The 55,993-nt window shown below is 34.4% G+C and carries 55 protein-coding genes and 6 tRNA genes (1 of these 61 cut by a window edge); 24 read left to right on the top strand and 37 right to left on the bottom strand.

All coding sequences use genetic code 11. From position 1 onward, the window contains the following. Window positions 1–240 precede the first annotated feature (240 nt). Entirely contained in the window at window positions 241–717 is a 477-nt protein-coding gene (locus CIGNP91_RS05740; protein WP_086253631.1) for a cysteine permease, read from the top strand. Here CIGNP91_RS05740 and CIGNP91_RS08740 read toward each other — a convergent pair. The 19 genes from CIGNP91_RS08740 to tig form a co-directional block, all read right to left on the bottom strand. After that, window positions 714–1,409 carry a hypothetical protein gene (locus CIGNP91_RS08740; protein ID WP_141082079.1) on the bottom strand — a complete coding sequence of 232 codons (696 nt, stop codon included), beginning with the start codon at window positions 1,407–1,409 and terminating at the stop codon, window positions 714–716. The two genes, CIGNP91_RS05740 and CIGNP91_RS08740, sit on opposite strands and share 4 nt — an antisense overlap. A gap of 363 nt (window positions 1,410–1,772) precedes the next feature. Next, window positions 1,773–2,318, bottom strand: a complete 546-nt coding sequence (locus CIGNP91_RS05730) for a superoxide dismutase family protein (protein ID WP_086253629.1) — start codon at window positions 2,316–2,318, stop codon at window positions 1,773–1,775. A 169-nt stretch (window positions 2,319–2,487) separates the two neighbouring features. Then, window positions 2,488–5,520: a type I restriction endonuclease subunit R gene (locus tag CIGNP91_RS05725; protein ID WP_086253628.1), complete on the bottom strand. Its 3,033-nt coding sequence runs from the start codon at window positions 5,518–5,520 to the stop codon at window positions 2,488–2,490. A 1-nt stretch (window position 5,521) separates the two neighbouring features. After that, window positions 5,522–6,745: a restriction endonuclease subunit S gene (locus CIGNP91_RS05720; protein WP_086253627.1), complete on the bottom strand. Its 1,224-nt coding sequence runs from the start codon at window positions 6,743–6,745 to the stop codon at window positions 5,522–5,524. Window positions 6,746–6,748: 3 nt separating this feature from the next. Further along, entirely contained in the window at window positions 6,749–8,347 is a 1,599-nt protein-coding gene (locus CIGNP91_RS05715; RefSeq protein WP_086253626.1) for a type I restriction-modification system subunit M, read from the bottom strand. Between the two features lie 351 nt (window positions 8,348–8,698). After that, on the bottom strand, window positions 8,699–9,442 hold the full coding sequence (locus CIGNP91_RS05710; protein WP_180380622.1) for a carbonic anhydrase: 744 nt from the start codon (window positions 9,440–9,442) through the stop codon (window positions 8,699–8,701). A 569-nt stretch (window positions 9,443–10,011) separates the two neighbouring features. Continuing rightward, a tRNA-Leu gene (locus tag CIGNP91_RS05705) sits at window positions 10,012–10,096 on the bottom strand. A 38-nt stretch (window positions 10,097–10,134) separates the two neighbouring features. After that, window positions 10,135–10,211: transfer RNA gene (locus CIGNP91_RS05700), tRNA-Arg, on the bottom strand. A 30-nt stretch (window positions 10,212–10,241) separates the two neighbouring features. Further along, window positions 10,242–10,318 (bottom strand) — tRNA-Arg (locus CIGNP91_RS05695). A 16-nt stretch (window positions 10,319–10,334) separates the two neighbouring features. Continuing rightward, window positions 10,335–10,411, bottom strand: a tRNA-His gene (locus tag CIGNP91_RS05690). Window positions 10,412–10,415: 4 nt separating this feature from the next. After that, a tRNA-Pro gene (locus CIGNP91_RS05685) sits at window positions 10,416–10,493 on the bottom strand. Between the two features lie 113 nt (window positions 10,494–10,606). After that, window positions 10,607–11,326 (bottom strand): TerC family protein, encoded by a 720-nt coding sequence (locus tag CIGNP91_RS05680; RefSeq protein WP_086253624.1) that lies wholly within the window; start codon window positions 11,324–11,326, stop codon window positions 10,607–10,609. Next, window positions 11,319–11,903 carry a phosphoribosylglycinamide formyltransferase gene (purN, locus tag CIGNP91_RS05675; protein ID WP_086253623.1) on the bottom strand — a complete coding sequence of 195 codons (585 nt, stop codon included), beginning with the start codon at window positions 11,901–11,903 and terminating at the stop codon, window positions 11,319–11,321. The genes CIGNP91_RS05680 and purN overlap by 8 nt, the downstream gene beginning before the upstream one ends. Further along, window positions 11,894–13,306 (bottom strand): NAD(P)H-hydrate dehydratase, encoded by a 1,413-nt coding sequence (locus tag CIGNP91_RS05670; RefSeq protein WP_086253622.1) that lies wholly within the window; start codon window positions 13,304–13,306, stop codon window positions 11,894–11,896. The genes purN and CIGNP91_RS05670 overlap by 10 nt, the downstream gene beginning before the upstream one ends. After that, a complete protein-coding gene (locus tag CIGNP91_RS05665) occupies window positions 13,303–14,817 on the bottom strand; it encodes a YifB family Mg chelatase-like AAA ATPase (RefSeq protein WP_086229670.1) in 1,515 nt (504 codons plus the stop codon). Before CIGNP91_RS05665 ends, CIGNP91_RS05670 begins: the two co-directional genes overlap by 4 nt. After that, window positions 14,814–15,332: a peptide deformylase gene (gene def, locus CIGNP91_RS05660; RefSeq protein WP_086225188.1), complete on the bottom strand. Its 519-nt coding sequence runs from the start codon at window positions 15,330–15,332 to the stop codon at window positions 14,814–14,816. The genes CIGNP91_RS05665 and def overlap by 4 nt, the downstream gene beginning before the upstream one ends. A 1-nt stretch (window position 15,333) precedes the next feature. Then, the gene (locus CIGNP91_RS05655; protein WP_086225189.1) at window positions 15,334–16,380 is read right to left on the bottom strand and encodes a GGDEF domain-containing protein; all 1,047 of its coding nucleotides are present in this window, start codon (window positions 16,378–16,380) and stop codon (window positions 15,334–15,336) included. A gap of 16 nt (window positions 16,381–16,396) precedes the next feature. Next, window positions 16,397–16,981, bottom strand: a complete 585-nt coding sequence (gene clpP, locus CIGNP91_RS05650) for an ATP-dependent Clp endopeptidase proteolytic subunit ClpP (RefSeq protein ID WP_179186976.1) — start codon at window positions 16,979–16,981, stop codon at window positions 16,397–16,399. Next, complete coding sequence (gene tig, locus CIGNP91_RS05645) at window positions 16,978–18,276, bottom strand: trigger factor (protein WP_086253621.1); 1,299 nt, start codon at window positions 18,274–18,276, stop codon at window positions 16,978–16,980. The genes clpP and tig overlap by 4 nt, the downstream gene beginning before the upstream one ends. Window positions 18,277–18,407: 131 nt before the next feature. Between tig and folE the strand changes: the two genes are divergently transcribed. After that, window positions 18,408–18,995: a GTP cyclohydrolase I FolE gene (gene folE / locus CIGNP91_RS05640; protein WP_086225192.1), complete on the top strand. Its 588-nt coding sequence runs from the start codon at window positions 18,408–18,410 to the stop codon at window positions 18,993–18,995. Then, the gene (gene fliI, locus CIGNP91_RS05635) at window positions 18,992–20,302 is read left to right on the top strand and encodes a flagellar protein export ATPase FliI (protein WP_086253620.1); all 1,311 of its coding nucleotides are present in this window, start codon (window positions 18,992–18,994) and stop codon (window positions 20,300–20,302) included. The genes folE and fliI overlap by 4 nt, the downstream gene beginning before the upstream one ends. Before the next feature lie 254 nt (window positions 20,303–20,556). Here the strand turns inward: fliI and CIGNP91_RS05630 are convergent, their stop codons facing one another. From CIGNP91_RS05630 to leuC, 3 genes are read right to left on the bottom strand one after another with little or no spacing between them, the layout of a single operon-like run. Beyond that, entirely contained in the window at window positions 20,557–21,621 is a 1,065-nt protein-coding gene (locus CIGNP91_RS05630) for a phospholipase A (protein ID WP_086238434.1), read from the bottom strand. Further along, the gene (locus tag CIGNP91_RS05625; RefSeq protein ID WP_086243278.1) at window positions 21,602–22,141 is read right to left on the bottom strand and encodes a molybdenum cofactor guanylyltransferase; all 540 of its coding nucleotides are present in this window, start codon (window positions 22,139–22,141) and stop codon (window positions 21,602–21,604) included. The genes CIGNP91_RS05630 and CIGNP91_RS05625 overlap by 20 nt, the downstream gene beginning before the upstream one ends. Next, window positions 22,141–23,406 (bottom strand): 3-isopropylmalate dehydratase large subunit, encoded by a 1,266-nt coding sequence (leuC, locus tag CIGNP91_RS05620; RefSeq protein WP_086225196.1) that lies wholly within the window; start codon window positions 23,404–23,406, stop codon window positions 22,141–22,143. Before leuC ends, CIGNP91_RS05625 begins: the two co-directional genes overlap by 1 nt. Before the next feature lie 62 nt (window positions 23,407–23,468). Between leuC and CIGNP91_RS05615 the strand changes: the two genes are divergently transcribed. From CIGNP91_RS05615 to CIGNP91_RS05585, 7 genes are all read left to right on the top strand, one after another. After that, a complete protein-coding gene (locus tag CIGNP91_RS05615) occupies window positions 23,469–24,779 on the top strand; it encodes an NFACT RNA binding domain-containing protein (RefSeq protein WP_086253637.1) in 1,311 nt (436 codons plus the stop codon). A 9-nt stretch (window positions 24,780–24,788) separates the two neighbouring features. Continuing rightward, the gene (locus CIGNP91_RS05610; protein ID WP_086253619.1) at window positions 24,789–25,010 is read left to right on the top strand and encodes a MoaD/ThiS family protein; all 222 of its coding nucleotides are present in this window, start codon (window positions 24,789–24,791) and stop codon (window positions 25,008–25,010) included. Window position 25,011: 1 nt separating this feature from the next. Then, complete coding sequence (locus tag CIGNP91_RS05605) at window positions 25,012–25,446, top strand: molybdopterin synthase catalytic subunit (RefSeq protein ID WP_086253618.1); 435 nt, start codon at window positions 25,012–25,014, stop codon at window positions 25,444–25,446. Between the two features lie 23 nt (window positions 25,447–25,469). Beyond that, complete coding sequence (locus CIGNP91_RS05600) at window positions 25,470–26,474, top strand: AI-2E family transporter (RefSeq protein WP_236845059.1); 1,005 nt, start codon at window positions 25,470–25,472, stop codon at window positions 26,472–26,474. 276 nt (window positions 26,475–26,750) lie between these two features. Beyond that, window positions 26,751–28,157, top strand: a complete 1,407-nt coding sequence (aspA, locus tag CIGNP91_RS05595; protein WP_086232593.1) for an aspartate ammonia-lyase — start codon at window positions 26,751–26,753, stop codon at window positions 28,155–28,157. 64 nt (window positions 28,158–28,221) lie between these two features. Further along, complete coding sequence (locus tag CIGNP91_RS05590; RefSeq protein ID WP_086225201.1) at window positions 28,222–29,565, top strand: anaerobic C4-dicarboxylate transporter; 1,344 nt, start codon at window positions 28,222–28,224, stop codon at window positions 29,563–29,565. A gap of 126 nt (window positions 29,566–29,691) precedes the next feature. Next, window positions 29,692–30,069 carry a hypothetical protein gene (locus tag CIGNP91_RS05585; protein WP_086253617.1) on the top strand — a complete coding sequence of 126 codons (378 nt, stop codon included), beginning with the start codon at window positions 29,692–29,694 and terminating at the stop codon, window positions 30,067–30,069. A gap of 25 nt (window positions 30,070–30,094) precedes the next feature. On the opposite strand, the gene ung is transcribed toward CIGNP91_RS05585, so the two are convergent. The 4 genes from ung to CIGNP91_RS05565 all read right to left on the bottom strand — a co-directional run bounded on the left by ung (window position 30,095) and on the right by CIGNP91_RS05565 (window position 32,460). After that, the gene (gene ung / locus CIGNP91_RS05580; protein WP_086253616.1) at window positions 30,095–30,772 is read right to left on the bottom strand and encodes a uracil-DNA glycosylase; all 678 of its coding nucleotides are present in this window, start codon (window positions 30,770–30,772) and stop codon (window positions 30,095–30,097) included. A 30-nt stretch (window positions 30,773–30,802) separates the two neighbouring features. Then, on the bottom strand, window positions 30,803–31,156 hold the full coding sequence (gene rplT / locus CIGNP91_RS05575; RefSeq protein ID WP_086253615.1) for a 50S ribosomal protein L20: 354 nt from the start codon (window positions 31,154–31,156) through the stop codon (window positions 30,803–30,805). Between the two features lie 81 nt (window positions 31,157–31,237). Then, on the bottom strand, window positions 31,238–31,429 hold the full coding sequence (rpmI, locus tag CIGNP91_RS05570) for a 50S ribosomal protein L35 (RefSeq protein WP_086225205.1): 192 nt from the start codon (window positions 31,427–31,429) through the stop codon (window positions 31,238–31,240). Between the two features lie 65 nt (window positions 31,430–31,494). Continuing rightward, complete coding sequence (locus tag CIGNP91_RS05565) at window positions 31,495–32,460, bottom strand: putative transporter (protein ID WP_086234831.1); 966 nt, start codon at window positions 32,458–32,460, stop codon at window positions 31,495–31,497. A gap of 136 nt (window positions 32,461–32,596) precedes the next feature. On the opposite strand from CIGNP91_RS05565, the gene CIGNP91_RS05560 reads away from it, so the two are divergent. Further along, window positions 32,597–33,991, top strand: coding sequence for an anaerobic C4-dicarboxylate transporter (locus CIGNP91_RS05560; protein WP_086234830.1), 1,395 nt, complete (start codon window positions 32,597–32,599; stop codon window positions 33,989–33,991). 17 nt (window positions 33,992–34,008) lie between these two features. Here the strand turns inward: CIGNP91_RS05560 and CIGNP91_RS05555 are convergent, their stop codons facing one another. From CIGNP91_RS05555 to ribA, 6 genes are read right to left on the bottom strand one after another with little or no spacing between them, the layout of a single operon-like run. After that, a complete protein-coding gene (locus CIGNP91_RS05555) occupies window positions 34,009–34,605 on the bottom strand; it encodes a hypothetical protein (protein WP_086253614.1) in 597 nt (198 codons plus the stop codon). After that, on the bottom strand, window positions 34,605–35,468 hold the full coding sequence (htpX, locus tag CIGNP91_RS05550) for a zinc metalloprotease HtpX (protein ID WP_086253613.1): 864 nt from the start codon (window positions 35,466–35,468) through the stop codon (window positions 34,605–34,607). Before htpX ends, CIGNP91_RS05555 begins: the two co-directional genes overlap by 1 nt. 1 nt (window position 35,469) lies before the next feature. Then, window positions 35,470–35,781, bottom strand: a complete 312-nt coding sequence (locus CIGNP91_RS05545; protein ID WP_086225210.1) for a hypothetical protein — start codon at window positions 35,779–35,781, stop codon at window positions 35,470–35,472. Next, the gene (locus CIGNP91_RS05540; RefSeq protein ID WP_086228585.1) at window positions 35,778–35,972 is read right to left on the bottom strand and encodes a hypothetical protein; all 195 of its coding nucleotides are present in this window, start codon (window positions 35,970–35,972) and stop codon (window positions 35,778–35,780) included. The genes CIGNP91_RS05545 and CIGNP91_RS05540 overlap by 4 nt, the downstream gene beginning before the upstream one ends. Further along, on the bottom strand, window positions 35,969–36,508 hold the full coding sequence (rsmG, locus tag CIGNP91_RS05535; protein ID WP_086253612.1) for a 16S rRNA (guanine(527)-N(7))-methyltransferase RsmG: 540 nt from the start codon (window positions 36,506–36,508) through the stop codon (window positions 35,969–35,971). Before rsmG ends, CIGNP91_RS05540 begins: the two co-directional genes overlap by 4 nt. After that, entirely contained in the window at window positions 36,505–37,065 is a 561-nt protein-coding gene (gene ribA, locus CIGNP91_RS05530; RefSeq protein ID WP_086244893.1) for a GTP cyclohydrolase II, read from the bottom strand. The genes rsmG and ribA overlap by 4 nt, the downstream gene beginning before the upstream one ends. Before the next feature lie 116 nt (window positions 37,066–37,181). Here ribA and hemB point away from each other — a divergent pair, with 116 nt between their 5' ends. Genes hemB through CIGNP91_RS05495 form a run of 7 tightly spaced genes read left to right on the top strand, consistent with a single transcriptional unit; the run spans window position 37,182 to window position 43,705 of the window. Beyond that, a complete protein-coding gene (hemB, locus tag CIGNP91_RS05525) occupies window positions 37,182–38,162 on the top strand; it encodes a porphobilinogen synthase (protein WP_086253611.1) in 981 nt (326 codons plus the stop codon). Between the two features lie 2 nt (window positions 38,163–38,164). Then, the gene (gene argF, locus CIGNP91_RS05520) at window positions 38,165–39,094 is read left to right on the top strand and encodes an ornithine carbamoyltransferase (protein WP_086253610.1); all 930 of its coding nucleotides are present in this window, start codon (window positions 38,165–38,167) and stop codon (window positions 39,092–39,094) included. Continuing rightward, entirely contained in the window at window positions 39,087–39,512 is a 426-nt protein-coding gene (locus CIGNP91_RS05515) for a DUF2603 domain-containing protein (RefSeq protein ID WP_086225216.1), read from the top strand. Before argF ends, CIGNP91_RS05515 begins: the two co-directional genes overlap by 8 nt. Window positions 39,513–39,514: 2 nt before the next feature. Then, window positions 39,515–40,870, top strand: a complete 1,356-nt coding sequence (gene hemN, locus CIGNP91_RS05510) for an oxygen-independent coproporphyrinogen III oxidase (protein WP_086253609.1) — start codon at window positions 39,515–39,517, stop codon at window positions 40,868–40,870. A 10-nt stretch (window positions 40,871–40,880) separates the two neighbouring features. Beyond that, entirely contained in the window at window positions 40,881–41,699 is an 819-nt protein-coding gene (locus CIGNP91_RS05505) for a DUF5718 family protein (protein ID WP_086253608.1), read from the top strand. Then, window positions 41,696–42,436 (top strand): pyrroline-5-carboxylate reductase, encoded by a 741-nt coding sequence (locus CIGNP91_RS05500; protein WP_086253607.1) that lies wholly within the window; start codon window positions 41,696–41,698, stop codon window positions 42,434–42,436. The genes CIGNP91_RS05505 and CIGNP91_RS05500 overlap by 4 nt, the downstream gene beginning before the upstream one ends. Then, a complete protein-coding gene (locus tag CIGNP91_RS05495) occupies window positions 42,437–43,705 on the top strand; it encodes a (Fe-S)-binding protein (protein ID WP_086253606.1) in 1,269 nt (422 codons plus the stop codon). Window positions 43,706–43,711: 6 nt separating this feature from the next. On the opposite strand, the gene CIGNP91_RS05490 is transcribed toward CIGNP91_RS05495, so the two are convergent. The 3 genes from CIGNP91_RS05490 to CIGNP91_RS05480 all read right to left on the bottom strand — a co-directional run bounded on the left by CIGNP91_RS05490 (window position 43,712) and on the right by CIGNP91_RS05480 (window position 47,576). Continuing rightward, complete coding sequence (locus CIGNP91_RS05490) at window positions 43,712–45,271, bottom strand: class I SAM-dependent methyltransferase (protein WP_086253605.1); 1,560 nt, start codon at window positions 45,269–45,271, stop codon at window positions 43,712–43,714. After that, a complete protein-coding gene (locus CIGNP91_RS05485; RefSeq protein WP_086253604.1) occupies window positions 45,268–47,334 on the bottom strand; it encodes a motility associated factor glycosyltransferase family protein in 2,067 nt (688 codons plus the stop codon). The genes CIGNP91_RS05490 and CIGNP91_RS05485 overlap by 4 nt, the downstream gene beginning before the upstream one ends. Window positions 47,335–47,501: 167 nt before the next feature. Further along, a tRNA-Glu gene (locus CIGNP91_RS05480) sits at window positions 47,502–47,576 on the bottom strand. 110 nt (window positions 47,577–47,686) lie between these two features. On the opposite strand from CIGNP91_RS05480, the gene CIGNP91_RS05475 reads away from it, so the two are divergent. The 3 genes from CIGNP91_RS05475 to CIGNP91_RS05465 are packed head-to-tail and all read left to right on the top strand — an operon-like array spanning window position 47,687 to window position 49,442. Continuing rightward, window positions 47,687–48,166: a hypothetical protein gene (locus CIGNP91_RS05475; protein WP_086225223.1), complete on the top strand. Its 480-nt coding sequence runs from the start codon at window positions 47,687–47,689 to the stop codon at window positions 48,164–48,166. Continuing rightward, complete coding sequence (gene nfo / locus CIGNP91_RS05470) at window positions 48,163–49,005, top strand: deoxyribonuclease IV (RefSeq protein ID WP_086225979.1); 843 nt, start codon at window positions 48,163–48,165, stop codon at window positions 49,003–49,005. Before CIGNP91_RS05475 ends, nfo begins: the two co-directional genes overlap by 4 nt. 14 nt (window positions 49,006–49,019) lie before the next feature. After that, complete coding sequence (locus CIGNP91_RS05465; protein ID WP_086253603.1) at window positions 49,020–49,442, top strand: hypothetical protein; 423 nt, start codon at window positions 49,020–49,022, stop codon at window positions 49,440–49,442. A gap of 275 nt (window positions 49,443–49,717) precedes the next feature. On the opposite strand, the gene purM is transcribed toward CIGNP91_RS05465, so the two are convergent. Together purM and CIGNP91_RS05455 are read right to left on the bottom strand one after the other, a co-directional pair. After that, the gene (gene purM / locus CIGNP91_RS05460) at window positions 49,718–50,701 is read right to left on the bottom strand and encodes a phosphoribosylformylglycinamidine cyclo-ligase (protein ID WP_086253602.1); all 984 of its coding nucleotides are present in this window, start codon (window positions 50,699–50,701) and stop codon (window positions 49,718–49,720) included. 42 nt (window positions 50,702–50,743) lie between these two features. Then, on the bottom strand, window positions 50,744–53,554 hold the full coding sequence (locus CIGNP91_RS05455) for an FAD-binding and (Fe-S)-binding domain-containing protein (protein WP_086253601.1): 2,811 nt from the start codon (window positions 53,552–53,554) through the stop codon (window positions 50,744–50,746). Between the two features lie 92 nt (window positions 53,555–53,646). Between CIGNP91_RS05455 and CIGNP91_RS05450 the strand changes: the two genes are divergently transcribed. The 3 genes in view from CIGNP91_RS05450 to CIGNP91_RS05440 are tightly spaced (at most 8 nt apart) and all read left to right on the top strand, a layout consistent with a single transcriptional unit that may run on beyond the window. After that, window positions 53,647–54,009: a RidA family protein gene (locus CIGNP91_RS05450; RefSeq protein ID WP_086253600.1), complete on the top strand. Its 363-nt coding sequence runs from the start codon at window positions 53,647–53,649 to the stop codon at window positions 54,007–54,009. Then, complete coding sequence (coaE, locus tag CIGNP91_RS05445) at window positions 54,002–54,616, top strand: dephospho-CoA kinase (protein WP_086225230.1); 615 nt, start codon at window positions 54,002–54,004, stop codon at window positions 54,614–54,616. Before CIGNP91_RS05450 ends, coaE begins: the two co-directional genes overlap by 8 nt. A gap of 8 nt (window positions 54,617–54,624) precedes the next feature. Continuing rightward, window positions 54,625–55,993: the 5' portion of a glycosyltransferase family 2 protein gene (locus CIGNP91_RS05440; RefSeq protein WP_086253599.1), read on the top strand. The gene runs 170 nt beyond the window's last position; the window shows 1,369 of its 1,539 coding nt (coding positions 1–1,369); it begins with the start codon at window positions 54,625–54,627; its stop codon lies beyond the right edge, outside the window.

Genomic DNA, 55,993 nt, shown 5'->3' with positions numbered 1-55,993 from the left:
ATTTCAAAGATTGACTATAAAAGATAGTTTAACATTATAAAAATTAAAAAACAAAAACGATAAAGAGATGATTTAACCAAGCTTTTCAAAAGGTTAAGGTGTTTCTCAATTCGTGAGCTGGAATTATATAAGAGATATGCTTAAAAAAAGATTAAATATTAGGGAAAATTCTAAAAAATTTAAAGAAATTTGTAAATTTGGTTAAAAATTTAGTAGAATTAATAAAATTTTGGAGAAAATATGATTAAATTTACCTTGCCATCAAATAGTTTTTTAGATAATTATGTATTAAATTGCGAATTTGCAAACGCATGTAAACTTTCAAATGGTGCGTATAAATTCTGGAAAGGTATTGTTGTAGCAAGTTATCAAGACTCTAGAACGCTCTTTTTGCACAAAAAATCGATCCCGCAGAAATATCAATATGCAATAAATTATTGTTCTAATTTAGATGGGTTTGTGTTAGCAAGCGCATTTTGCTCATTTACAGGTATATCTAACTCGCATTTAGTAGCTTCTAATAACTCAGCTCTTCATAGTATGCTCGAAATCAAAATGGTTGATAAATTTAAATTCGTTAATCTAAAAAAACTCTATGATGATCTTGATCTTCCATATTCAGCCCATATTTATATCGAAAAATGTAAATATTTTTCACCTACACCATTTGAAAAGAGAATTAAAATCACTGAGACTCTTTGCTTGGGATACTATTAGTACTTACTATAATCATATAGTAAAATTTTGTCTCTTGAATTTAATAAATTTACATTATATTTTAAGAGCAATATAAACCATCTTCTAAATTTGCTCTCTATTTCTATGCCCTTTTTAATTCTCATAACTTCAAATATAAATTTAACACATCCACCTTTATACCAATTTTTATTGGCTTTTATTAGAGCCTCTCCCAATTTGTAGCTTAAATGGTTTTTTGTATTTAGGGCTTTTTGGTATTTATTTTCTAAAATAGATATATTTGTATTTTGTTTATCAAATTTATCTTGCATATTTATGAGTTCTTGCTCTTTTTGTGCTAGTTGTTCTTTTAATGCTTTTATCTCTAGTTCTTGTGGAGTTGGTTGTGGTGTAGGTTTTGGAGCTGGCGGGGTTGGCTGTGGTTTAGTTTCATCTATCTCTTCAAATTTTAAAGATTTAAATTTATTTTCATATTTAGGCAAAGGGATATCATAAGGCATATCTTTAAAATATGCAAAGCGATTTTTATTTTTATTGCAATATATTGCATCATATACAAATTCTAATTTTTCTTGTGCTGTGTTTAGGGAGTCTAGTTTTTCTTCAATTGCTTTAGGAGATAAGAATTCGTTTTGGTTGTAGGTATATTTGAAATTATCATTTGGGATATAGTTATATTTATTTGTTTCTTCTAAATCCCAATTATGCACACACTCTCCTCTCCAAGAGATATTTTCTTTTACCTGTTTAATTGGATTGCCAGCATTAATAGTATTAGAATAACAAAGTTTTGTAACTACACTTTTTGTGCCAATAATGCTTCCAGAAGCAACGAATGATTTTTTGAGAAATGCTACTTCTTGTCCAACCCATACATGATCTCCTATATAAATGCTTTGAGTAGTATTGATACGTTTATTGGTAATATTGTCGTATATTAAATGTGGATCCGCATTTCTAAACCAAATCGTATGCGAGAAAAGACATTGATCTCCTATTATAATGTTTTTTTCAGATAGCAGCAAAGATCTTTGTCCACGTAGAGTTTTAAGCCCTAAAAAGGGCTTAAAGGCTTATTTGATAACGCCACACGCCATTCTAGCGCCGCCGCCACCAAGTGCTTTTGGATGGTCGCTGTGATTGTCACCACCGATATGAACCATCAAAGAGTGGTCTTTTAACTCGCTTAAATCTTTTATTTTAGGAGATAAAACAGGATTTGTCGCAGTGCCATCAGATGCTACATATAGCGCTGGTAAGTCGCCTTTGTGGCCTTTGTCATCCCAAGGTAAAGAGTGATTACCGCTATTTGTTGGATCCCAGTGGCCGCCAGCTTTCATACCTAAGCCTTTATCTGTTGCGCCACAATCAGGATTTGCATGGACATGAAATCCGTGTAAGCCTGGCTCTAAGCCTTTAAGATCTGGGAAAAACGCCACGCCGTAGTTGGTTTTAACCGCTATTACGCTACCTACTGGAGTGTTTTTGTCTTGTCCTAGTAAATCAACTTTGATCTCAATGTGATCTACACTTTTAGGATCGAAAATCGTCATATTAGCCGCTAATAAACTAGAGCTAGCAAGCATCAAAGCAGATGCTACAAAACCAAATTTTTTCATAATTTTCCTTTAAAATTGAAGTATAATTCATTATAACCAAAAATTATTAATAAATTAAGATTTTTAATACAAAATCCAAATTTTACCTATAAAATAGCCAAACCACGCAAAAAAGTATAAATTTTAACGATTTTTAGAATTTAGCCTAATATCCCTTTAAAAGCCACTTTTATACACCCAATCCAAAATATTTATCAAAGAATTTCAATAATTTTTCGATTATGGCTTGTTTTCTTTCATTTCTATTGCCACCGTTAAATCTACCCATAGGTGGTAGTATTTTTTCTATGTCTGTTCCTATTGTTTTGACCTGACCATCTCTAAAAGAGCTATCTATAAACTTTCTCGTCTCGTTCTCTTTTAAATTTTCTTCTTTTATTAAATCTTTTAGATCGCTCTCCTTTTGCTCTTTGACAAATTTCGCCCAATCTGTCATTACATCTGTATCGGCGTTAATTTTATTGATAAATCCATCTATTAGATCTTTTTTGGATCTTAGTGACAAGCTTGCTCTAATCGCTTTATCGATTGAGCTTCGTATCTCTTGGTTTTTACAATTTGATTTATGGTATTTTGTAACTAGCATTAAAATATAATCTATATTTACCTCCAATTGCCTTACAAGCTCCATCTCAAATACCAAATCATCTTTTATACTTTCGCTATCTTCTGATTTTGATTTGAACTCCTCGTTGAGATCTTCATATTCGCTAAGGTAATCTCGAAAATCCTCTTCGCTTAGTATCTCCATGCCTTTGAATTTGTCAAATGATGATAGGATATTTCTTAGTCTTAGAATGCTACCAAAGGAGATTATAAAATCCCTTTTGGCTGATTCTCCTATGATTTGCTCTTCTGGTGGATACTTTTGGATAAGCTGGGATATTTTTTCTTCATAGCCCATAATATGCTTTTTGTCATCATCATATCCATAATAGTAATCTTCAAAAGATTTTAGCAGCACTATCCCGCTCGCATTTTTATCGCCAAATAGGGCTATAGCGTCATTTGTCTCTTGCTGTAAATCTCTAAAACATACGATATTTCCATAGGATTTTACAGAATTTAATATCCGATTTGTTCTTGAAAATGCTTGTATCAATCCATGTTGTTTTAGGTTTTTATCCACCCATAATGTATTTAGTGTAGTAGCGTCAAATCCTGTTAAAAACATATTAACAACGATCAATAAATCAACTTCTCTTTTCTTGACCTTATCGGATAGATCCTTATAATAGTCTTGAAATCCATTGCCTTCAGATGAGAAATTTGTTTTAAATTTTTTATTGTATTCACTTATAGCAAAATCCAAAAATTCTCTTGAGCTTTTATCTAGTAGCTCAGTCTCAAATCCCTCATCATCTATTATCCCATCGGCCCTGTCTTCTTCATTAGCCGCAAAAGAGAATATCGTAGCGATGGTTAAATCTTTTTGCTTTTCTTCTAATTGCTTTTTAAATTCCAAATAATATTTTTTAGCCATATCAATAGAAGCAACCGCAAACATAGAGTTAAATCCATTTATTCTTTGACCTTTTAAATCATAATATGAGCTTCTTTTGGTCTTTTGGTTAAAATGCTCGATTATGTATTCAACTATTTTTTTAACCCTCTTGTCATCTGCCAATGCCCCTGCCTCATCGATCCTTGCGACTTCTTTGTCTTTTATGCCATCTTTTTTCTTAATTGTATTTACATAATCAATTCTAAATGGCAAGACATTTCCATCATTTATAGCATCAACAATGGTATAAGTATGTAGCTTATCCCCAAAAGCCTGCTCAGTGGTACATAAATTCAAATTTGATTTATTAGTAGCATTTTTAGCAAAAATCGGCGTTCCTGTAAATCCAAATAGATGATAATTCTTAAAGCTCTTAGCTATCGATATATGCATACCACCAAACTGCGATCTATGGCACTCATCAAATATCAAAACCAAATGCTTTTGAAACGCCGGATGCTTGGGGTTTCTTTTGACAAATTCGCTTAACTTTTGGATAGTTGTAACTATGATTTTAGCATTATCATCTTCAATCTGTTTTTGTAGTATTTTGGTATTTCTATTGCCATTGGCCGCACCCTTTTCAAACCTATCATACTCTCGCATCGTCTGATAATCCAAATCTTTTCTATCAACGACAAATAGCACCTTATCTATATAGTCTAATTTACTTGCTAGTTGAGCGGTCTTAAATGATGTTAAGGTCTTGCCAGAGCCTGTGGTATGCCATATGTAGCCACCAGCTTCTATCGTTCCCATTTTTTTATAATTTGTGCTTATTTGAATTTTATTTAGTATCCTTTCAGTTGCGGCTATTTGATATGGACGCATCACTAGCAATAACTCTTCAGCTGTAAATACGCAATATTTGGTTAATATATTTAGTATTGTATGCTTTGAAAAAAATGTCTTAGTAAAATCCACTAAATCGGGTATCACTTTATTACTCGCATCAGCCCAGTATGAAGTAAATTCAAAGCTATTGCTTGTTTTCTTGCTTTTTGTTTGTGTTTGGGTTTTTTCTTTTATATGGCTCTCTCTTGTGGTGTTAGAATAGTATTTTGTATTTGTGCCATTTGAGATTACAAATATTTGTATATACTCATATAGCCCACTACCAGCCCAGAAGCTATCTCTTTGATATCTATTTATCTGATTAAATGCCTCTTTTAATGCTACTCCCCGTCTTTTTAACTCTATATGAATCAAAGGCAATCCATTGACCAAAACCGAAACATCATAGCGATTTTCATAGTTTCCGCCCTTTTCTACATATTGGTTAATAACTTGTAATATATTATTATGGATATTTTTCTTATCAATTAGATAGATATTTCTACTCGTTCCATCATCTTTTTTTAATACTTGGATATGGTCTTCTTGGATTTTTTTGGTTTTTTGGACTATTCCATCATTGTTATTAGCGATACTATTTTTATAAAATCTATCCCATTCATTGTCACTAAATTTATAATCATTTAATATCTCTAATTGAGCTCTAAGGTTACTAATAAGCGCCTTTGAATCATTGATTTTTAGATATTCATAACCTTGCTCGCTAAGCATTTTTATAAATTCATTTTCTAAGGCTGCTTCGCTTTGATAACTATCAGATTTTTTCTTTAATGGCTCTGGTTCGTATTTGCTCACAACTGTAAGTTCGCTTTCTTCTTCCATTGTTGTATTATCTTTATTCATATTATTTTAACTCCTTAAAAGTTAGTAATTTATCTCTATAAAATTCATATTGCTTTTTTCTTGCTTCTATTTCAGCGGGAAGACCTTCAGAAAGGTCGTTACATAATTTGTCAAATTTTTCTAATATATTTACAATTCTTTCTTGTTCTTCTAGCGGCGGTATAGGTAATAATATTCTTCCAATATCTTCTTTATTGATTTTTATAGGGACAGCATTTACTAAAGTTCTTTTTCTTAATTCTTTTATTCCTATAATACTTTCAATAAGATATTTTAAATAATAACTATTTAGAACATTTGAATTAGGTCTAATTAATGCCAATGATACATAATACGCTAAATCAACTTGCCTACTACATACAGAACATTTACCAATCGTTCCAATTCTAGTCATAAACACATCGTTAATCTTTGGTTTTACTTTATATTTATCATAATCTTCTTTTGATATATATTTATTTGAATGATAAATATCCGAAATATTTTCCACACTTATAAATTTTATACCACTATCTGTATATTTAGGCGTTTGATGAGTTCCATCATATATTTCTGCTATTTCACTTAATTTTTGTTTCTTAACATTTTTAGCATTTTTTATTAATTCATCCTTATAAAAATTATATTGCTTTTGCCTAGCTGAAAGCTCTGCTGAAAGCTCTGCTGAAAGCAATGTGAAATTATCCAATATACGGACAATTTCACATTGCACTTCCAACGGAGGCACAGGAATACATACTTTTTCCATAGCTTTTTTTGAAACATTAAATCTTGTAACGCCGCTTGCTGTTTTTCCAATCTGATATCTCAAATTTGATGACCTAAATAAATGTTTTGTAAAATCAGGATTTAATAAATTCTTATCATTTAACCTTAAGAAAAAACAAAAACTATTTAAATACAATTTTTCTTCTGTTTTTTGTGTTAATACCGATGAAATTCCACATTCATCAGAAGTTTCTGATGAACCAGTAAATATAATATCTCCGTATTCTAATGTTCTTTGCTTTTCGTTTTCTCCTATATTTACTCTATCTTCAACATCAATTTTTAAAGATAAATTTTCATATACATTTTTATAAGTAATAAACTTCGCATTCCCTTTATTAAAATCTTCTTTTGATTTACCAGTTAAGCCACCATAAAATTTCCCTAATTCTCCTAAAGTTTTAAACTCCACCCCATTTGGGCATAATTTATTGATTAATTCTTCTAATTTACTCACAGATTACGCCTCGATTTCTAAAATGATTTTATCTATTTCGTTGCGAAGCTCATTCTCTCTAGCTACTATTTGGGCTATTTCATTATTTAGCTTTACTATATCTATTTTTTCTCTTGTGTCTTCTTGTTCTACATAGGTTGATACTGATAGATTGTAGTTATTCTGGGCTATCTCTTTGTTTGGGATTAATTTGGCAATGTGGTTGATATCTTTTCTATCTTTAAATATTTTAATTATATTATCTATATTTTTATCGGTTAATCTATTATTATTAGTTACTTTGACGCACTCTTTAGAAGCGTTTATAAAGAGTGTGCTATTATCTTTTTTGCCCTTTTTTAATACCATTATACAAGTTGCTATGCTTGTCCCAAAAAATAAATTATCAGGTAGTTGGATAATCGAGTCAATAAAATTATTATCGATTAAATATCTTCTAATCTTTTGTTCTGCTCCGCCTCGGTATAATATCCCAGGAAAGCATACTATAGAAGCTGTGCCATTAGATGCTAGCCAAGATAATGAGTGCATTATAAAGGCAAAATCCGCTTTTGATTTGGGTGCTAAAACTCCAGCTGGAGAGTAGCGTGGGTCATTTATCAAAATGGCATTATCATCTCCAGCCCATTTGATAGAGTATGGTGGATTAGATACTATCACCTCAAATGGCTCATCATCCCAGTGTTTAGGCATGGTCAAAGTATCTTCACAAGCTATGTTAAATTTGTCATAACCAATATCATGTAAAAACATATTAATCCTACAAAGGTTATAGGTAGTTAAATTTATCTCTTGACCATAAAAGCCGTTTCTTACATTTTCTTTGCCTAAAATTTTCGCAGATTTCAAAAGCAATGACCCACTTCCACAAGCCGGATCATAAACTTTATTAACCTCTTTTTTATCTAAAATAGCGAGTTTGGTAAGTAGTTCGCTAACCTCTTGTGGTGTGTAGAACTCTCCACCTGATTTACCAGCATTTGAAGCATACATAGACATTAAAAACTCATAAGCATCCCCAAATGCGTCTATATCATTATCCTTATAATCTAGATTTATCCCAGCTATTCCATCTAATATTTTTAGAAGTTTTTCATTTCTTTTAGCAACTGTGGCGCCTAGCTTATTGCTATTGACATCTATATCATCAAATAACCCAGAAAAGTCATCTTCACTCTGCGTGCCTTTGGCGGAGTTTTCGATATTGTTAAATATCATTTCTAAATATTCATTTAAATTATCTTTTATATTTTTAGTTTTGCCCTCGCTATCTGTGAATGTAGCGCTATCGCTTTTAGCTGATTTAATCACATTACAAAACAGCTCTGAAGGACGAATGAAAAATCCCTTTTCTGTGACAAGATTATCCCTTTCAAATTCGGCCTCGCTATCTTCTAAATTCGCATAATCAAAAGTGGTATCGCCTGTCGCTTCTCTCTCCCCTTCATTTATATAATTTGCTATATTTTCTGATATATATCTATAAAACATAATACCTAGCACATACTGCTTAAAATCCCATCCATCTACTGAACCTCTCAAATCATCAGCGATGGACCATATCGCTTTATGTAATTCTTCTCTTTGGTGGTTGCTTGCCATTTTGATTACCTTTTAAATTTGATTTTGATAGCGTTTTTGGTTTGTATTATATATTTTCATTAGTTAAATTACAATATTTTAATCTGATTTTGTGCGAATAGATATGAAATTGGCTTTTTGTGTAGCGTTTTTAGGGTTGGGTGGCGAATTTTTGTGGTGTTTTTGTTGTTGGGTGGCGGAATTGGCTCTTTGCGGGTGGCATTTTTGGATACTACGGCGGAATTTGGCAGCGAAATTTGACAGCGGAATTTGGCAATGGCAAAAAATTCGCCGGTGTTAGCGGCTGATAGTAATAGGAGGCCGCCCGAATTGGGCGGTTGTTGGGTAGTGGCTTAAGGATGGATTATAAATTTATTTAGATATTTCTAGGATTTTTCGGCCATTGGTATCTTGGATTGGGCGATTGTTTTGACCTATTATATTAGTAAAAAATTTAATCTGCTCATCTGAAGCAAAGGCGTTGTCACGATTTATTAGCCAAATCACACCCTCAGAGCATGGTGGCGTAGTGAGTGAGCCAACTAGCTCAATATAATTTTGAAGATTTTTGACTAGGTCGTTTAAGGCTAAATTCGCTAGTTTTCTACTCTCTCCAACCTTAGTAGGTGCGTCCGCCCAAATCTCTTTAATCACAGGATTTTCACCACCTTTATCAAACATAATTGCCAATACCAAAAGCTCTCCATCACTAGCCTTATGAACTAAATGAGCGACCATAGGATAGTGCTTTTTATCAAAAGTATATTCTGATGGCGTGTGAAAATGCATCTGTAAAAGCTCGAATTTTTTATTTTGAAATGTTAGGGTGCTACCTGGATTGAAGTTCACTTGTAAAGTGTGTCCGTTATTGATAAGCTCTTTTGGGCTATTTTTATAATCAAATATAGGCTTTTGTAGCGTAGATTTCTCAGCTTGAGTTATATCAATTGGCGATTGATTTTTACCATATTTACAGGTGCGAAATTCATCCGCCAAATCTCCCCAATGCTCTGGCGATCCATCACCACTATAACCCCAATGTGGCGCACCATGATGAGTATTAGAACCACTCGCACCAATTAAAAAACCAAAAAGCAAAATAGCTAAAAATCTCACAATTTCTCCTTAGAGTGAATTTAAAAATAATTTAATCAATATAATTTAATTTAATTATATGAATTAAATTTATTTTATAATAAAAATTAGTTATTATACTCGCCTTAAACATAAATTTTTCTTAATATTTATATTTTTATGCGTAGCGAATTTCATTAATTTAAATTTGATATTTGATTTGAAGTTTAATTTAGCTTAATCTAGTATAAATTTGCTATTTTACCTATTATGATTTCATCGCTATTAAATGATATAAAAGGGATTTTAAACTAAATTTAAAATGAATTTTAAAAATCATTTTAGAAATTTGAAAAATTTATATCTAGATATTGGCTTTTTGGTCTTGCGGTGGTGGCGTAATGGCTTTTAGTTGGCTGTCTGTTGTAAAGTTTTTCATTTTCATTTGTGTATCCTTTTTGGGATTTGGTTATTTGCGTGGGTATTCCTTTGGGTGAAAATAACTGAAATGAAATGATAACAAATGAAAGCTTAAATCAGTTCTAAAATCCGATTTTTAGGGCTTTTTTGATGATTTATGAAAGTTTAAGAAAAGTATTGAAATGGAGTAATGGTGCGGACGAGAGGACTTGAACCTCCACACCGTAAGGCACCAGATCCTAAGTCTGGCGTGTCTGCCAATTTCACCACGTCCGCAACAATAATAAGATTTGTCAAGCAAAAACTTAACAAGGTGGTACGCCCAAGAGGATTCGAACCTCTGGCCTACGGCTTAGAAGGCCGTTGCTCTATCCAGCTGAGCTATGAGCGCATATGAAAACTCAGCTCTTATATTTGAAAGTGGTGCGCCAGGTAGGACTCGAACCCACAACCTACAGATCCGAAGTCTGTCGCTCTATCCAATTGAGCTACAAGCGCAGTCTCCTCATATAAATGGGGTGAGTGATGGGAATCGAACCCACGACCCTCAGGACCACAATCTGATGCTCTAACCGACTGAGCTACACTCACCACATGGTCGGGGTGAAAGGATTCGAACCTTCGGCCCCTTGGTCCCAAACCAAGTGCGCTAACCAGACTGCGCTACACCCCGAAGTATAGTCTCGCTATTTCAAATAAAGAGCTGAAATTATATACAAAAAAAAATTATTTGTCAATTAAATTTAGCTTAAATTTGAAAAATTATTCCAAATTTAAGCAATATTATTAATTTTCTCTCTTTTTTCTTGAATAAAGATTTATCATCTCTACTACCAAAGAGAATGCCATAGCAAAATATATATAACCTTTTGGTATATGAAACTCAAGCCCTTCGCCCACTAGAGCCACGCCTATTAAAATCAAAAACGCAAGAGCTAAAACTTTAATAGTCGGATTGGACTCCACAAATCTACTAATAGCGCCACTAGCAAGCAACATCACACCAACTGCTAATATAACGGCTAATATCATAATCTCTATATGATCGGCCATACCTACGGCTGTAATCACGCTATCAAGCGAAAAGACAATATCAAGTACAGCAATCTGAATAATAATCATTATAAAGCCAGCTCCAGCTTTACTAGCCATACTTTGTTCTTCATTTTCACCTACTGCGTGTGAATGTAATTCAAGAGTGGATTTAGCTATCAAAAACAACCCACCAGCAATCAATACGATATCACGCCCTGAAATTTCTTGCCCTATCACGCTAAATAGCGGCGTAGTAAGCTTCATAATCCAAAATAGGCTAAGTAATAATAATATTCTAGTCATCATCGCAAGCCCAAGACCAACCACCCTGGCACGATCTCTTTGTTCATTTGGCAATTTGCCACATAAAATTGCTATAAATATGATATTATCAATACCCAAAACTATCTCAAGTGCAGTTAGCGTCATTAAGCTAATCCACGCCTCGGGCATATAGATCCACTCAAGCATTTTTATCCTTTGTTAGAATTTTTATAATTGTTTTTGGTAGTAGTTTATGCTCAATTTTATGAATTTTTTTCTCCCACTCTTGCAGGGTTTTATCTTTGCGAGCAAATGTCTTTTGTGCTATTATCTCTCCAGCATCTAGTTCAGAACTTACCCAATGTACACTTACTCCACCTATTTGCATATCGCTATGATAACTATCTGTTATAGCATGCGCTCCTTTAAATAGTGGCAATATGCTTGGATGTAAATTAATAGCTTTAATATTATCAGTAAATACAGGAGTAAGAATTCTCATAAATCCAGCTAAAATAGTCAAATCAATACTATATTTATTAATCTCATCAACTACTGCTTTATCAAACTCCTCTCTACTGGCATAATCTTTATGATTAATAACCACAGTATCAAGACCAAATTTCTTAGCACGCTCAATCCCTTTAGCATTAGGATTATTGCATATCAATAACGCCACATTAATTTTAATACCATTAAAAATCTTATCATGCACCCTTTCTAATATGGCTTGCAAATTCGAGCCACTCCCACTGAATAAAACCGCAATATTTTTTACAACCATTTTAATCCTTCTATAATATCATTTGGGGTAAAGCTATAGCTATTACCCTTATAAATTTGAGCTGATTTTTGATGAGCTAGGACGCCATTTATAGCCGAATTTAATGGGCTAAATCCACCTGCTAAATAGGCTAAAATTATTCCGGCCAATGCATCGCCACTACCGCCAACTGCTAACTTTGCATTGCCCTGTGGCGCTATATATAGCACGCCATTTTGAGTAATTATTGGATTTGCTCCTTTTAGTATAAGTGTAGCAAGAAATTTAGAGCTAAATTTGCGAGCTAGCTCAAAACGGTTATTTTGGATCTGCTCTACATCAAATTCGCCTATTTCACAAATCTTAAGCAATGAGCTAAACTCCTTTGGGTGCGGAGTTAAAATAGCTTTATTACTTCTAGCAAATTCACAAATCCAAGGCTTATAAAATGCATCCGCATCCACTACACACGGCTTTTTGAGTAAATTCATAAAATCAAACTCAACTTCACCAAGCCCCATTCCAAAAGCCACAGCATCTGCACCATCAAAACTGCTTTTAAGCATAATCTGTGGATCTAAATTTAAACTACTAGGCCCTTGAATACTTTTAGTCAAATTTACTATACTTACTCTACCAGCCCCCATTCTAAGCGCCGAATTTGCCGCAATCTGCGCTGCTCCGCTCATCTGTCCACAAGCAATAAATGCATGACCAAAGTCGCCTTTATTTACATTTTCTATATCTCTACTAGGCAAAATTAAATCATCTAAAAGTACTAAAAAATCGCTATCATCAAAACTAAATTTGCTCTCATTTAAACCCAAATTTGCCTGCACGATCTGCCCTACTAAATCTTTAGCAGCATCTGCATATAACCCAAGCTTTAACGCCCCCATACAAACGGTAAAATCTGCCCTAAACGCTCCATTTATTGCTACAGCTCCACTTTCACTTATTCCGCTTGGTATATCTACAGCAATTTTAAGAGCGCTACAGCTATTTGCTATTTTTATAATTTTAGCAATTTTTTCACCAATCTCTCCGCAAAACCCACTACCAAAAATCCCATCTATGATACAATCAAACTCACTAAAATTACTTAAACTATCTAAATCTAAAACATTTACACCGACATTTTTAGCGATATTTAGCTGAATTTGAGCATTGCAATTAAGTTCTTTTTGAAGTAAAATCAATCCGCATTCATATTCGCCACTAAGCATTCTAAGTGTGGCAATTGCATCGCTTGCGTTATTTCCTTTACCACAAAGCGCTAAGATTTTAGTACCAATTTTTAGCTCTTTACGAACCAAATCTGCTACCGCACGAGCAGCATTTTCTTGCAAAACTAACTCACTAAATCCTAATGCATCAACAGCATTTTTATCAAATTTAGCCGTATTAGTATAAAGTCTTTTCATCTCTTTATCCTATAGCTTAAACTCTCGATTATATCTGCTTTTGAGATAGATTTAGCATCACGCAAATCAGCAATCGTACGAGCTACTTTTAGTATTTTATTTATTCCACGCTGACTTAGATGATAGTTTGTAATTGCTTTACTTAAAATCTCTGTTGCTGCATTCTCAAGAGTACAAAACTTAGCAATATCAAAGTCGCATAATTTGCCATTTAGCTCACTTTGACCACGCTCAATCTGATTTTTAAAAGCATTTAAAACCATTGCGCTCATCTGTTTTGAGCTATAACTTGGCACATCTCCATCATTAATCTCGCCCATAGCACAATATATATCAATACGGTCTAATATAGGGCCAGATATAACATTTTTATACTTTGCAATCTCTTTATCGCTACAAGTGCAGACATTATTTTTACTAAATGCATTTCCACACGGACAAGGATTCATCGCTGCAACAAATAGAAATTTCGTATCATAGCTAACCTTTGAATTTACTCTAGAAATGTTAATTTTATAATCTTCTAATGGCTCTCTAAGGCTTTCTAAAATCTGCTTACCAAAATAAGGAAATTCATCAAAAAATAGTACGCCACCATTGGCTAATGCGACTTCGCCAATCTTTGCTGCACTGCTTCCGCCTCCAAAAATTGAGCTTCTTGTGCTTGTGTGATGTGGACTCCTAAAGGCTCTAATGGCGCTAAAATCACTACTATTTGAATTTAATGACTCATAAGCACTTGCTAGTAAAATCTCTTCTAGGCTTTGTGGCGGCATAATATATGGTAGTCGTTTTGCACTCATACTCTTTCCACATCCTGGACTTCCCTCAAATAAAATATTATGCATTCCAGCTGCTGCAATTATGCTAGCGCGCTTAGCACGCTCTTGCCCTTTGATATCGATAAAATCGAGCTTAAAATGTAAATTTGGAACAAATTTACGACCTGCAATTTCGATGACATTATCAAAAATTGGATGAGTTGCATCGACTTTGCAACTAATTTTAAATTCATCATTTAAGAAAAAATCCCTTGCTTGTGCTAAATTCTCCACAGCATAAACTTCAAAATTTGGTATCATTGCAGCTCTAAGCGCAATATCCTTTGGAAGTAATATTTTAGCACTTTTGACATGCGTACTAAGAAAAAGCAAAACTGAAAAAAGCTCAGCTGAGCTACGCAGTCTACCATCAAGACCTAACTCGCCAAATACAAAATAATCACTATCGAAACGCTCTTTTTGCAGCAATACCAAAAGTGCAATAGCCAAATCAAAATGCGAGCCGTCTTTTTTAACATCACTTGGACTAAGATTTATGATGATTTTCATCGCTGGAAGAGTAAAATCGTGCAAAGCTGCAAGAGCTGATTTGACACGGGTTACTGACTCTTTGATAGTTACACTAGCAAGTCCAACGATCTCAAATCCAGGCAAAGCTCTAAGCAAAGTAGATTCTATATCAATTATATGTAGCTTTGAGTTCAAACAGGCGCATTTTAAGGCTTTCATAATGGTTTTTGTTTTGACTTTTTCTTATACTCTTTATCAAATTTTTTACGCTTATTAAAGCCAATTCGCTCTATAAACAGATGTCCATCTAAGTGATCATTTTCGTGCTGCAAGGCAACAGCTAGTAAACCATCTGCCTCAAGTGTGTGACTAGCTCCAAATCTATCTTGATACTCTAGTGTTACATTTGCAGCTCTTTTTACATCTTCGTAGTATCCAGGCACGCTCAGACAGCCTTCTTGATAGAGTTGCTCCCCATCTTTTTTTATAAATTTAGGATTAATGATTTCGAGCAAATCACCTTTGTCTTGAATTTCATTCTCATTTACTAGATTGATAATTAAGGCACGAATTGGTCTACCTACTTGAATAGCAGCTAAACCAATTCCGCCTTTAAAAATCATCGTATCATACATATTATCTAAAAACTCGCCTAGTTCAGTGTCAAATTTATCCACCTCTACGCTACGCTCAAAAAGCCTCTTATCAGGATATTCTAAAATTTCTAAAACCATATTAGCTCTCTACAGTCTCAAATAGCTTTAACCCTTTGCCGCTACGAGGCAATGCATCTAAAAGTGCTGATAGAATCTCCTCTATACTACTCTCAGGATCAATCGAACCAACAGATAGCTCCATATCCATATCTAGTTCATCTTCGCCCATAAAAAATGTAGTTTGATAAAGCAGCTCTGCAATCCTTTGGGCTGCCTTTTTGGCACTTTCAAGATCTGTGTGCTTCATCACCATCGCAAAACAACCATCACCATAGTGAGCCACAATATCGCTTCGGCGTGATGTTTTAAGTAGAATTTTGGCAATATTTCGTAAAATTCCGTTTTTGTCTTTTAGGCTTGGGATTTTGTTTAAAACACTATCTTTAACATGAATTAGCATGATGCTTACATTGTATTTATAGCGTTTAACATCATTAAACTCATCGTATAAAACTTTTAGTAAATATTTTTTATTATAAACTTCAAATTTGGAGTCATAAATAGAGTTATCTTCAACATTTTTAAATATTTTATCAACCTCTTCATAGCTAGTTTTAATAGCTCCGATGTGGCGCTCCATTAAAATATTTAGCTTACTCAACTCCTCACCAAAAGCCTTGATATTGCCTTGAATTTCAAGCGGATTAGCACTAGCGCTCATCTCATTTAGGCGCTTTTTAGCTATGCCTTTCATAATGCCTAAATTCTTATAAATAAGCGATATAATCTGCATCATAGAACGAATCTGGGCAAAGCCAGTTTTAATATCTTTTTCTATTAAGGCTTGACGGTCAAGCTTGTCTTCTTTGCTAAAATCTAATAGCTCTAAGACCTTTTTTTGAAAATTTGCAGGCTTACTTTCTAAAAGTTTTCTAAAATATATATCAAAATTTTCAGGTGTTGGCTGGATATTCTCAGCTAGCAACTGCTTTAAAACCGCAGAAGAGAATTTATTTAAATCAACATTCTCATCATCGCTACCCATAGCAGTTGGGCGAATTCCAGTTCTAACTACAGCCGGTCTAGGAGCTGGCCTTGCTTTTTTATCTTCATCTAATTTAACCATCTCAACACCTTAAAATTTATTTAAAACTCTTTGTCAAAATCGTATCAACAATACCATACTCCACAGCTTCTTGGGCACTCATAAAGTAATCCCTGTCTGTATCTTTTACAACTTTTGCTAGTTTTTGGCCTGTATTTTTAGCTAAAATACTATTTAAATTCTCTTTGATTCTTAGAATTTCTTTGGTTCTAATCTCTAAATCAGTAGCCTGACCTTGCGCTCCGCCTAGAGGCTGATGAATCATAACCCTAGCATTTGGCAAAATATATCTCTTGCCTTTTGCCCCACTACTTAGCAAAAATGAGCCCATACTAGCAGCTTGACCGATACAGATGGTACAGACATCAGGCTTGATATAATTCATCGTATCATAGATGCTCATACCGCTAGTTACTACACCACCTGGGCTATTTATGTATAGATAGATATCTTTATCTGGATCTTGTGCTTCTAAAAATAGTAGCTGAGCTACAATTGCACTAGCCATACGATCTTCTATCTCATCAGTGAGCATTACTATACGGTCTTTAAGCAAGCGAGAGTAGATATCATAGCTTCTCTCTCCCTTGCCATCATTTTCAATTACATAAGGTATCATTATTTGCTCTCATCTTTTTTGCCAAATAGATCTGTAAATAATTTTTCCTCTACCAATGCCATCTTAATTGCTGGAATCATACCTTGTTTTTTGTAGTTTTCTAGATGCTCTTTTGGATCTACTCCATATCTATAAGCCTCAAAATAGATTGTTTGTAAAATTTCATTATCGGCTACAGCAATATTGCGAACTTTAGCTAGCTCATCAATAATAAATGTAAGTTTAACACTTTTTAGCGCATCATCTTTATATTTTGCTCTTTGTTCTTCTAATGCTTTTGGGTCTTCTTGGAATTTTTTGCGTTCTTCATCGCTAAAACTCATCCAGTTATTTCTAAACTGCATATCAATCTCTTGTTCTACTATGTTATTTGGTAGATCAAAGCTAAATTTTTCTACAGCAGATTGGGCGAATTTAGGTTTTAGCTCCTCAGCAACTAATTTAGCCATTTTTTCAGCTTTGATTTGACTGCTAATACGCTCTTCTAGTATCTCTTTAGTTGGATTTTCTTCATTTGGAAGAACTTTTTTGAGAGCCTCAGCATCTAATTGCCCAATTTTTTTACCTTGGATTTCATGTAGTTTTACCTTAAATACTGCGGCTTTGCCTGCTAAATGTGCTGCGCCATACTCAGCTGGGAATGTTACATTTATATCTTTTTCTTCACCAACTTTTAATCCAACCATTCCATCTTCAAACCCTGGAATAAACTGACCGCTACCAATCTCAAGTACATATCCCTCAGCCTTGCCGCCATCAAATGCAACGCCATCTACAAAGCCTTCAAAATCAAATTTAGCAAAGTCGCCTTTTTCTAAACTATCTTTTTCTACTTTTTCAAGTGGAGCCATCATATTTAAAAATTCATTGATTTTAGCGTCTATCTCACTTTTTTCTGCTTTTGGCTCATCAAAGCTTGGAATAAGTGCTTCATATCCTGATACATCTACAGTTGGACGGAATGAAATTTCAACTTCAATATCTATATTACCATCTTTTTCATCAAATTTAAGAACTCTTGGTTCTGAAATTATATCTGAGTTTGATCTCTCTACTGATTTTACAGATTCGCTTATAAATTCTCTATAAAGTTCGCCACGAGCATCATTTTCTAAGTCTTTACCATATCTTTTGATAACTTCAGCTACTGGCACTTTACCAGGGCGAAATCCATCAATTTTTACATTTTTAGCTGCTTTTTGTGCTAATTTTTCTACTTTTTGTTTTATCTCATCTGCTGTTAGAGTTGTTGTCGCAGTAACATTTACTGAATTTGTAAGTTTAGCATTAACTTTCATTATTTTCCTTTTGACAAAAATTTGGCGCATAATATAGCAAAATTTTGCTTTATTTAAGTATAAATTGCTAAATTTATTTGCTCTCAAGTCAAATTATTGTAAAATTATGCAAAATTTTTTTAAGGTGAATTATGTTTGATAAAAACAGAATGACTGAATTTCAAGACTGCGTAAAAAAGATGCTTGAAATCATGGGTGAAGACCCAAATAGAGATGGATTACTAAACACTCCAAAAAGAGTCGCAAAAGCCTATGAATTCATCACTCAAGGCTATAGTCAAAGCCCTTTAGATATCCTAGGCGATGCGATGTTTGAAAGTAGCAATAATGAGATGGTTTTAATCAAAGATATTGAGTTTTATAGTATTTGTGAGCATCATCTTTTGCCTATAATCGGTAGAGCACATGTAGCCTACATTCCAGATGGAAAGGTCGTAGGGCTAAGCAAAATCCCAAGAATGGTAAATATATACGCTAGAAGATTACAAATTCAAGAACAGATGACTGAACAAATAGCACAGGCCTTGCAAGAAGCGATTAATCCAAAAGGTGTTGGAGTCGTACTAGAGGCTAGACATATGTGCATGGAGATGCGAGGCGTTGAAAAAATCAATTCAGTCACTACAACTTCGGCACTTCGTGGTTCATTTATAAAAAACCCAGAGACTCGCAAAGAGTTCTTTGATCTAATAAATTCACCAAAATCGGTTAAATTTTGAGCCTGAACAATATCAAAAATCGCCTCGCTAAAAAAGTAAATCTCTCTAGCGTCTTTGGCATAATAACTCGCATTAATGCCAATAATATCGAGATATCTGGTCTGCGTCCAAGCATTGGCGATATAGTAAAAATAACTAGTATCGACAGCGATAAAACTGAACTAGGAATGGTAACAGAACTCCATCAAAATGGTGCTTGCGTTAGCCCATTTGGCTTTGTTGAAGGATTTAAAGTTGGCGATAGAGTCTATGCAAGCGATCAAGGGATGAGCATTCCAGTAGGAGAGGCTTTACTAGGGCGTGTAGTTGATCCATTTATGAATCCAAAAGACGATAAAGGACCAATTAACTGTATGGAACTAATCTCTATAATGCGTCCGCCAATCCCAGCTATGAAACGTGGGTTAATCGATGAATGTTTTAGTGTTGGTGTTAAGAGCATTGATGGATTGCTAACTTGTGGAAAGGGTCAAAAACTTGGAATATTTGCTGGTTCAGGAGTTGGGAAATCCACTCTAATGGGAATGATAGTAAAAAATACTACAGCTCCAATCAAAGTCATTGCGCTCATTGGTGAGCGTGGGCGTGAGGTGCCTGAATTTATCCAAAAAAATCTAGGCGGAGACCTGATCAACACAGTAATAGTAGTAGCCACTAGCGATGATAGTTCACTAATGCGAAAATATGGCGCATTTTGCGCAATGAGTGTTGCAGAGTATTTTAAAGATAGAGGGCAAGATGTGCTATTTATGATGGATAGCGTAACTAGATTTGCTATGGCTCAGCGTGAAATCGGCCTAGCCTTAGGCGAGCCGCCAACTTCAAAAGGCTATCCACCGAGCGCTTTAACCTTATTGCCGCAACTCATGGAAAGAGCCGGTAAAGAAGAAGGCAAAGGCTCTATCACGGCATTTTTCACCGTTTTAGTCGAGGGCGATGATATGAGCGATCCGATAGCTGATCAAAGCCGTTCTATACTAGATGGTCACATCGTACTAAGTAGAGAGCTAACAGACTTTGGGATATATCCTCCAATTAATATTTTAAACTCAGCTAGCCGTGTTATGAACGACGTAATTACTAAAGAGCATAGACAAAATGCGAGTAAATTTAAACGACTCTTTTCGATGTTAAAAGAAAATGAGGTTTTAATCCGCATTGGCGCCTACCAAAAAGGTGTAGATAACGAGTTAGATTATGCTATAAGCAAAAAAGCTGCTATGGAGGATTTTATGAAACAAAATCCCGATGAGAATGTCCAATTTACTCAAACTATCCAAACACTTGCTAAAATCGCAGGAGTGTAAGAACTTGATTTTGTTTGAATTATAAATTTAGCAAGTAATATCTATTTAAGTAACACTCCCAACCGCTAAAGTAGTTGGGAGTGTTATTAATTTAATGCCATCTATCTTTTATAGATATTAATGAAGACTTCAATCTCTTTTTTATCGCCCTTTATATTGTGCTTTTTTATTTTTAGCTATTTTTCTTGCAAAGATAATTTACGACTAACTATTAATTTAATTTTAAACCATTTTAATATATTGCAAATCAAAACTTATCTAAACGCAATACCAATTCCAATGCGATTTTGATACTTATTATAATACACCAACTCATATCCATAACCGCTAAATCCGCTTAAATAAATATAAAATCCATCCCCAATATAATGCAGATATCGTAACTCAAATGAGCTTTTATTTTCCTTATCAAAGCGTAAATTATTACTAAAAATGCTTTGGATAAATGAGCCGCTAGGCAGCTTATAATATGCAGTTAAATCAATAATTCCATTGTATTTAACAATAGCTGGATTGTCATCTTCATTATCAGGTAGCCTAAGCCAAAGCCGTGGAGTTAAACTTAACTTGCCAAAATCCAACTCAAACGAGCTATAGATACGATTCCACGAGCGAGATTCTAGCTCACTTTTGCCATTTGAATCATGTAAAAATCCAAGGCGAATATGATTAAAATTATAAAAATCAACTGGTATTTGAGTATAAATTTCTGGTTGATAATTATTTTCATAAAATGGCGAAGAATCAGCATAAATATCCCACCATGAAAGCTGAGTGTAAGCAAAATAGTAATCCTCATTAAGTCCGATTATATCACTAGCTATGAGTTTTTTAAGACTGATAGAAAACTCACTGGTAATATCTTTATGAGTGCCTTTGTAGCTTGAATATGAAATAGGTAAAAAGTAGTTATTTTGATATGCCGTAATTCCCCAAAATAGTTCATTTTCTTGTGAATTTTGATTATTTTTATTGATTTTAGATTTTGAATTTGATTGCTTATTAGTTTGAGTGGGTAAATTTATCTTAGGGCTTAAAATTAGCTCAGATTTTAAACTCTGCTCTAAATTAGATACTGATTGTAAAGATAAATCACTAGATTTTTTAAGCGACTTTTGAGCTGAGAGTTTGTAATATTTTAAAGCCTGTTTAAAATTGCTAGATTTTTCAAATTCTACTGCTTTTTGATAAAGCTCTATAGCACTAAAATTAGCTACTAACTCATCACTACACTCATCAATTTTGCCTCTAAATTCATCAGCAAAACCACTAATAAATCCGCCATAAAATAAAAAAATGCTAAATATTAGCTTCTTCATAATCGGCTTTAGTGTTTATATTAAAAAATTGCTTCAGATTCCCAAATTTAATACTCTCGCACTCGCAAATTTTTGCTAAATTTGCTAGGCGTAAATCGCCATTTTTTATCATTTGTCTTGCTAACTTAGCCACACTTGGAGAGTAAAATCCACATAGATAATGCATAAACTCATCATCGCTTGCTATGGCTATTTGAGACTTTTGTTTTGATAGTTCTTTAATAGTATCAATCTCAACAAATGGAGTATCTGCTGCTATTATAAAGACTGGATTATTATAATATTTATCTAAATTTGCAATGACATAAATTGGAGCAAATTCGCTAAATTCATCTATTAAAAGTGGCAATTTTGGATTAAATTTTTCCTGTTTGCTTGCAACCTTTACATTATCAAAATGCTTGCTTAAACGCTCAAATAAAAAATGCGTGATACTAGGCGCCCCGCAAAACTCTAGCAAAGTCTTATCAGTACCCATTCTAGAGCTTTTGCCGCCAGCTAGTATCAACGCATTTTGCATTAGATATCTCTTGGATCTACGATTTTACCAGCAATTGCACTTGCTGCAGCGACAGCTGAATTTGCTAGATAAACTTCACTTGTACGATCGCCCATTCTGCCTACAAAGTTACGGTTTGTTGTGCTGATACATCTCTCCCCAGCGCCTAAAATTCCCATATATCCACCAAGACATGCACCACAAGTTGGATTGCTTACTACTGCACCAGCTTCTACAAAGATATCCATTAAGCCCTCTTTTTGTGCTTGTAAGGCTATTTTTTGAGTAGCTGGAGTGATGATAAGCCTTGTATGTTTAGCCACTCTTTTGCCTTTTAAAATTTGAGCTGCTATTCTTAAATCGCTTAATCTACCATTGGTACAACTTCCAATAAATGCTTGATCAATCTTAATATCATCTTTTACAGCTTGACTTACGCTTTTACCATTGCTTGGAAGATATGGATATGCAATTACTGGTTCAAGTTTGCTAACATCGATTGTGATTATTTGGTCATAGTTTGCACCTTCATCGCTATAATGAAGTTTTGGCTCGCTTCTTAAATTTACTTTGCTCAAAAATTCTTTTGTGATATCGTCAACTGCGATTATGCCGCTTTTACCGCCTGCTTCAATAGCCATATTGCAAAGGCTAAATCTACTATCCATATCTAGATACGCCATAGCATCACCAGTAAATTCAAGCGCCTTATAAAGCGCACCATCAACGCCAATCATTCTAATAACTTCTAAGATTAGATCTTTACCATAGATATGATCGCCTGGTTTGCCTACAAACTCAACTTTTATCGTTGGTGGCACTTTAAACCAGTTTTTACCTGTTATCATTGCATATGCTAAATCAGTACTTCCCATACCAGTACTAAATGCACCAATAGCACCATGCGTACAGGTATGAGAGTCAGCTCCAATGATAACATCACCTGGAACTACTAGACCTTTTTCAGGCATTAGCGCATGCTCAATACCCATATCTTTTTCATCAAAGAAATTTGGTAAATCATGCTCATAAGCAAAATCTCTACTGATTTTAGCTTGATTGGCACTCATTATATCTTTTGCTGGGATATAGTGATCCATCACAATAGCAAAACCATTTGGATTGGCTAGTTTTTTAGCTCCACTTTCTTTAAAAGCTTTGATAGAAATTGGTGTAGTAATATCATTTCCAATTACCATATCAATGTTGCTCTCTACGATTTGACCAGCGCTTACTTTTTTGCCTACATGCTCGCTAAAAATTTTCTCAGTTATTGTCTGCTTCATACACTTCCTTTTTTAACCAAATTTGGGCTACATTGTAGCAAATTTTTGGTATAATCGTGCTTATGAAATACAAAATTTTAACCCAAATCTCAGAATTTTTGTCTAAATTTCGTAAAATTTCATCTATCAAAAGAATTGGTGATTTGATGATTGCTATTAGATTTGATGGTGATTATGAGCTGATATTTGATCTAAATAAAACATCTTCAGCTATATATAAAAGCGATCAAATTCAAATTAAAGAGTATAAGGCTCCATTTGATATTTTGCTTAAAAAGCGTCTAAACTCGGCTAAAATTTTAAGTATAAAAACTTTACCTAATAATAGAATTTTAGCTATTAAAGCATCTTTTTTAGGTTCATATAAAGAGCTTGTTAGTACGCTATATTTGGAGTTTACTGGGCGATTTACTAATGCGATTATCTGCGATGAAAATGGAGTAATCTTAGAGGCTTTACATCATTTTGATAATTCTACAAGAAGTATAAAAGTTGGTAAGGTTTTAACCTTGCTTGAAGGGATAGAGATAAAAGAAAAACCAAGCCAAATTATAGAGAATTTTGATGAGTATTTTCAAGATGAATTTGCCAAAATTTCTTTAAAAAATTTAGAGCAGATCAAAGCAAACAAGATAGCAAATATCAATAAAAAAATTGAGATTTTAAACTCAAATTTAAATACACTCCAAACAAGCTATGAGCTTAATAATAGGGCAAATGAGCTAAACCAAAAAGCAAATTTAATAATTGCAAATTTGCATAATTTAAATGATTATGATAGAGATTTAAAGCTTATGGATTATAGTGGCAATATTATTCAAATTACTATTGATTCTTCGCCAAAAATTGCAGCAAATGAGATGTTTAAATCTAGTAAAAAATTAAGACAAAAAGCACAAAATATAGAGATTCAAAAAGAAAATTTGCTAACAAAATTAGAATTTCTAAACTCTCTTAAAAATGCTATAAACACAAGCTGTGATACAAATGAAATTGAGATTTTATCTCCTAAAAAGCAAGGACAAAAAAGCGAAGCTAAATTTAACGATTTGGTAGAAAATTTCTATATCAATGGATATAAAATCAGCCTTGGTAAAAGTCAAAAAGGAAATGAGTTTTTGCTAAAAAATGCCAAAAAAGATGATTTTTGGTTTCATTTAAAAGATAGGGCTAGCGCACATGTTATTGTTAAATCTAATAAGCTAAATTTAAACGAGGAAATTACGCTATTTGCGGCCAAGCTTTGTGTTCAATTTAGCACTAAATCTAGCGGTAGCTATGAGGTTGATTATACAAAAAGACAAAATGTAAAAATCCAAAATGGTGCCTTTGTAAATTATGTAAATTATAAAACTATAGTTATTAAAATTTAAAGGAAAAATATGATAAAAGTGGAGTTTTTAGGACCAATTGGACTTGATGCAATGGAGCTTGAAGTTGCAAACTTAAAAGAGCTTAAGGAAATTTTAACCCAAAACGAACAAGTATCAAAATGGCTAGAATTATGCGCTGTAGCAATCAATGATGAAATTGCAAGTGATATAAATACTAAGCTAAATGATGGTGATAGAATCTGTATTTTACCACCAGTTTGTGGAGGTTAAGATGGAAATTTATGATGGCAATCTAAACACAAATGAAATAACTAGCCGATGGTATAGCGATAATAAGCTTAAAAATTATGGAGCTATTATGAGTTTTGTAGGCGTGGTAAGAGATGAGGGCGGTATAAGTGGGCTTAGTTTTGATCTATATGAACCGATTTTAAAAGCGTGGTTTAATAAGTGGCAAGAAAGAGCAAAATCGCAAAATGCTATAATCTTAATGGCGCATAGCAGGGGCGATGTAGCAGTGCATGAAAGCAGCTTTATAGCTGGAGTTTGTAGCCCACAAAGAAAAGTAGCACTTAAACTAATAAATGAATTTGTTGAAGATTTTAAGGCAAATGCACCAATTTGGAAGTATGATTTAATTAACAATGAGCGAATTTATGCTCTTAAACGAAGTCAAAAACTTCAAAATGCTGGAATTTTAGCATAAAATCGATATTATAAGGAATAAATTTGAGATATAATCTAGTAGCAATTGCTAGTTTTGTAATTATTATTGGTGGGCTAAGCCTAGCTAGTTCGATTGTAGTGCCATTTTTACTCGCAGTTTTTATAGCAATTATTGCTTTTCCGGCTCTTGAATTGATGAGTAAAGTGCATATTAATCGCTTTTTTGCATTTATCATTTTAATTGGTATTTGCGGTAGTGGACTTTGGGTTTTAGGTAATGTTATTGCTACGGCTTTGTTAGGTTTTAGTGCTAATTTGCCGCTTTATAAAGCTAAAATTGATATATTTATGGATAACCTAGTAATATATTTAAAAACTAACGCAAATATCGATATAAGTAATAATATATTAAGCTTTATAAATATAGACAAGCTCTTAGCAACTACTTCAAATTTATTAGTTCAAACAGGCGGGATAGTTACGCAATCTTTTTTAGTATTTTTGCTTTTAGCATTTATTTTATTTGAAGCGCAGATTTTTAAAGACAAGGTCGAGTACTTTGCCTCCAAAAATCCTATAGCTTTAGATATTGCTAGTACATTTATATCAAATTTAAAACATTACCTAGCTATTAAAACCGTTTCATCAATTGCTACAGGAGTGATTGTGTGGGGATTTTTAATATTTTTTGATGTACCACACGCCTCTCTTTGGGCGATTTTGGCTTGTATTTTAAACTATATCCCCACAATAGGATCTATTATTGCAGCAGTTCCTGCTATTTTAGTTAGTTTAGCTGTGAATGATTTGAGCGCAACCTTGTGGCTTACTTTAATATATTTGGTTGTAAATATCGCTATTGGGAACTTTATCGAGCCTAGATTTCTTGGCAAAGGACTTGGTATTTCTACGCTAGTAGTGATTTTAAGCTTACTATTTTGGGGGTTTGTTTTTGGCATTGGCGGAATGTTTTTAGCTGTACCACTAACAATGAGTATAAAAATTGCTCTAGATGCAAATCCAAATACTAAATTTATCTCAATCTTACTAAGCAATAAAGTAAAATAAGCTATAAATTTAAACAAGATCTTACTTAACAAGTCCCAAATTCTCATTTTTTGGGACTAAATTTCAATATAAATCAAATTAAAATAAAATTAAACATCAATTATAATATAATATTTTTAAAAAAAATAATACTCTTTTAAAAGCCCAAAAATCCATAATCGCCAAATTTTAATCCCCGTAAATTCGACATTTGGAGGTCTTTTTTGAAATTTTCAAAATATATTAAGTAATAAGGTAATAGAATCTTAATTGAAATATTTATCAAAGGAGATAAAAATGGGTACAAGAAAAGAACACGATTTTATCGGTGAATTAGAAATTAGCGATGATGTTTATTACGGCGTCCAAACATTTAGAGCCGTTGAAAACTTCAACATATCTCACGACAGATTAAAAAACTTCCCTAGATTTGTGCGCGCTATCACAAGAGTTAAAAAAGCAGCCGCAATGGCAAACCGAGAATTAGGCCTTTTGGATCAAGAAAAAGAAGGTGCTATCATCGCAGCTTGCGACAAAATTCTAGCTGGTGGATACTATGATCAATTTGTAGTAGATATGATCCAAGGTGGTGCTGGTACTTCAACCAACATGAACGCAAACGAAGTTATAGCCAATATCGCTTTAGAGCATTTAGGCCACAAAAAAGGTGAATATCAATTCCTTCATCCAAATGACCATGTAAACTTAAGCCAAAGTACAAACGATGCATACCCAACTGCACTTCATCTAGCTTTACATGATTATTTAACAGACCTAGCTACAGCTATGGGTTATCTAAAAAAATCATATGAGAGAAAAGCTGAAGAATTTAAAAATGTATTAAAAATGGGTAGAACTCAACTTCAAGATGCGGTGCCTATGACTTTAGGCCGTGAGTTTAAAACATTTGCCGTAATGATAGGCGAAGATATTGAGAGAATTCTAGAAGTTAGAAAACTTGTATTAGAAGTCAATTTAGGCGGTACCGCTATCGGTACAGGTATCAACTCTCACCCAGATTATCCAAAAGTAGTAGAGAAAAAATTAAGAGAAGTTACAGGCCATGAGTATAAAGTAGCCGAAGACTTGATAGAAGCTACACAAGATACAGGCGTATATGTCCAAATTTCTGGTGTTTTAAAAAGGGTAGCTACTAAATTATCAAAAGTTTGTAATGACTTAAGACTTCTAAGCTCAGGGCCAAAATGTGGCTTAAATGAGATAAATTTACCAAAAATGCAACCAGGTAGCTCTATCATGCCAGGCAAGGTAAATCCTGTAATCCCTGAAGTGGTAAATCAAGTTTGCTACTCTGTAATCGGCTCTGATGTTACTGTTACATTCGCTTGCGAAGGTGGTCAATTACAATTAAATGTCTTTGAACCAGTTGTAGCATATAGTCTATTTAACTCAATTATCATGCTTGAAAAAGCTATGAAAACTCTAGCTGACAAATGTATAGATGGAATCACAGCTAATGAAAAAATTTGTAGCGATTTTGTCTATAACTCTATTGGTATTGTTACAGCTTTCAACCCATATATCGGCTACGAAAAATCAGCTAGCATAGCCAAAGAAGCCCTACAAACAGGTAAAAGCGTAGCAGATATCTGCTTAGAGCGTGGCTATCTAACCAAAGAAGAGATTGATAAAATCTTAACACCTGCTAATATGCTTAATCCGCATATGGGTGAAAATAAATAATCTAAATTTCGTGTTAAAATTTGCTAAGAGTTGATCTCTTAGCAAGCCAAATAAAGGAGAATCTATGGATTTTGTATTGATTTTACAAATCATTGTCTTGCTAGGCGCTATCTTTGTGGGTATTCGCCTCGGTGGTATCGGTATCGGTTACGCCGGTGGTATCGGTGTTGTTATTCTAGGTTTATGTCTAGGTATGAAACCAGGAACTATTCCTTGGGATGTTATCTTAATTATTATGTCAGTTATCGCAGCGATTTCAGCTATGCAACTTGCTGGCGGATTAGACTACTTAGTCCAAATAGCTGAGAGAATTTTACGCTCAAATCCTAAATATATCAACTTCCTAGCTCCAACTGTTACATACTTTTTGACAATTTTAGCAGGTACAGGCCATACAGCATTTTCTATGATTCCAGTTATTGTTGAAGTTGCTAAAGAGCAAAATATCAAACCATCAGCTCCACTATCAATTGCAGTTGTATCTAGCCAAATAGCTATCACAGCTAGCCCTGTTAGTGCGGCCGTCGTCTATATGACAGGCGTATTAGAGCCACTTGGTTGGAGCTATCCAACTCTAATTGGATTATGGTTAGTAACTACATTTGCTGGTTGTATGCTTACAGCTTTAATTATTACACTATTTGCTAATCTTGATTTAAGCAAAGATCCAGTATATAAAGAACGTCTAGCTCAAGGTCTAGTAAAACCATCAACTGGCGTTCAAAATAAAGAGCTTAAACCAGGCGCTAAACTATCTGTTGCTATCTTTTTAATCGGTGTTTTACTAGTTGTTCTATATGCTACTGCTATCTCTAAAGTTGGTGGAAAACCAGTTCTTATTGAAAATGTCGTTGTCCCTAGAGATGCTGCTATTATGAGCTTTATGCTAGGTGTGGCCACATTTATTACAATCTTTTGTAAAATTGAAGTTGGCAAAGTAGCCGATACAAGCGTATTTAAATCAGGTATGGTAGCGTGCGTTTGTGTTCTTGGTGTTGCGTGGCTTGGTAATACATTTGTTGGTGGCTATACAGAAGAGATTAAAACTCTAGCTGGTGATTGGGTTAAGGCTGTTCCATCACTACTTGCTGTTATATTCTTCTTTGCGGCTATGCTTCTATACTCTCAAGCAGCAACCGCTAAGGCGATCACTCCAGTGGTTATAGCAGCCCTTGGTATCAGCGCAGCTAATCCAGGCGATGCATATATGCTAGTTGCGTCTTTTGCTGCTGTTTCGGCTCTATTTGTATTGCCTACATATCCTACACTTCTTGGCGCAGTTCAAATGGACGATACAGGCTCTACAAGACTTGGTAAATATGTATTTAACCATGCTTTCTTAATCCCTGGCATTTTAGCCATTGCTTTTTCTGTGGCATTTGGCTTTATCGCTTCTGCTATAATCTAACACCTAATCTACTCCAGGCAGCTACTTGGAGTAGATTTTCCTTTAATTATTTTTACTAATTATAAAATAATTCAAATTTTATAATATATTAATCAACAAGAAGCTTCTTTCGAAGTAGATGGATCTTTGGATTGGAAAAACTTATATAGAAAAACTGAGGATCTACTACAAACTTATAAAAATAAGGCAAAATTAATAGTTACATCTGCTTTGCATTGTGCTGCGCCTTGCACTGCGATGGGTATTCCTGTGGTATTAATAGCTAAAAACCAAGAGAATATTAATCGTTTTTCTGCTATTAAAGGCATTATTCCGATTTATACCTATGATGATTTGAAAAATAATCGCATCAATTTCAATCCAAAAAGCTTAAATATTGAAGATTTAAAACAATACATGTTGCAAAATCTTAAGCTAAGCACTCTAAAGGAAATGGGTGAAAAAATTGATGAAAATGAACTAATGCAAATTAGACATAATATCCAATACTACAAAGCATATTAATAGCTTTTTAACTAAAGATTTTTATTTAGCTAAGCCAGTCAATTAAGGCTTTGCCATGAGTTAGCAAATACTCATTACACTTGCTAAAATGCCTAGAACCAAAAAATGCTCCCCTTGCTAATGGACTTGGGTGAGCAGCTTGTAAAATTAGATGTGAATTTGGGTCTATCAGTGGCGATAGCGCCTTTGCGTGATTACCCCAAAGCATAAATACGCAGTGGTCAAATTTAGCATTTATAACACGAATAACACCAGCAGTAAAGATTTGCCAGCCTATTTTAGAGTGTGAAGCAGGGCGATTTTGCTCTACTGTTAGGGCAGTGTTTAAAAGCAAAACACTTTGATTTGCCCAACTAGTTAAATCACTGCTTCTACTAGTAAATATATCGCAATCTAAATCATCAAAAAGCTCTTTAAATATATTTTTCAAACTTGGCGGTGTTTTTATATTATTTGGTGTGCTAAAGGCTAATCCCATCGCTTCACCAGCATTATGATATGGATCTTGACCGATAATTATAACCTTTAAATCATTTGGTTTGCATAAATTAAATGCATTAAAAATAAGCTCTTTTGGTGGATAAATCGTAGCGGTTTGTGAGTTTAAAAATTTAATTATATTAGCGAAATTTTGGCTATTTAGCTCATCTTTTAAAAGCTCTTGCCACTCTGGGTCTAGATATGATATTAAATTTGAATACATAAAAGTAGCCTAGCAAAAGCTAGGCAAATATTATAAAGCTTTTTTAACCTCTGCTACAATGCTAGCAAATGCCGCTGTATCATTCATAGCTAGGTTTGCCAAAACTTTTCTATCTAATTCGATGTTTGCTTTTTTAAGACCATTTATAAATCTTGAGTAGCTAATATCGTTTAATCTACACGCTGCATTAATGCGGATGATCCATAATCTACGGAAATCACGCTTTTTAGCGCGTCTATCACGATACGCATATACTAAACTTCTTTCTAACTGCTCTTTAGCTTTTCTAAAATGTTTATGTCTAGCACTATAAAAACCACGAGCTAGTTTTAGAACTTTTTTGTGTCTGCGGCGTCTTACAACACCAGTTTTAACTCTTGCCATATTTATCCTTTACAAATTGGCGTCCAAATTTGGAACTTGCCCCATAAAAGGGAGGTTAGAATGACTTAAATTGTCAAAAACTCATATACAAAGCATTTTTTTCACAGCTGAGACATTTGTGCTATCTACATATTGAGATTGTCTTAGGTCTCTTTTGCGCTTAGGTGACATTTTGGTTAAGATATGGCTTCTAAATGCGGAGCCTCTTTTTATCTTATTTTTGCCAACTTTAAAGCGTTTAGCTGCACCACGAACAGATTTCATCTTTGGCATACGCTTTTCCTTTACTTTAAGATAAGCTCGGATTATATCAAATTTGAATTTAAAACTATATAAAACTAGCCAAATTTAATATTTTTCTCAAATTCATCAAGCCTTTTATGTATGCTTCTAAGCTCTGTAATCGTCGTCCAATTATCTATAAATACGCTAAAACTACTGCGAACTTGGTCAAATGCGTTGCTAACTTGGATTAAGACTCCAAGCGTGATAACTCCGCTAAATAGCCCATTTCCCATAATTATAAATGGCACAATAACCATAAATTGTGAAAACGAAATAAGCCAAACATTGAAATATCCATAGTGTAAAAATAGCCTATAATAGTTAAATCTAAGCCCAGTAAATAGCCCCAATACACTCTCAAAACTCGCATAATTTACCTTATCATCTTCAGCATAAACTAGCTCTTTTCTAAAAGCCGCTTCGCTCTTTTGGATATTGTATTCTAACTTTGGTAGCTTTATACCTACAAACCAAGATATTATAAGCCCACCTACACTAACAGCTAAGGCTATCCATACTAAAGAGCCTGGAATTTCTTTTAAATATGGTAGATCCACTCCACTGCTAAGTCCCCATAAAACTGGGATAAATGCTATTAATATCATTATAGCTTTTAATATCTGTAAGCCCAAAGTTTCAGTAATCTTAGCAAATCTATAGACATCTTCTTGCATCCTTTGACTAGAGCCTTCTATATCGTGCTTACACTCTCGCCATCTATTTAGATAGCCAAAAGTCATAGCCTCTCGCCACCTAAAAACCCAATGGCTAGCAAAAAATGTAGTGATAGTAGCGATAATCACATAAGGCATCGCAATTAATAAAAATCTATAAATTTGCTCCCAAAACTCATCTACACTATGATCTTTGACATTTTGCATAATATCGTAAAAATCTTTATACCAATCATTAATCGCTACATTTAATCTAGTTTGAAAAATCAAAGATACAATAATCACAAAAAGCCCACCATAAGCCCAAAAAGCCCATTTTTTACTCTTAAAAAAGCTTGAAAACATATATTTGCCTTAGATAAAATAGCTCGATTATACAAAATAATTTTTAATTTTAAATTTACGCATAAAAATTTAAGTTAGATATAATTTTTTAAAAGATAAAATTGCTCTTAAATTTATTATAAAGAAAGGAGAATAGATGGAGTTTTTAACACAATTAAGCGATGGCAAACAATTTGCTATTCAGCTTTTGGTTGTTTTGATTTGTCTATTTTATGGTGCTAGAAAGGGCGGTATAGCTCTTGGCTTGCTTGGCGGTGTTGGTATGTTCGTGCTTACATTTGGTTTTGATGTGGCTCCTGGCAAACCAGCTATTGATGTTATTTTTACTATTTTATGTGTGGTTGTAGCTAGTGCGACCTTACTTGCTAGTGGCGGTCTTGATGTAATGCTTCAAATTGCTGAAAGAATCCTAAGGAGAAATCCTAAATTCTTAACAATCCTAGCCCCATTTGTAACTGCGTTTTTAACAATTCTATGCGGGACTGGACATGTGGTTTATACAATGATGCCAATTATCTATGATATCGCTATCAAAAATGGAATTCGCCCAGAGCGACCTATGGCCGCAGCTTCGGTTAGCTCGCAAATGGGTATCATCGCAAGTCCTGTGAGCGTGGCGGTGGTATCTTTGACTGCTATGTTATTAGCTCCTGGGGTTAAACATTTAGAGGGCTTTGATGGATATTTGAATTTACTTGCGATCACTGTGCCATCAACCTTGATAGGTGTTTTAGCCGTTGGGATTTATAGCTGGTTTAGAGGTAAAGATCTAGATAAAGATGAAGAGTTCCAAACTAAAATTCACAATGACCCTGAATTTAAAAAATATGTCTATGGCGACTCTAAAACACTTTTAGATGTCAAACTCCCTACGATAGAGTGGGTTGCTATGTGGATATTCTTAGGTGCGATCGCTATTGTGGCTATCCTTGGCGCTTTCCCTGAGCTTCGCCCTGCATTTGATAATGGCAAAGGCGTGATGAAGCCGATGAGTATGGTATCTGTAATTCAAATATTTATGCTAATTACTGGCGCAATCCTTATAATAGCAACTAAGGTAAAAGCGGGTGAAATCGCTCAAAACGCAATCTTTAGATCTGGTATGATAGCTATTGTAGCGGTATTTGGTATATCTTGGATGGCTAATACAATGTTTAGCGTTCATACTCCAATGCTTAAAGAATCATTAGGTGGTATAGTTCAGCTATATCCATGGACATATGCTATTATGCTACTTTTGATATCTAAATTTGTAAATTCACAAGCTGCGGCTTTGGCGGCGTTTGTGCCATTGGCTTTGGGTATCGGGGTTGATCCAGCTATTATCGTGGCGTTTGCTCCGGCTTGTTATGGATATTATATCCTTCCTACATATCCAAGCGACCTTGCTACGATACAATTTGACCGCTCAGGCACGACAAAAATAGGCAAATATGTAATCAATCATAGTTTCATTATTCCAGGCTTGATTGGGGTATTTGTATCTTGTGTATTTGGTTATATCTTTACTACTTTTGCAGGATATCTATAATTCAAATTCAGCTAGGATCAACCTAGCTGATCTATGATCTTTATAATATTTTTTATATTCTCTTTAGCGCTTTTATAGCTGATATTTAAAGGTGTTTTTAAATTCGCAATTATAGTATCAGAGTCTGTGTAAATATATAAACTCAAATAACCATCTTGGATATAATATGAGCTTTTAAATCCTAGCAAATTCTCTTTGATCTCTATATTTTTGCTGATTTTACCACTGATTAAAAGACCATAAAATACAATTTCATCGCTATTTTTCACACATATATCACGCACATCAAAACCATTTAAGCTAAATAGTCCAAACTCGCTAACATCGCCATTAAAATGGTTATTAATACGAGATAAATTTGGCCGATTTAAGCCTAATTCTTTGATTAGCTCATCTCTTAGTTTCTCTTTTAAACCTAGTTCAAATTCAGCAAAAAATTTAAATTTAAACCAAAAATATATCCAAAGACCTGCCAAAAATCCACCGATTAAAGCCAAAAAAGGATCAAAAAACCAAAGCACCAAAGTAATTACAAAATCCACAAAAGCCGCTAAAATCAAGATCCAAATAAGCTTATATCTTATAGATTTTCGCTCTTTTTCTAAATTCTCCATCAGCTATTAAAATACCTTTTAGCTGGGTTTTGATAGCTTAACTCTCTTAGTCTCTCCACTCTTTGCTTGGTTGTAGGATGAGTGCGAAAGAGATTAGATATCCCACTTGCGATACCGCCACTAAATGGGCTTATGATAAACATATGAGCGGTTTGTTCATTGGCATTTTTCACTACGCCACGCTGATTGCTACTCTCTAATTTCAATAGAGCGTTTGCTAGGTCATTAGCGTTAGTTATCGAAGCTGAAAATCTATCTGCTTCAAACTCCCTTGAGCGTGATATACTCATCTGAATTATGGTAGCAGCTAGCGGCATTATGATAGCTAGAGCGATCATCAAAATGGGGTTTTGGCGATTTTGATTGCTTCCTAACATAGCACCAAATTGAGCAAAATTAGCCAAAATCGCAATTCCACCTGCAAATACTGCTGCAATAGAGCCAGTTAAAATATCATAGTGTCTTACATGGCCTAATTCATGAGCTATAACTGCTGCTATCTCATCATCATTTAGTGTATCGAGCAATCCAGTAGTTAGAGCCACAGCAGCATTGGCTGGATTTCTACCAGTAGCAAATGCATTAGGGACAGAGTCGCTAATTATATATAGCTTTGGTAGTTCTAATCCAGCTTTAAAACAGAGCTTTTTAGTCATATGATATAATGGATGTGAGCTATTAAGCTCTTGGGCGTTATATCGCTTTAAAATAAGCTTATCACTATAAAAATAGCTGAAAAAATTCATAGCTACAGCGATACAAAATGCTATCATCATTCCACCAACTCCGCCTATCATACCACCAACAACAACAAAAAGTAACATAAGAGCTACCATAAAAAATACAGTCTTAAAAATCTCCATCTTACCCCCTTATTGCTCCAAGATAGATAACTGCATCAATCTGTTTTTTAGCTGCTTTTTCTAACTCATTATCGCTATTAATTATTAAGGCGATTTTGCTATCAAATAGATAATTATTGGCTAATTTTTGTAGTTTTTTAGCTAGTTTTATAGTATCGCATACGATAAATTTAACTCCATTAGCATTAGCAATTAACGCCTCTTTAATATTAGAAACTACAATAAAATTACACTTTGAGTTTAAATTTTTTGGCTCAAATTTAGATAAAAACACTGGCTCATAAGCTATTAAATCACTACCAATTATAATCATTTTAGACACTCCTTGCATATATATTTACCATTTCTTAGTGTGCTATCTTTTAGCTCTACAAATGTATCACATTTACTACATTCGACAAAGCTTTCACCACTATCACTAGGCTTTTTACTCCTAAATTTAGGAATTATAAAATAGTAAATTACCCCTATAATCAAAACAAATATTATGATTTTAGCTATCATTTTAACCCCTTTAATACTACATAATTTCGCTCATTTTGGCAATAAATTTGCTTATCACATTTTAACTCTTCAATCTCAAATTTCGCATTTGAGCCCTTATAGAGCAAAAATGTAGTCTCTTCATCATAAAAGCCTTGACAAATTTTAATCAAATCTGCCGTATTCATCAACGCTCTAGAGGTTATCAAATCTGCTTTTATCTTATCACAATTTTCAATTTTACCACTATGGACGGTGATATTTTGCAAATTTAAACTCAAAGCCGCATAAGATAAAAAGCTTGATTTTTTCGCTATTGGCTCATATAGATGAAACTCGCACTCTCTTAAAATCATAGCCAAAAATATCGCCGGAAATCCAGCTCCACTGCCTACATCCACACAAACCTTAGGCTCAAAGTCTAGAAATTTAATCGGCTCTATGCTATCAAGGGCTACTGGCTTGATATCTTTATAATTGGTTAGATTATGAATTTTATTGAATTTTTTTAAGACCTCATCAAACTTAGCCACACTCTCCCAAAATTCATCACTCATAGCATATGCCCCATCTGCTCTTTTTTAATATTTAAATAATCTTTATTGTATTTATTTGCCTCTATTTGTATCGGAATTCGGCTTACTATTTGAGCTTTTATACTTGAGAGTTTAAGCGGATTATTGGTTAATAAATTCACACTTTTTATCCCAAAATCATCTAAGATAAAATCAACCATCTCATATGTCCTCTCATCAGCTTTAAATCCCAATTGATGATTAGCCTCTATAGTATCAAGGCCAGTATCTTGTAAAGCGTAGGCATTGACTTTGTTTAATAATCCGATATTTCGCCCTTCTTGACGAAGATATATCACCATTCCACCATTATCTGATATATATTTAAGCGCAGCTTCTAGTTGTTCTCCGCAGTCGCACTTTTTACTTCCTAACGCATCACCTGTAAGGCACTCTGAGTGAATTCTAAGATTTAATGGATCGCTTAAATTTGAACTAAAAATTACTAAATGCTCTTTATCATTTTCCTTATATGCTTTGATTTTGAAATTTCCAAATTTAGTTGGCAAATTTGCAACTTTAGATATCTCTATATGCACTTTTTTCCTTCTGTTTTTGTTTTATTGTATCATTTGCAATTAAATCTAAACAAAATCAATTATTTTTGATTAAATTAAATTCTGCTATAATCACTAAATTTTCAGGAGAATTAATAATGTTTAAAAGATATAGAAGATTAAGATTAAATGAGCCTTTGCGTGATATGCTAACAGAAAATAGACTATCTATTAGTGAGTTTATATATCCGCTTTTTGTGGTTGAGGGCAAGGGGATTAAAAATGAGATAAGCTCGATGCCTGGTGTGTTTCAGATGAGTTTAGATGAGGTTTTAAAAGAGTGCGATGAGATCATAAATTTAGGGATAAAATCTATAATTTTATTTGGAATTCCAAGCTTAAAAGACAGCATAGGTAGCGATGCTTTGGATGAAAATGGGATAATTGCTAGATCCGTTAGGGCTATTAAAGAGAAATTTAAAGATCTTATAGTTATTACTGATTTATGCTTTTGCGAATACACAGATCACGGACATTGCGGGATTTTGGATCACAAATGCGGCAGCGTAGATAATGACGCTACCCTTGAAATATCAGCCAAACAAGCTCTCATCCACGCCAAAGCTGGTGCTGATATGATAGCACCTAGTGGAATGATGGATGGGATAATTTATACTTTGCGTAAGGCATTGGATGAAAATGGATATATGAATTTACCTATTATGTCCTACTCTACCAAATTCGCTTCAGCATATTATGGGCCATTTCGTGATGTAGCGCAAAGCACTCCAAGCTTTGGCGATAGAAAAAGCTATCAAATGAATCCCGCTAATAGACTTGAAGCGATTAATGAGAGCTTAGAAGATGAGGCTCAAGGCGCTGATATTTTGATGGTTAAACCGGCTTTAGCATATTTAGATATCATAAGAGATATAAAAGAGCGAACGAATTTACCACTTTGTGTATATAATGTGAGTGGAGAATACGCACTTTTAAAAGCTGGCGCTAAAGCGGGTGTTATAGATTATGATCGTGTGATGATGGAGACTATGATAGCATTTAAAAGAGCTGGAGCTAATCTAATCATCAGCTATCACGCCAAAGAAGTTGCTAAGATATTAAATTCAAACAAGGGATAGATATGAGACACTTTTTGACTCTAAATGATATAAGCAAAGATGAGATTTTAGATATCTTAAACATTGCCAAAGATATCAAAAAAGAGGCCTTAAATAAAGAGTATAAACCATATTTAAAAGATCAATTTTTAGCTATGATTTTTGAAAAAAGCTCGACAAGGACTAGAGTGAGCTTCGAAGTTGGCATACAACAACTCGGCGGAAAAGCGCTGTTTTTAAGTAGTCGTGATATACAACTTGGCCGTGGCGAGCCTATCAAAGATACCGCTAGAGTGCTTGGAGGAATGGTGGATATGATTATGGCTAGGGTTTATAAACAAAGCGATTTGGTTGAGCTTGCTAAATTTAGCGGCGTGCCTGTGATAAATGGACTTAGCGATGATTTTCATCCTGTTCAATTGATGGCCGATTTGCTAACCTTAGATGAGCTTGGCTTAAATATCCAAAATATGAAAGTCGCATATATAGGTGATGGCAATAACATGACAAACTCATGGCTTATGGCTGCTTCTAAGCTTGGTTTTGAGCTTAGAATCGCTACACCAAAAGGCTATGAAGTCCCACAATGGGTAAAAAGCATAGCCTTAGAAAATGCCAAATCAAGTGGCGCAATAATCCAAATAAGCAATGACCCAAAAGAGGCTATAAGTGGCGTAGATGTCGTTACTACTGATACTTGGGTCTCTATGGGTCAAGAGGATGAAAAAGCGAAAAAAATCGCCGATTTCGCTGGATTTTGCGTAGATAAAAGTATGATGAGTCTAGCAAAAGATGGGGCTGTGTTTTTACACTGCTTGCCTGCTTATAGAGGATATGAAGTCAGTGAAGAAGTATTTGAGACTCACGCTGATGAGATATTTAGAGAAGCCCACAATAGACTTCACGCACAAAAAGGCGTAATGGTCTGGTGCGATAGGATGAGATATGAATAATCATTTAGAAAATATTAGTCAAACTCTAGGCATTAGCAAAAGGCGTCGCACAACATTTGAGCTAGAAGATATGGATAATAATCAAATGAAGCTTAGCTACAAAGGCAAAGCGAATTTAAATACTCCATGGTTTGGTATGTATGGCGATAAGCCTTGCGCCCTAGTGCCTGCTGAGTTATTTGAAGCGGTGATAAACGCACTAAAAAACGCACAAAAAGAGAATTTCGAGCTAAAGCTTGAGAGATCTATTTTACAAAATTTGCCAATTGATTTTGGTGATGTTTGGACTGTGGCGATAGAAGAGATCAAAAAGGCAAACTACAAAAAAGAGCCAAATTTAGATAGAGTTATAGCTAAAATCAAAAAAGAGCATCCAAATTTATTTTTGGATATGCGCTCGCTTGTTAATAAGGAGTGATTGTGGTAGATTTTGAAGCATTTGTGAAGTATTCTAAGCCAGGGCCAAGATATACTAGCTATCCTACGGCTTTGGAATTTAGCGATGAGTTTAGCTATGATGAGTATATCAAGAGATTAAAAGAGTGCGATAAGCCACTTTCATTATACTTTCATCTACCATTTTGTCGCTCGGCCTGCTATTTTTGTGGTTGTAATGTGATATATACTAGCAAAAGTGATAAGATGAGTCGCTACTTGGATTATTTGGAACGTGAGCTTGAAATTTTAGCTAGTATAGTAGATACCAATAGAGCAGTGATACAGATGCACTTTGGCGGTGGGACACCTACATTTTATAGCGCTAGTGAGCTTGATAGGATTATAAAAGCTATTAAAAAACATTTTAAAAATTTTGCTAATGATGCTGAAATAAGCTGTGAAATAGACCCAAGATTTATCAATGAAGATCAGTTAGAAGTCCTTAGAAAGCAAGGGTTTAATAGAGTTAGCTTTGGGGTACAAGATTTTGATGAAAAGGTTCAAAAAGAGATCCATAGAATTCAGCCATTTAGCATAACTCAAAATGCTGTAAATTTAGCTAGAAAATATGGAATGTTAAGTGTAAATACCGATCTTATATATGGTTTGCCTTATCAAAGTTTAGAGAGTTTTAAACGCACTTTAGAGCTAGGAGTTAGTCTAAATCCTGATAGATTTGCTATCTTTAATTACGCTCATGTCCCATGGATCAAAAAAAGTATGAGAAAATTCGACGAAGCCACGCTACCAAGCCCAAAAACTAAGCTTGAAATTTTAAAATACACTATGGAATTTCTCACATCCAATGGATACAAAATGATAGGTATGGATCACTACGCTAAGCCTAGTGATGAGCTATTTGGTGCTTTAAAAAATGGCACACTTCATAGGAATTTTCAAGGATACACTACAAAAGGTGGAGCGCAACTCATTGGTATAGGACTAACTAGTATCGGCGAGGGCGATGACTATTACGCTCAAAACTACAAAGATATGAGTGGCTATGAAGCTGCTATTGATGCTGGTAAATTGCCAAATTTCAAAGGCATAATGCTAAATGAAGAAGATAAGCTTAGAAAATTTGTAATTATGGAGTTGATGGCGAATTTCGCTCTTGATATTGGGTCTGTGGAGAGTAAATTTGGGATTGATTTCTTTAAACATTTTAAAGATGAATTAGATGAGCTAGGTGAGTTAAAGCAATTTATGAGTATCGATAGCCAAAAAATTGAGATAAACAAAACTGGAATGCTATTAATCCGTAATATCGCTATGTGCTTTGATGAGTATATGGCTAAATTTAAAGGCGTTAATAATAGCTTTTCAAAGACAGTTTAAAGGAGATTTTGTGAGTGAGATTTTAGGATTTGGGATAGCTGGAAATTTCGCCTTACACTTAGAGCAAGCTGGCGAGGCTGATGATTTCGCCTTGGTTAAAACCGATGATGAATACGCCCCAAAAGGAATATTTCCATTTTATATCAAAGGTAGCGATAGTTTTTTGGGTAGGAATTGTATAGATAATGGCTATTTGTATCTACCTAATGATAAAAATTTAAATATCCAAATGGAGCCAGAAATCGCCCTAAGATGCAAATTAGAATATGAAAATAATAAGGTTAAAAGCATTAAGCCACTTAAATTTGCTGCTTTTAATGACGCTTCAGTTAGAAATGACAAAACCGCTACAAAAATATCACAAAAGAAAAACTTCAGCAACGGCTCAAAAGGAATCGGAAATGAGATTGATATAGACAAATTTAGCCTTGGTGGAATCTGTGATAATTATAGCTTAGTATCATTTTTACAAAGCCAAAATGAGCTAATCAGATATGGCGAGTGCGCTAAATTAAGCGGATACTCATATTTTTATGAAAAGTTATTAGAGTGGATCAAAGATAGATTAAACACACAAGAAAACTACGCTGTGTTAGAGAATTTATCAGATATCTTAAAAAATGCAAACTACCCAAATGAGATGATAATCACAATCGGCGCTACAAGATATGAAGAGGCGGGCAAAAATAAATATCTAAAACCTGGCGATATCTGCTATGTGGTCGCCTTTGATCATACTAAATTTGATCTATCAAGCATAACAAACGCTATCAAAAATGGCTCTAAATTACCAAGTAGCGTATCTATTTTAAGACAGGAAGTAAGATGAAAATTACTATAATTGGCGCTGGAAATATGGGCTTAGCTATGGCTAATGGGCTGAAATTATCTGGTTTTGAAGTGAGCTTTGCGGGGAGATTGAGCGATAGATTAGAGGCTTTAAAAGGTGAATTTAAAGTAGAGATAATAGATCAAAACTACGATATAAGTGATAAAAACATTATATTAGCTATCAAACCAAATGCCCTTGAGTGGTTTGTAAATCTCGCAAAAGGTAGGGCGAATTTGATAATTAGCGTGCTAGCTCGCACAAGCTTAGAGCAAATTCAAGCTATAAACGCCCTAAATCACGCTATTTGCTTGCCAAATATCGCCGCAAAATATCAAAAAAGCATAAATCCATATATAGCAATTGGTGATACCAATCTAGTAGAAAAGATCCTAAATGGCTTTGGAAAAGCGGTTAAATTTGATTCTAAATCCACTTTTGATGCTGCTAGCATAATCAGCGGATGCGCTCCAGCATATCTAGCATTAGTAGCTGAAGCTATCAATACCGCTGCTGTAAGATCTGGGCTTAAACTAGATGAGGCTCAAGCTATGACAAGTGGGCTATTTGATAGCTTTGCTGGGTTGATTAAAGATACTCATCCAGCACTAATAAAAGATAGCATTTGCTCTCCTGCTGGAACGACTATCGAGGGTGTATGCGAGCTAGAAAAAGCCGGTGTTAGAACCGCTTTTATAGAGGCTATCAAAGCAAGTTTGATGAAACAAAGAGGATAAATGAGTAACTATAATTTTAGTGAGATTAGCGATGCGTGTGTGAAGTGTGGAAAATGTAAGCCAAATTGTACAATATACAAAATCAGCCACGATGAGGTCAAGAGCCCAAGGGGATTTTTGGATCTTTTGGGGGCTTATAATAGAGGTGAAATCGAGCTTGATAAAAATTTAAAAGATATTTTTGAGAGCTGTTTTTTATGTACAAATTGCGTCCAAGACTGCCCAGTATCCTTGCCAACTGATACTATGATAGAAAATGCTAGAGCCGATATAGCGGCTAAATTTGGAATTTCGTGGTATAAAAGGCTATTTTTTTATCTACTTAGAAATAGAAAGATTATGGATATTGCTGCGAAATTTGGATATGTCTTTCAAAGCTGCGGATTTAAAATTAAAGATGGCAATATGAGCCCAAGATTTAGTCTGCCAATGTTAAAAAAAGAGCGTCTATTGCCGGCAGCATCTAAAAAGAGCTTTTTGAACTCTCACACTGAATTTATAGATAATGGCTCTGATAAAACTATCGGGATATTTATCGGCTGTATGGGAAATTATGCTTATACCGCTATTGGAGAGGGGTTACTTAAGATATTAAAAGAGCTTAAAATCAACGCTCATTTGATGAAATCTCAAGGCTGCTGCTCGGCTCCAGCGTATTTCACTGGGGATTTTAATACAGTTGATTATCTAGCTAAAAAGAATATTGAGTATTTTGAATCCTTATTAAATAGTGGTAAAATCGAAGCTATTATAATACCAGAAGCGACTTGTTCGGCGATGATAAAGGTAGATTATGAACACTATTTTCACAATGATTTGCAGTGGAAACAAAGAGCTATAAATATCAGCAAAAAAATATATTTAGCTACTGAATATTTGGCTAAATTTACAGATCTAGCTCAAATTTTAAAAGAGCGAAATAGAGATAAAAAACTATCTAAAATCACATATCATGACCCTTGCCATGCTAGAAAGATGCAAGGAGTTTGGAAAGAGCCAAGAGAGCTTTTAAAACACGCTTATATCTTAAATGATATGAGCGATAATCATAGTTGTTGTGGATTTGGTGGCGTAACAATGCAAAGTGAAAAATACCACCTAAGCCGCCAGGCCGGTCAAAGCAGAGCCGCACAGATAGACGCCATGGACGCTAAATGCGTAGGAAGTGAGTGTAGCGCTTGTAAAATGCAGCTAAACAACGCCTTACATATCTATGGCAGCGATACTAAATGCTCTAATCCAATTGAGCTGATCGCTAATGCTTTGTAGAAGAGTTTAATACTCTTCTAGCATTAGGGTATTGATAAGTGAGAGCTTGATAGTTTCAACTGCGTTTTTGAAATATTCGTTTTGCTCTTTTGGAGTTTTAAGTGGAACATTTTGGCCATCTTTTTGAATGGTTGGAATCAGTTTTTCGCTCTCAAATTTAGCTTTTATATGATTTTGAATATCTTTTATACTGTGATTACCATCAAACATTAATGCAAGTTCAAGTGTATGCTTATCAGCATTTAGCCTATCATTTGATGGAGTTGCTACACCAATTGGCGAACCTTCATTTTCTAAGAAATATCTTAGATATGGTATATATTCTCTTTTTAGTCTAGTCTTACCTGGGATATATAATAGCTTTTGAAGCGGTTTACAAGTAATGGTAATAGCATTGTTTGTAAGCGTTCTAATATCATAGTATCTAAATACTATATCATCTTTTGGATAAACTGCACGAACTTCATCAAAGCTTAAAGTTGATGGAAATGCATCATTTAATGCCTTTGCAAGTGGTTCTATATATGTATCTTTGGCTGAGCTTAGAAGCTGCGGTGTCGGCTTTATTAGCTTAAAGTGTAGATTATGTAAGAATTTAGCCTTATCTTCATCTTTTATAGCTAGCTTGTTTTGATTTTGCGATTTGGTTAAAATAGAGCTTCTAAATCTAATAGAGTATAAAAAATCATAAGCTTGATTAGCTGAGATATAATCATCAAATGATAGCTTAAAATACTCACTTATCGCACCATCAGGCAAAAATGATGGATCAAAATGATATGTGGCATCAGCAACATAACAAAGCCCATTATCACCAGCATCAGCTACAAAATCTAAAAAATAAAATGGCTGATTACAAATCTCCATATATTCATGTGCCACATAACTTTTTGGGTAGTTTTGAATATGTTTAATATACTCAGAATTTAAATTTTTAATATGTGTAGCACTTGATTCATTTGGGCTGTATTTGGCGTAAAAAGCCTTTTGAAATTTAATAGCATTTAATCCAGACTCCAAGTCAGTGACATTGCCACTACTTTTAACCGCACAAAAACGCATAAAATCACGCAAAGGCTCTACATATTTCCACCCAGGATAGCAGTTATAGCTGATAAATGCCACGCCATTTTGGCTTAATAGCTTTTGACAACTTTGCAAAATCGCACTTCTTACAAAATCAGGCACCCAGCTATAAATACCATGGCAAATAATATAATCAAACTCTATTTTACCACCAAATTCACTTATGAGATTGCAAATATCCATCTCAATCAATTTTATATTTTTACACCCGATTCCCTCGATTGCTCTCTTGCCTATAGCTATCTGCTCACTACTTAAATCAATTCCTATGAAAGTTGAATTTGGATGATTGATAGCTTGGCCTATGATATTTCCACCCATCGCACAACCAATTTCAAGAACCTTGGAATTATGCGGATTAACAGCATCTAGGCCATGAAATTTAGCCACCGCACAAAGATAATCTATACAAGTTTGAGCGTATGAATATGAGTCATATGTATGCTCATCATATGTTGATTTAATATCGCTATTTATCATTGTTCTAACAACTTATGACTATCCATAAATCCACTAGCGGCGTCAGCTAATTTACCCAAAGTCGCATCTATACTACCAGCTAAGCTAAATATCCAATAACTCTGACACGAAACCCACTCAAATAACTTATCATTTTTTTCTTCATCACTATCGGCTCTACGAGCGGAGATAACGGCAAGCTCAAGCTCTTGGCTATTTAGCATCGCTCCGCAAATTCCATAAAATGAAGACATAAATACCCTATCTTTAAAGACATATTCTTTTAGGCTATCAATCTCAAATGAGAGTTTTTGTAGCTTATCATAGTTGATTTTATCTGCTTTATCTTGCTCTTTTAATTTTTTGGATTTTTCAATCTCTTTAGCGATTTTGAGATATAGCTTTTCACATTTTTTTTGAATTTTATGACCAGTTTTGAAAATTTTAGTTATATTTTTGATTGCTTTTTTTAGATGCTCTTCTTGCTTTTCTTTGCTAATTGGCGAAATTGGCTTGAAGCTCTTTTTTTTGCCCTTAGCGATAATTTTATCGGCCATCTCTTTAAATGGAATTTCAGTTGTTCCCTCTATTCTTGCTCCACCTTCGGTGCAGTTATAAAGCTTATAATCTGGATTACTTCTTTGCATCATTGCGATATTATGCTCAAAATACTGTCTAAATAAATTCCATACAAGTGTAGTTTGAATTTCGCCTTTACCGCCATATTTGGTTGTCATTACAGGAACTTCTTCTACGGGAATTTCAGTCTCTTTAAATATATGTCCTTTAGAGTGGCTAGTACCATCTTCGCCATAAGCTAGGTCTTGGCCTATTAACATTACATCTTTACAGCCTAAAGCTTGGGCTACATTCCACGCCATATGCGCAGCACTCTGTCCCCCACCGATATAGCCAAATTTAAAATCTTTAAAGCTCATCTCATAATTTAGCGGCCTTAAAGCATAACAAACATCTTTATCATGCAAATTCTCAACTGACTCATGATGCGTAAGAGAAGCCACAACAAAGATTATACCATCATCAAATTTAGTTCTAGCAGGTTTGAAAAAGTCCGGAGTAGGCGGAATTCTCTCTATGGATGTTACATAATCAGGCTTAATCCCATGCTCTTTTAAGATAGGATAACTTGCATCAACAGCTACTATGACAGTATATGGAGCGAGTTTTTTTAGTATTGGAAGCTGCTTGTGAAGCGATGGACCAGTAGATACTACTACTGCTGAGTTAATCTTATTTTTTCTTTTATTTATAATATCTCTTAGAGGAATTGCGCCAAATACATCTGGAAGATGTTGTGTTGTTTGAATCATTCCTAGCAAGCAATCCCTAGAGTCATTTCCACGCTCATAAAGCGTCTGGATAATTGCTTTTTGCATAGTTTTATTTAATTCCATAATATTTTCTTGATATTTTTCATTATTATAATAATCATCAATAATATGTAGATTATATAATCTAAAACTATGAAATACATCAGGCATCCTGCAAATTATATAAAATTGTAAAAATGTAACCTTATGCGAATCTAAAATAAATAATCTATCAGTAAAAATATCCCTAGAAAAGTCAATCAAACTAAGCGCAGCATATAAAATCTCAATCTCAGGTTCAAAAACAAATATCTTTTTATGCGTTGGGTTTGCTAAGATTGATTTCAAAAACACACCATTGCCAATTCCATAGATAAAAAGCGCCCTATGTCTGGCGTACTCTTCTTCGAATTCTATAATCTTTTTCTCAACATCTTTAGCTGGGCTTTCGTATAAATACTCTTTGGTTTCAAGATTTATGATATTTAGATCTAGCGGGTCTTTGCCCATATAAACGCCAAATTTTTTATTCTCCTCTAAACCAAATAGCGCAAGCGAAGTATCGATAGCATAAGGCATCATCGCAGTTATGTTTTTATCAAGTGTAGTTATCTCTTCATCATTTTTAATTTTTTGAGCTATCTTAGAATCAAGCTCTTTAAACTTTCTCTCATCTTCAGTTAGATCTCGCTCATCTTTTTTTGAGATGTCATTTTTTAACTCATTAACATCTTTTTTTTCACCATTTTGCATATGTGTCCTTTTGAATTTAACTTTAATATCGTCATTTTTAGGCTTTATTTTACAAAAATTTCGCTGAATTTAAAGAATAAATAGAAGATAAATTTAAATTTAACAAAAATTATACTTTTGAGAAAATATTATAAAAAATGATAAAATGTGGGATTTTTAGAATAAAGTGGTGACCCCTACGAGACTCGAACTCGTGTTACCGCCGTGAAAGGGCGATGTCCTAACCGCTAGACGAAGGGGCCACTGCGGTTGTGCGAGTGGAATTATACAAGAGTAATGCTTAAATATCGCTTAAAAATCATAGCGATTTACAAAAAAACTGTATAATTTGTCAAATTTAAAAAGGCATAGTTTGAATATCTATAAATTTGGGTCTAAATTTACTACTTTAACACTATTATCTGCGTTAATTTTTGGCTGTGGCACTGCTCAGCCAAAGCGTTCTAGTGGGGTTTTATTTAGTTTTATTACGCCACAAATTCGCATTAGCGATACAGGGTTTATTCACAGCTATACAAATGGTACGCAAGTTCAAATCTACAATAGCGGCACACTAACCCTAAACCTAAAATTAGCTCAAAATATCTGCATAAACTCAGCTTGTATGTCTCGCAAAAGTTTTAACATCAAATATCTAAATTCGCCCCATTATAATGAGATTTTAGATGATATTATAACCCAAAGAGCAATATATGACTCAGCAAATTTGATTCAAACTGATTGTGGATTTACACAAGATTTTAGTAGTTTTAGATATGAGGTTTGCAATAAAACAGCTAAATTTATAGATAGTAAAAATAATATAAAAATTATAATAAGAGAGTTGCAATGAAAAGAATAGGAGCGCATGTAAGTGCAAGTGGCGGAGTAGCAAATGCTCCAAAAAATGCTGCAAATATCGGTGCGGACGCTTTTGCTCTATTTGTTAAAAATCAAAGACAATGGAGCGCTAAACCACTTACTCAAAGTGATATAAGTCAGTTTAAAGCCAATTTAGTCAGTGCAAATATTAAGCCAGCTTGCATACTAGCACATAATAGCTATTTAGTAAATTTAGGCCATCCAGATGAGAGTGCAAGAGCTAAGAGTTTTTACTCATTTTTAGACGAGATAGAGCGTTGCGAAGCTCTTGGGATTGAGCTTATTAATTTTCATCCAGGTTCACATTTAAAACAAATAAGCGAAGATGAGTGTCTAGAATTAATTGCTAAAGAGATGAACTCCTTGCTAGAGCGTTCTAGCAATATAAAATTAGTTATTGAGAACACGGCCGGTCAAGGCAGTAATCTAGGCTATAAATTTGAACACCTAGCTGCATTAATTGCTATGAGTAAAGATCCTAGTCGTGTGGGTGTATGCATTGATACATGTCATTTATTTGCTAGCGGATATGATATCAAAGATGAGCAAAGTTATACTAAAACTATGGCTGAATTTGATAAAATAGTAGGATTTAAATACTTAAGCGGAATGCATATCAACGATAGCAAAGGCGCCCTTGGTTCTCGCAAAGATCGTCACGATAGCCTTGGAGCTGGACTAATTGGAGAACAAGCATTTAGATGTATTATGAAAGACAATAGAATTGATGAGATTCCATTAATTTTAGAGACTATTGATGAGACTATCTGGGCTGATGAAATTAAAATGCTTAGAGATTTTACAAAATAATTTAGGAAGTTATAATGAGACTGGGGGAGGTTCAAGCCCAAAATAAAATACTAAATATTGGCTATTTTGCCGATGGCATTTGGTCGCATAACGCATTTAAAATAATCGCAAATGATCCAAATATGCAGATTCGTTTTATATGCGTTAAGCGTGGCTCAGATGATAAAATTTTAGCTAAATTTGCTGCTGATTATGGTATAGAGCTTTTTAGAGATTGCGATATTAATTCGCCTAAATTTTTAGCTATGATTACTAAATTTAATTGCGATATATTTGTTTCAATGTCATTTGATCAAATTTTTAAGCCTCAAATTATAGATCTTACCCCACTTGGTGCAATTAACAAATATTTATCATTGCAAGTTTTTAATAAATGCAAAAAGAAGCGATTTATTAAACCAAACTCAACAACACAAAATGTGTGTTTGGTATGCTAAAGGAATATTTAATATGAAATTTCAAATTAACAATGATACAATGAAAATATTTAGCACAAACCAAAATAATGCAGACGACAAAAGAATAGATAAATATACTTGACCTAAGTTTTATTTTTGCGTTCTTTAATCATTGTGAATGCAAATTCATTTACAATGCTCATCTGTTAAAAACATTTTAAAAAAGACAAAATTTGGAATTTAAAAATGCTTTTTACCAAAAATTGCCTTAATATTAATACTTTGTGATAGCACATAATAAATAATCACAAAGCCTACAACATCTCTACGCCACTACCTTTGATAATCTGGCCAATTATATACCCATCACTATTAGCTAATACATAATCAACTTTATCATTTGGCACTACTAATACCATTCCTACACCACAATTAAACGTTCTATCCATCTCGCTTTGCTCTACACTTTTGGCAATAAGGTCAAAGATTTTTGGCGTTTTGATAGCGCTTCTTTGGATCTTTGCGCCAAGTCCATTTGGCAAGACTCTAGGGAGATTTTCGACTATACCGCCACCAGTTATATGAGCCATTGCGTTTATGCTATCTTTAAGGCGTAAAAACTCATCTACATAAATTCTAGTAGGCTCTAAAAGCGTCTCCAAAAGCGTCTTACCCTCAAATTCACTACCCAAATTCAACTTCTCTTTTTTGATCACCGCCCTTGCTAATGAAAAGCCATTTGAGTGAAGGCCTGAGCTTGGCAACGCTACTAAAATATCGCCTTCATTTACAAATTTAGTTCTATCTATCTCATCTTCTTCAGCCACACCCACAGCAAATCCCGCTAGATCAAAATCCCCCGAGCTATACATACTAGGCATTTCAGCCGTTTCGCCACCTATTAGAGCGCATTTGGCTATTACGCATCCTTTGGCGATACCGCTTACTACCTCTTTGGCTGAGTTGATATCTAATTTACCAGTTGCATAGTAATCCAAAAAAAACATCGGAGTAGCAAAATTGCATATTAAATCATTGACGCACATTGCAACTAGATCAATCCCCACACTATCTAATTTACCGCTATCTATTGCTAGGCGAAGTTTTGTTCCTACACCATCGGTTGCAGCTAAAAGAGTTGGTTTATTATATCCGCTTGGAAGTCTAAATGCTCCAGAAAATGATCCTATTCCACCTATTACATTTGGAGTTAGAGTCGATTTAACAAATGGTTTAATCCCCTCAACAAAGCTATTTCCAGCATCTATATCTACGCCTGCGTCTTTATAACTTATCATTTTTCACCTCTTTTAAATTTCGTGATTTTACACTATTTGAACTTATTTTTGGCTAATGCTAACGCTATCTAGCAAATAGGCAATATGCTGCCAGCTAAATCCACTTGCCTCGCTTAGCCCGATTTCACAGGTGCTAGAGTTGCTAAAACCGATATTGACTGCGCTATTTTGGTAAAATCTTTTGAATTTCTTTGTAGCGTGTATGTTTAATTGCGGAGTAAAAAACCCTTTATACCCAGCAAAACCGCAACATGCAGTATCGCTATGGACTATAACTTGCCCTTTAGTGCAAAGCTTAGCTAAACTCATCATAGTATTTTCAAGTCCAAGTTTTTTACTAGCACACATTGTGTATAGTCCTATTGAGTCATTTATTGGGACAATAGAAAGTCTTGTAGAGATAAATTTAAGTAAATACTCGCTCAAATCATAAATTTCAAATCTATCTTTAAGCGATTTTATCAGCTCATAAGAGCAAGCGCCGTGATCTATCACCACAGGATATTTACCCTCGTTTGTAGCCTCTCTTAAAATATCTATATTTTTAGCTCTATTTAGCTCTTTTGTATCTGGATAATTGGTAAAAACTTTCCCACAACACATATCGCTGATTTGCTGCGGATATATCACATTTATCTTAGCTTTTTTACACAAAGACTCAAATACCTCTTGGATAGGGCGTTTGTCATTTAGATTTTGATTTGGGGCAAAGGCTCTATTTAGACAGCTTGAAAAATATACCACACTTTCATTAAATCCATAATTTTTATCACGCAGTTTATAGCTATTTTTTCTTGGCAGATACTCTTTAAGAACCGGAGTTTTTATAGCTAAATTAGCTTTAAAAGAGAGTTTGCGAATTGAATTTGAGTTTAGTAAATTTGCAGCTGATAGGGCAAATTTGGCTCCATTTAGAGCTAAAGAGAAGTTTGCTTTAGCCAACTCAGCAGTTTTTTTGCTAAAATCACTAGCATTTACTTTGCGTTCGTTTAGGGCTAGGTTTGCTGTATTTATACCTACAGGACATAACTCTTCGCACATAGAACAGGCTGCGCAACTCTCATTTAAGAAGTATTTGGCTCCATCTTTTAGCTCTTTTAATAGCTTTTTACTAGCTTTATCACTTAAAGCCCCTAGTCTTTGCATCTCTCGCTTTAGGGCTATTCTTTGGCGTGGGCTTAGAGTTAGCTTATTAGATGGGCAGTTTTTCTCACAAAATCCACACTCCACACAATCATCAAATTCATTTCCTATAATGGCTGATTGCTTGATATTTTTCTTGTATATCTCTTTGTCATCTGTGATGATTACATCGGGATTTATTAGAGTGTGTGGGTCAAAAATCTCTTTGATTTTTCTATTTATGGCATAAGCTTTTGCTCCCCACTCTAGCTCTACAAATGGCGCTACCATCCTACCAGTGCCATGTTCGGCCTTGATACTTCCACCAAAATTTGAAACCATCAAAGACATATCTTCAACCAAATTCGCAAAACTCTCAAATTCGCTATTTTGGTTTAAATCAGGCGTGATTATAAAGTGTAAATTACCCGCTAATGCGTGGCCAAAAATTATAGCGCTATCTTCAAATCCATGCTTTTTAAATAGCTCTTGAAGACTTTTAATCCCTTCTCCAAGATCTTTTATCTCAAAGCATATATCTTCAGTGATTACGCTACTTCCAGGCCTTTTAGCCGTAGCAGCGATAGGAAATATCCCTTTTCTAATCTTCCACCAATTAGCAAATTCACTCTCATCAAAGCTAAATTTCATCTCTTGACTAGTTGGATAGTCTTTGATCGCATCTTTTATCTTTTGAATTTGCTCATTTAATCTATCTTGAGAGTTGTTTTGGCTCTGGATCAAGATACAGACTTCACCATCTTTAATATCAGGCAAAATCTCGCTCACACCTTTAAATTTAGAAGCGGCCTTAAGTGAGCCATAATCCATTATTTCAGCACTAGAAATCTCATTTTCAAATTTAGCCAAAATCTCCACAACCTTAGCCGCTTTTAAGATATCATCATAAAACAAAAGCGCACAAACTTTGAATTTCTCATCATCCACGCACTCTAATTCTACGCTACTTACAAAGCCTAAAGTCCCCTCACTACCGATAAATAGATGAGTGATAATATCAATTGGGTCGCTATAATCCAAAAGGGCATTAATGCTATAGCCAGTTGTATTTTTGATCTTATATTTTCGCCTTATAAGCTCACAAAGCTCAGTATCAGCTAGGATTTGAGAGCGTAAATTTAGAATTTGCTCTATTAAATCTTTATGGCTATTTCTAAAACTAGCCACACTTAAGCCGTCAGAGCTATCAAGGATAGTTCCATCACCTAAAATTACTCTAATGGATTTTAGCGTGTTATATGAGTTTTGCTTGACTCCGCAGCACATTCCGCTTGAATTGTTATTGACAATTCCGCCAATTTGTGCCGCAGCGATAGTAGCAGGATCGGGACCGATCTTTTTGCCTAGCGGTTTTAGGGCTTTATTGGCATTTTCGCCGATAACCCCACAACCTAAATTTATAGAGTTAGCATCTCTACTAACCTTCATATGATCCCAGCTAAAATCCAAACAAACTAGCACCGTATCGCACGAGCTTTGACCGCTTAGACTAGTCCCAGCACCCCTAAAACATAGTGGAGTGTTAAATTTACGAGATAGCTCAAAAGCCTTTATAATCTCTTTTTCGCTTTTTAGCATTAAAACTAGCTTTGGTATATATGAGTAGCAAGAGGCCTCCACACCATAGCAAAATCGGCGTAAATAATCTTTATAAACTCTACCATCAAAGAGCTTAAAAGCGGCCTTATAAAATCCTTCATAATCTTGCATAATAGATCCTTTTGTAGCTAAAATTTGGCTGATTTTAGCAAATTTGAACTTATTTTATGCTAATATAGCCAAACTTCATTTAAGGAAATAAAATGTCAAATTATCCAAAAGCAATTGGCCCATATAGCGTTTATAGAGTGGTTGGAAATTTAGTATATTGTAGTGGTCAAATCCCTCTAGATCCAGCTAGTGGAGAGGTAGTAGGAAGCGATATCAAAACTCAAACAACCCAAGCTTTGAAAAATGTAGGCGGGATCTTAGAAGAGCTAAATTTAAGCTATAAAAATATTGTTAAAACAGTTGTATTTTTAACTGATATATCTGAATTTGCTCAAATGAATGAAATTTATGCTGAGTTTTTCAGTGAGCCATATCCAGCTAGAAGTGCTGTAGCAGTAAAAGAATTGCCAAAGGGTGTAAAAGTAGAAGTAGAGGTCATAGCTTCCATTGAGTAAATTTAAAAATGCTATAGTAATTACTGGGGTTATTGGTAGTGGCAAAAGCACAGTTGTAAATCTACTTAGAGTTTATGGCTTTAGCGTGATTGATGCTGATGAGATTGCACATGAGCTTTTAGATGAGTGCTGGGAGAGAGTCGCTAATGAATTTGGCAATGAATTTATAAGTGATAAAAAGGTTGATAGAAAGCGCCTTGGTAAGCTAGTTTTTAGCGATGAGAATGCTAAAAAAAGGCTTGAGAATATGCTCCATCCACTTATTAGAAAACAAATTTTTGATAGTGCTAGCGAACTTGAAGAGAAAGAAAAACCATATTTAGTTGATCTACCTTTATATTTTGAGAGTGCGCCAGCTTATAATGAGTTTGAGAGTGTTTGTGTGGTTTATGCACTTGAGCCAATCTGTTTAGAACGCATAATGCTACGAGATGGGATTAGTTTAAATGAGGCTAAGGCTAGATTAAATTCGCAAATATCAATCGACGAGAAGCTCCGTCTAGCTAATTTCGTAATTGATAATAGTTCAGATATGAAACATCTAAATTTGCAAATTGATAAGTTCATATCGGCACTAAAAAGTAGATACAAAACCCTAAATATTTAGAGGAATATATGAAACTTAGTACCAAGATTAGCGTCTGTATACTAGTCAAAAACGCCCAAAATACCATTAAAGAGTGCTTAGAATCCTTAAAAAGCTTTGATGAGATTATCTTGCTTGATAATCAAAGTAGCGATGATACCTTAAAAATCGCTAATGAATTTAAGGCCAAATTTAATAATTTGAAAATTTATTCTAGTGAATTTATCGGTTTTGGGCCGCTTAAAAATTTAGCGATAAATTACGCTAATAATGATTGGATTTTTAGCATTGATAGCGATGAGATTTTGGAATCTCAAGCTCTTGATGAGATAGCAAATTTAGATCTAAATCCCCAAAATATCTACGCCCTACCTAGAAAAAATCTCTATAAAGGCGAGTGGATAAAGGCGTGTGGATGGTATCCAGACTATGTCCTAAGGCTATTTAATAAAACTCAAACCAAATTTAATTCTAATTTCGTCCATGAGAGCCTGGAAGCCAAAAATTTAAATATAATAAAACTTAAAAACGGATTAAGACATTACGCTTATGATGATATAAGCACACTTATAGAAAAGATGCAAAAATACTCCACCCTTTATGCGATACAAAATAGAGCCAAAAGGAGCAATATCAGCAAAGCCGTGCTACATAGCGTGTGGAAATTCATCCGTGATTACGCCTTTAAAAAGGGATTTTTGTATGGTTATAAGGGCTTTGTGATTAGCCTTTGTAATGCTCTTGGGGCGTTTTTTAAGTATGCCAAACTCTATGAGTTAAACCACCAAATGCCAAGCGTGAGCCTAATCATCACCACTTATAATAGTGAAAAATATTTAGAGCAGGTCTTAAAAAGTATTTTAAACTTAGATTATTTGCCAAATGAAGTCTTGGTCGCTGATGATGGAAGTGGCGTAGCTACAAGGAATTTGATTGAGAAATTTAAGGCGATTTTCCCTTGTGAGTTAAAGCATGTTTGGCAAGAAGATAAGGGCTTTCGCTTGAGCCAAATTCGCAATAAAGCTATAAATATCGCAACTAGCGAGTATATCATAATCATTGATGGCGATATGGTTTTAGATAGAAATTTTATTTTAGATCATCTTAAATTTGCCAAGCAAAAGCAGTTTTTACAAGGCTCAAGAGTGGTTTTGGATAAGAGTCAAACTGATTTATTGATAAATGGGGGAGGGTATGCGAGTGAGTTTAAAACTCTTAAATCCAAGCGAAATTCCATACTCTCAAAACTCATCTACAAAAACTCAGGCATAGAAGCAAATTTCTTTAAAAAGCGAGATTTTATCAAAGGAATTAGAGGTTGTAATATGAGCTTTTATAAAATTGATTGCGATGAGATCGGCGGATTTAATGAGAATTTCATTGGCTGGGGTAGGGAGG

It is taken from the genome of Campylobacter sp. P091, from assembly GCF_002138935.1.
Classification (GTDB): Bacteria; Campylobacterota; Campylobacteria; order Campylobacterales; family Campylobacteraceae; genus Campylobacter; species Campylobacter devanensis.
Note: the sequence above shows the minus strand (reverse complement) of the source record. Positions and strands in the feature narration are given on the sequence as shown.

Bases quoted from the DNA above. Each gene is read 5' to 3' on its own strand.
- CIGNP91_RS05715 (WP_086253626.1), bottom strand. From the start codon at position 8,347: ATGGCAAGCAACCACCAAAGAGAAGAATTACATAAAGCGATATGGTCC.
- CIGNP91_RS05495 (WP_086253606.1), top strand. From the start codon at position 42,437: ATGAGTAACTATAATTTTAGTGAGATTAGCGATGCGTGTGTGAAGTGT.
- tig (WP_086253621.1), bottom strand. From the start codon at position 18,276: ATGAAAGTTAATGCTAAACTTACAAATTCAGTAAATGTTACTGCGACA.
- CIGNP91_RS05670 (WP_086253622.1), bottom strand. From the start codon at position 13,306: ATGAAAAGACTTTATACTAATACGGCTAAATTTGATAAAAATGCTGTT.
- def (WP_086225188.1), bottom strand. From the start codon at position 15,332: ATGGTTTTAGAAATTTTAGAATATCCTGATAAGAGGCTTTTTGAGCGT.
- CIGNP91_RS05450 (WP_086253600.1), top strand. From the start codon at position 53,647: ATGTCAAATTATCCAAAAGCAATTGGCCCATATAGCGTTTATAGAGTG.
- CIGNP91_RS05490 (WP_086253605.1), bottom strand. From the start codon at position 45,271: ATGATAAATAGCGATATTAAATCAACATATGATGAGCATACATATGAC.
- purN (WP_086253623.1), bottom strand. From the start codon at position 11,903: ATGGTTGTAAAAAATATTGCGGTTTTATTCAGTGGGAGTGGCTCGAAT.
- folE (WP_086225192.1), top strand. From the start codon at position 18,408: ATGTTTGATAAAAACAGAATGACTGAATTTCAAGACTGCGTAAAAAAG.
- CIGNP91_RS05725 (WP_086253628.1), bottom strand. From the start codon at position 5,520: ATGAATAAAGATAATACAACAATGGAAGAAGAAAGCGAACTTACAGTT.
- CIGNP91_RS05455 (WP_086253601.1), bottom strand. From the start codon at position 53,554: ATGCAAGATTATGAAGGATTTTATAAGGCCGCTTTTAAGCTCTTTGAT.
- CIGNP91_RS05485 (WP_086253604.1), bottom strand. From the start codon at position 47,334: ATGCAAAATGGTGAAAAAAAAGATGTTAATGAGTTAAAAAATGACATC.
- CIGNP91_RS05680 (WP_086253624.1), bottom strand. From the start codon at position 11,326: ATGCTTGAGTGGATCTATATGCCCGAGGCGTGGATTAGCTTAATGACG.
- CIGNP91_RS05605 (WP_086253618.1), top strand. From the start codon at position 25,012: ATGGAAATTTATGATGGCAATCTAAACACAAATGAAATAACTAGCCGA.
- CIGNP91_RS05625 (WP_086243278.1), bottom strand. From the start codon at position 22,141: ATGCAAAATGCGTTGATACTAGCTGGCGGCAAAAGCTCTAGAATGGGT.
- CIGNP91_RS05630 (WP_086238434.1), bottom strand. From the start codon at position 21,621: ATGAAGAAGCTAATATTTAGCATTTTTTTATTTTATGGCGGATTTATT.
- purM (WP_086253602.1), bottom strand. From the start codon at position 50,701: ATGATAAGTTATAAAGACGCAGGCGTAGATATAGATGCTGGAAATAGC.
- CIGNP91_RS05565 (WP_086234831.1), bottom strand. From the start codon at position 32,460: ATGTTTTCAAGCTTTTTTAAGAGTAAAAAATGGGCTTTTTGGGCTTAT.
- CIGNP91_RS05730 (WP_086253629.1), bottom strand. From the start codon at position 2,318: ATGAAAAAATTTGGTTTTGTAGCATCTGCTTTGATGCTTGCTAGCTCT.
- CIGNP91_RS05540 (WP_086228585.1), bottom strand. From the start codon at position 35,972: ATGATAGCTAAAATCATAATATTTGTTTTGATTATAGGGGTAATTTAC.
- CIGNP91_RS05555 (WP_086253614.1), bottom strand. From the start codon at position 34,605: ATGGAGAATTTAGAAAAAGAGCGAAAATCTATAAGATATAAGCTTATT.
- argF (WP_086253610.1), top strand. From the start codon at position 38,165: ATGAGACACTTTTTGACTCTAAATGATATAAGCAAAGATGAGATTTTA.
- CIGNP91_RS05655 (WP_086225189.1), bottom strand. From the start codon at position 16,380: ATGGTTAAATTAGATGAAGATAAAAAAGCAAGGCCAGCTCCTAGACCG.
- CIGNP91_RS05465 (WP_086253603.1), top strand. From the start codon at position 49,020: ATGAGACTGGGGGAGGTTCAAGCCCAAAATAAAATACTAAATATTGGC.
- aspA (WP_086232593.1), top strand. From the start codon at position 26,751: ATGGGTACAAGAAAAGAACACGATTTTATCGGTGAATTAGAAATTAGC.
- hemB (WP_086253611.1), top strand. From the start codon at position 37,182: ATGTTTAAAAGATATAGAAGATTAAGATTAAATGAGCCTTTGCGTGAT.
- rplT (WP_086253615.1), bottom strand. From the start codon at position 31,156: ATGGCAAGAGTTAAAACTGGTGTTGTAAGACGCCGCAGACACAAAAAA.
- CIGNP91_RS05615 (WP_086253637.1), top strand. From the start codon at position 23,469: ATGAAATACAAAATTTTAACCCAAATCTCAGAATTTTTGTCTAAATTT.
- rpmI (WP_086225205.1), bottom strand. From the start codon at position 31,429: ATGCCAAAGATGAAATCTGTTCGTGGTGCAGCTAAACGCTTTAAAGTT.
- rsmG (WP_086253612.1), bottom strand. From the start codon at position 36,508: ATGAGTGATGAATTTTGGGAGAGTGTGGCTAAGTTTGATGAGGTCTTA.
- CIGNP91_RS05545 (WP_086225210.1), bottom strand. From the start codon at position 35,781: ATGATTATAATTGGTAGTGATTTAATAGCTTATGAGCCAGTGTTTTTA.
- leuC (WP_086225196.1), bottom strand. From the start codon at position 23,406: ATGAAGCAGACAATAACTGAGAAAATTTTTAGCGAGCATGTAGGCAAA.
- nfo (WP_086225979.1), top strand. From the start codon at position 48,163: ATGAAAAGAATAGGAGCGCATGTAAGTGCAAGTGGCGGAGTAGCAAAT.
- CIGNP91_RS05610 (WP_086253619.1), top strand. From the start codon at position 24,789: ATGATAAAAGTGGAGTTTTTAGGACCAATTGGACTTGATGCAATGGAG.
- CIGNP91_RS05560 (WP_086234830.1), top strand. From the start codon at position 32,597: ATGGAGTTTTTAACACAATTAAGCGATGGCAAACAATTTGCTATTCAG.
- CIGNP91_RS05500 (WP_086253607.1), top strand. From the start codon at position 41,696: ATGAAAATTACTATAATTGGCGCTGGAAATATGGGCTTAGCTATGGCT.
- CIGNP91_RS05515 (WP_086225216.1), top strand. From the start codon at position 39,087: ATGAATAATCATTTAGAAAATATTAGTCAAACTCTAGGCATTAGCAAA.
- ung (WP_086253616.1), bottom strand. From the start codon at position 30,772: ATGTATTCAAATTTAATATCATATCTAGACCCAGAGTGGCAAGAGCTT.
- CIGNP91_RS05665 (WP_086229670.1), bottom strand. From the start codon at position 14,817: ATGAAAGCCTTAAAATGCGCCTGTTTGAACTCAAAGCTACATATAATT.
- CIGNP91_RS05590 (WP_086225201.1), top strand. From the start codon at position 28,222: ATGGATTTTGTATTGATTTTACAAATCATTGTCTTGCTAGGCGCTATC.
- htpX (WP_086253613.1), bottom strand. From the start codon at position 35,468: ATGGAGATTTTTAAGACTGTATTTTTTATGGTAGCTCTTATGTTACTT.
- CIGNP91_RS05740 (WP_086253631.1), top strand. From the start codon at position 241: ATGATTAAATTTACCTTGCCATCAAATAGTTTTTTAGATAATTATGTA.